Origin of the sequence: Flavobacterium haoranii (assembly GCF_009363055.1) — a bacterium.
GTDB classification, from domain to species: domain Bacteria; phylum Bacteroidota; class Bacteroidia; order Flavobacteriales; family Flavobacteriaceae; genus Flavobacterium; species Flavobacterium haoranii.
The window spans coordinates 2,133,844-2,191,514 of record NZ_CP045292.1; the positions used below are offsets into that span (position 1 = coordinate 2,133,844).

Annotated in this window: 60 protein-coding genes and 1 pseudogene (2 of these 61 only partly in view); 24 read left to right on the top strand and 37 right to left on the bottom strand. The window is 30.5% G+C overall.

The window, feature by feature from the left end; all coding sequences use genetic code 11:
* From GCU34_RS10180 to GCU34_RS10210, 7 genes are all read left to right on the top strand, one after another.
* On the top strand, positions 1-156 hold the 3' end of the coding sequence (locus GCU34_RS10180) for a PSP1 domain-containing protein (RefSeq protein ID WP_072782493.1). Its footprint begins 1,050 nt before the window's first position; the window shows 156 of its 1,206 coding nt (coding positions 1,051-1,206); its start codon lies off the left edge, out of view; its stop codon occupies positions 154-156.
* Positions 137-631 (top strand): gliding motility lipoprotein GldH, encoded by a 495-nt coding sequence (locus GCU34_RS10185; RefSeq protein WP_072782490.1) that lies wholly within the window; start codon positions 137-139, stop codon positions 629-631. Before GCU34_RS10180 ends, GCU34_RS10185 begins: the two co-directional genes overlap by 20 nt.
* Positions 632-634: 3 nt before the next feature.
* Complete coding sequence (locus GCU34_RS10190) at positions 635-2,911, top strand: penicillin-binding protein 1A (RefSeq protein WP_072782487.1); 2,277 nt, start codon at positions 635-637, stop codon at positions 2,909-2,911.
* Between the two features lie 21 nt (positions 2,912-2,932).
* Complete coding sequence (locus GCU34_RS10195; protein ID WP_072782484.1) at positions 2,933-3,631, top strand: CoA transferase subunit A; 699 nt, start codon at positions 2,933-2,935, stop codon at positions 3,629-3,631.
* A 95-nt stretch (positions 3,632-3,726) separates the two neighbouring features.
* Positions 3,727-4,386, top strand: a complete 660-nt coding sequence (locus tag GCU34_RS10200) for a CoA transferase subunit B (RefSeq protein WP_072782482.1) — start codon at positions 3,727-3,729, stop codon at positions 4,384-4,386.
* A gap of 77 nt (positions 4,387-4,463) precedes the next feature.
* On the top strand, positions 4,464-4,826 hold the full coding sequence (locus GCU34_RS10205; RefSeq protein ID WP_072782479.1) for a four helix bundle protein: 363 nt from the start codon (positions 4,464-4,466) through the stop codon (positions 4,824-4,826).
* Positions 4,827-4,863: 37 nt separating this feature from the next.
* Positions 4,864-6,027, top strand: coding sequence for a class I SAM-dependent rRNA methyltransferase (locus tag GCU34_RS10210; protein WP_072782476.1), 1,164 nt, complete (start codon positions 4,864-4,866; stop codon positions 6,025-6,027).
* Between the two features lie 233 nt (positions 6,028-6,260).
* On the opposite strand, the gene GCU34_RS10215 is transcribed toward GCU34_RS10210, so the two are convergent.
* From GCU34_RS10215 to GCU34_RS10245, 7 genes are all read right to left on the bottom strand, one after another.
* Complete coding sequence (locus GCU34_RS10215; RefSeq protein ID WP_072782474.1) at positions 6,261-7,865, bottom strand: fumarate hydratase; 1,605 nt, start codon at positions 7,863-7,865, stop codon at positions 6,261-6,263.
* A gap of 704 nt (positions 7,866-8,569) precedes the next feature.
* Complete coding sequence (locus tag GCU34_RS13995) at positions 8,570-8,770, bottom strand: hypothetical protein (RefSeq protein WP_227658675.1); 201 nt, start codon at positions 8,768-8,770, stop codon at positions 8,570-8,572.
* Between the two features lie 72 nt (positions 8,771-8,842).
* Positions 8,843-10,282: a nucleoside recognition domain-containing protein gene (locus GCU34_RS10225; RefSeq protein ID WP_072782472.1), complete on the bottom strand. Its 1,440-nt coding sequence runs from the start codon at positions 10,280-10,282 to the stop codon at positions 8,843-8,845.
* A 144-nt stretch (positions 10,283-10,426) separates the two neighbouring features.
* Positions 10,427-11,140 carry a 3'-5' exonuclease gene (locus tag GCU34_RS10230; RefSeq protein ID WP_072782469.1) on the bottom strand — a complete coding sequence of 238 codons (714 nt, stop codon included), beginning with the start codon at positions 11,138-11,140 and terminating at the stop codon, positions 10,427-10,429.
* A gap of 86 nt (positions 11,141-11,226) precedes the next feature.
* Complete coding sequence (locus GCU34_RS10235; RefSeq protein WP_072783405.1) at positions 11,227-12,396, bottom strand: serine hydrolase domain-containing protein; 1,170 nt, start codon at positions 12,394-12,396, stop codon at positions 11,227-11,229.
* Positions 12,397-12,460: 64 nt separating this feature from the next.
* Positions 12,461-12,931, bottom strand: coding sequence for a methylated-DNA--[protein]-cysteine S-methyltransferase (locus tag GCU34_RS10240; RefSeq protein WP_072782467.1), 471 nt, complete (start codon positions 12,929-12,931; stop codon positions 12,461-12,463).
* 70 nt (positions 12,932-13,001) lie between these two features.
* A complete protein-coding gene (locus GCU34_RS10245; RefSeq protein WP_072782465.1) occupies positions 13,002-13,472 on the bottom strand; it encodes a DUF1573 domain-containing protein in 471 nt (156 codons plus the stop codon).
* 113 nt (positions 13,473-13,585) lie between these two features.
* Here GCU34_RS10245 and GCU34_RS10250 point away from each other — a divergent pair, with 113 nt between their 5' ends.
* Both GCU34_RS10250 and GCU34_RS10255 read left to right on the top strand, forming a co-directional pair.
* The gene (locus GCU34_RS10250; RefSeq protein WP_072782462.1) at positions 13,586-14,857 is read left to right on the top strand and encodes a sensor histidine kinase; all 1,272 of its coding nucleotides are present in this window, start codon (positions 13,586-13,588) and stop codon (positions 14,855-14,857) included.
* Complete coding sequence (locus GCU34_RS10255) at positions 14,850-15,533, top strand: response regulator transcription factor (RefSeq protein WP_072782460.1); 684 nt, start codon at positions 14,850-14,852, stop codon at positions 15,531-15,533. The genes GCU34_RS10250 and GCU34_RS10255 overlap by 8 nt, the downstream gene beginning before the upstream one ends.
* 7 nt (positions 15,534-15,540) lie before the next feature.
* Here the strand turns inward: GCU34_RS10255 and GCU34_RS10260 are convergent, their stop codons facing one another.
* On the bottom strand, positions 15,541-15,948 hold the full coding sequence (locus GCU34_RS10260) for a c-type cytochrome (RefSeq protein WP_072782458.1): 408 nt from the start codon (positions 15,946-15,948) through the stop codon (positions 15,541-15,543).
* A 271-nt stretch (positions 15,949-16,219) separates the two neighbouring features.
* On the opposite strand from GCU34_RS10260, the gene GCU34_RS10265 reads away from it, so the two are divergent.
* Together GCU34_RS10265 and GCU34_RS10270 are read left to right on the top strand one after the other, a co-directional pair.
* Positions 16,220-17,167, top strand: coding sequence for an HU domain-containing protein (locus GCU34_RS10265; protein ID WP_072782455.1), 948 nt, complete (start codon positions 16,220-16,222; stop codon positions 17,165-17,167).
* Positions 17,168-17,245: 78 nt separating this feature from the next.
* Positions 17,246-17,755 (top strand): acyl-CoA thioesterase, encoded by a 510-nt coding sequence (locus GCU34_RS10270; RefSeq protein ID WP_072782452.1) that lies wholly within the window; start codon positions 17,246-17,248, stop codon positions 17,753-17,755.
* A 39-nt stretch (positions 17,756-17,794) separates the two neighbouring features.
* On the opposite strand, the gene GCU34_RS10275 is transcribed toward GCU34_RS10270, so the two are convergent.
* From GCU34_RS10275 to GCU34_RS10285, 3 genes are read right to left on the bottom strand one after another with little or no spacing between them, the layout of a single operon-like run.
* Positions 17,795-18,487, bottom strand: coding sequence for a hypothetical protein (locus tag GCU34_RS10275; protein WP_072782449.1), 693 nt, complete (start codon positions 18,485-18,487; stop codon positions 17,795-17,797).
* Positions 18,484-19,113 carry a hypothetical protein gene (locus tag GCU34_RS10280; RefSeq protein WP_072782445.1) on the bottom strand — a complete coding sequence of 210 codons (630 nt, stop codon included), beginning with the start codon at positions 19,111-19,113 and terminating at the stop codon, positions 18,484-18,486. The genes GCU34_RS10275 and GCU34_RS10280 overlap by 4 nt, the downstream gene beginning before the upstream one ends.
* A gap of 1 nt (position 19,114) precedes the next feature.
* The gene (locus GCU34_RS10285; RefSeq protein ID WP_072782442.1) at positions 19,115-19,450 is read right to left on the bottom strand and encodes a PadR family transcriptional regulator; all 336 of its coding nucleotides are present in this window, start codon (positions 19,448-19,450) and stop codon (positions 19,115-19,117) included.
* 140 nt (positions 19,451-19,590) lie between these two features.
* Between GCU34_RS10285 and GCU34_RS10290 the strand changes: the two genes are divergently transcribed.
* On the top strand, positions 19,591-20,640 hold the full coding sequence (locus tag GCU34_RS10290) for a ferredoxin--NADP reductase (RefSeq protein ID WP_072782440.1): 1,050 nt from the start codon (positions 19,591-19,593) through the stop codon (positions 20,638-20,640).
* A 12-nt stretch (positions 20,641-20,652) separates the two neighbouring features.
* On the opposite strand, the gene GCU34_RS10295 is transcribed toward GCU34_RS10290, so the two are convergent.
* Complete coding sequence (locus GCU34_RS10295) at positions 20,653-21,705, bottom strand: glycosyltransferase family 9 protein (protein ID WP_072782437.1); 1,053 nt, start codon at positions 21,703-21,705, stop codon at positions 20,653-20,655.
* 4 nt (positions 21,706-21,709) lie between these two features.
* Positions 21,710-22,315 carry a DUF4254 domain-containing protein gene (locus tag GCU34_RS10300; RefSeq protein WP_072782434.1) on the bottom strand — a complete coding sequence of 202 codons (606 nt, stop codon included), beginning with the start codon at positions 22,313-22,315 and terminating at the stop codon, positions 21,710-21,712.
* Positions 22,316-22,385: 70 nt separating this feature from the next.
* On the opposite strand from GCU34_RS10300, the gene upp reads away from it, so the two are divergent.
* Entirely contained in the window at positions 22,386-23,039 is a 654-nt protein-coding gene (gene upp, locus GCU34_RS10305) for a uracil phosphoribosyltransferase (RefSeq protein ID WP_072782432.1), read from the top strand.
* Here upp and GCU34_RS10310 read toward each other — a convergent pair.
* Positions 23,034-23,963, bottom strand: a complete 930-nt coding sequence (locus GCU34_RS10310) for a hypothetical protein (protein WP_072782430.1) — start codon at positions 23,961-23,963, stop codon at positions 23,034-23,036. The genes upp and GCU34_RS10310 overlap by 6 nt on opposite strands.
* Positions 23,964-24,009: 46 nt before the next feature.
* On the opposite strand from GCU34_RS10310, the gene GCU34_RS10315 reads away from it, so the two are divergent.
* Entirely contained in the window at positions 24,010-24,240 is a 231-nt protein-coding gene (locus GCU34_RS10315) for a DUF6341 family protein (RefSeq protein ID WP_072782428.1), read from the top strand.
* 67 nt (positions 24,241-24,307) lie between these two features.
* On the opposite strand, the gene purD is transcribed toward GCU34_RS10315, so the two are convergent.
* Entirely contained in the window at positions 24,308-25,579 is a 1,272-nt protein-coding gene (gene purD / locus GCU34_RS10320) for a phosphoribosylamine--glycine ligase (RefSeq protein ID WP_072782426.1), read from the bottom strand.
* 132 nt (positions 25,580-25,711) lie between these two features.
* Here purD and GCU34_RS10325 point away from each other — a divergent pair, with 132 nt between their 5' ends.
* The gene (locus tag GCU34_RS10325; RefSeq protein WP_072782424.1) at positions 25,712-27,022 is read left to right on the top strand and encodes a phenylacetate--CoA ligase family protein; all 1,311 of its coding nucleotides are present in this window, start codon (positions 25,712-25,714) and stop codon (positions 27,020-27,022) included.
* Here the strand turns inward: GCU34_RS10325 and GCU34_RS10330 are convergent, their stop codons facing one another.
* The 5 genes from GCU34_RS10330 to GCU34_RS10350 all read right to left on the bottom strand — a co-directional run bounded on the left by GCU34_RS10330 (position 27,023) and on the right by GCU34_RS10350 (position 31,441).
* A complete protein-coding gene (locus tag GCU34_RS10330; protein WP_072782422.1) occupies positions 27,023-27,781 on the bottom strand; it encodes a glycosyltransferase family 2 protein in 759 nt (252 codons plus the stop codon).
* Positions 27,781-29,004 (bottom strand): undecaprenyl-phosphate glucose phosphotransferase, encoded by a 1,224-nt coding sequence (locus GCU34_RS10335; RefSeq protein ID WP_262884244.1) that lies wholly within the window; start codon positions 29,002-29,004, stop codon positions 27,781-27,783. Before GCU34_RS10335 ends, GCU34_RS10330 begins: the two co-directional genes overlap by 1 nt.
* A 141-nt stretch (positions 29,005-29,145) precedes the next feature.
* A complete protein-coding gene (locus tag GCU34_RS10340; protein WP_072782417.1) occupies positions 29,146-30,129 on the bottom strand; it encodes a UDP-glucuronic acid decarboxylase family protein in 984 nt (327 codons plus the stop codon).
* Positions 30,126-30,845 (bottom strand): O-antigen ligase family protein, encoded by a 720-nt coding sequence (locus GCU34_RS10345; protein WP_193702238.1) that lies wholly within the window; start codon positions 30,843-30,845, stop codon positions 30,126-30,128. The genes GCU34_RS10340 and GCU34_RS10345 overlap by 4 nt, the downstream gene beginning before the upstream one ends.
* A gap of 2 nt (positions 30,846-30,847) precedes the next feature.
* The gene (locus GCU34_RS10350) at positions 30,848-31,441 is read right to left on the bottom strand and encodes a hypothetical protein (protein WP_152378450.1); all 594 of its coding nucleotides are present in this window, start codon (positions 31,439-31,441) and stop codon (positions 30,848-30,850) included.
* Between the two features lie 105 nt (positions 31,442-31,546).
* On the opposite strand from GCU34_RS10350, the gene gmd reads away from it, so the two are divergent.
* Together gmd and fcl are read left to right on the top strand one after the other, a co-directional pair.
* Positions 31,547-32,611, top strand: a complete 1,065-nt coding sequence (gene gmd / locus GCU34_RS10355; RefSeq protein ID WP_072782411.1) for a GDP-mannose 4,6-dehydratase — start codon at positions 31,547-31,549, stop codon at positions 32,609-32,611.
* Positions 32,605-33,546: a GDP-L-fucose synthase gene (gene fcl / locus GCU34_RS10360; RefSeq protein ID WP_072782408.1), complete on the top strand. Its 942-nt coding sequence runs from the start codon at positions 32,605-32,607 to the stop codon at positions 33,544-33,546. Before gmd ends, fcl begins: the two co-directional genes overlap by 7 nt.
* Before the next feature lie 34 nt (positions 33,547-33,580).
* Here the strand turns inward: fcl and GCU34_RS10365 are convergent, their stop codons facing one another.
* On the bottom strand, positions 33,581-34,132 hold the full coding sequence (locus GCU34_RS10365; protein ID WP_072782405.1) for a putative colanic acid biosynthesis acetyltransferase: 552 nt from the start codon (positions 34,130-34,132) through the stop codon (positions 33,581-33,583).
* A gap of 55 nt (positions 34,133-34,187) precedes the next feature.
* Here GCU34_RS10365 and GCU34_RS10370 point away from each other — a divergent pair, with 55 nt between their 5' ends.
* The 4 genes from GCU34_RS10370 (at position 34,188) to GCU34_RS10385 (ending at position 38,833) form a co-directional block, all read left to right on the top strand.
* Positions 34,188-34,919, top strand: coding sequence for a glycosyltransferase family 2 protein (locus GCU34_RS10370; protein ID WP_072782402.1), 732 nt, complete (start codon positions 34,188-34,190; stop codon positions 34,917-34,919).
* Between the two features lie 6 nt (positions 34,920-34,925).
* Complete coding sequence (locus GCU34_RS10375; protein WP_072782399.1) at positions 34,926-36,611, top strand: LIC_10190 family membrane protein; 1,686 nt, start codon at positions 34,926-34,928, stop codon at positions 36,609-36,611.
* 241 nt (positions 36,612-36,852) lie between these two features.
* On the top strand, positions 36,853-37,821 hold the full coding sequence (locus tag GCU34_RS10380; protein ID WP_143146180.1) for an O-antigen ligase family protein: 969 nt from the start codon (positions 36,853-36,855) through the stop codon (positions 37,819-37,821).
* Entirely contained in the window at positions 37,781-38,833 is a 1,053-nt protein-coding gene (locus GCU34_RS10385) for a glycosyltransferase (protein WP_152378451.1), read from the top strand. The genes GCU34_RS10380 and GCU34_RS10385 overlap by 41 nt, the downstream gene beginning before the upstream one ends.
* 77 nt (positions 38,834-38,910) lie before the next feature.
* Here the strand turns inward: GCU34_RS10385 and GCU34_RS10390 are convergent, their stop codons facing one another.
* Positions 38,911-39,441, bottom strand: coding sequence for a hypothetical protein (locus GCU34_RS10390; RefSeq protein WP_072782391.1), 531 nt, complete (start codon positions 39,439-39,441; stop codon positions 38,911-38,913).
* A 186-nt stretch (positions 39,442-39,627) separates the two neighbouring features.
* Between GCU34_RS10390 and GCU34_RS10395 the strand changes: the two genes are divergently transcribed.
* Positions 39,628-40,866 (top strand): glycosyltransferase family 4 protein, encoded by a 1,239-nt coding sequence (locus tag GCU34_RS10395; protein WP_072782388.1) that lies wholly within the window; start codon positions 39,628-39,630, stop codon positions 40,864-40,866.
* Positions 40,853-42,070, top strand: a complete 1,218-nt coding sequence (locus GCU34_RS10400; protein ID WP_072782387.1) for an O-antigen ligase family protein — start codon at positions 40,853-40,855, stop codon at positions 42,068-42,070. The genes GCU34_RS10395 and GCU34_RS10400 overlap by 14 nt, the downstream gene beginning before the upstream one ends.
* Here GCU34_RS10400 and GCU34_RS10405 read toward each other — a convergent pair.
* The 14 genes and pseudogenes from GCU34_RS10405 to GCU34_RS10470 form a co-directional block, all read right to left on the bottom strand.
* A complete protein-coding gene (locus GCU34_RS10405) occupies positions 42,033-42,788 on the bottom strand; it encodes a glycosyltransferase family 2 protein (RefSeq protein ID WP_178138335.1) in 756 nt (251 codons plus the stop codon). The two genes, GCU34_RS10400 and GCU34_RS10405, sit on opposite strands and share 38 nt — an antisense overlap.
* Before the next feature lies 1 nt (position 42,789).
* Positions 42,790-44,265: an oligosaccharide flippase family protein gene (locus GCU34_RS10410; protein WP_072782381.1), complete on the bottom strand. Its 1,476-nt coding sequence runs from the start codon at positions 44,263-44,265 to the stop codon at positions 42,790-42,792.
* Positions 44,265-45,011 (bottom strand): head GIN domain-containing protein, encoded by a 747-nt coding sequence (locus GCU34_RS10415; protein WP_072782378.1) that lies wholly within the window; start codon positions 45,009-45,011, stop codon positions 44,265-44,267. The genes GCU34_RS10410 and GCU34_RS10415 overlap by 1 nt, the downstream gene beginning before the upstream one ends.
* Positions 45,012-45,015: 4 nt before the next feature.
* Positions 45,016-45,420 (bottom strand): annotated as a pseudogene (locus GCU34_RS10420) (endonuclease domain-containing protein).
* Between the two features lie 37 nt (positions 45,421-45,457).
* A complete protein-coding gene (locus GCU34_RS10425) occupies positions 45,458-46,564 on the bottom strand; it encodes an acyloxyacyl hydrolase (RefSeq protein ID WP_072782375.1) in 1,107 nt (368 codons plus the stop codon).
* Positions 46,565-46,566: 2 nt separating this feature from the next.
* Positions 46,567-47,451 carry a dTDP-4-dehydrorhamnose reductase gene (rfbD, locus tag GCU34_RS10430; protein WP_072782372.1) on the bottom strand — a complete coding sequence of 295 codons (885 nt, stop codon included), beginning with the start codon at positions 47,449-47,451 and terminating at the stop codon, positions 46,567-46,569.
* A complete protein-coding gene (gene rfbC / locus GCU34_RS10435; protein WP_072782370.1) occupies positions 47,445-47,996 on the bottom strand; it encodes a dTDP-4-dehydrorhamnose 3,5-epimerase in 552 nt (183 codons plus the stop codon). The genes rfbD and rfbC overlap by 7 nt, the downstream gene beginning before the upstream one ends.
* Entirely contained in the window at positions 47,996-48,859 is an 864-nt protein-coding gene (rfbA, locus tag GCU34_RS10440; protein ID WP_072782367.1) for a glucose-1-phosphate thymidylyltransferase RfbA, read from the bottom strand. The genes rfbC and rfbA overlap by 1 nt, the downstream gene beginning before the upstream one ends.
* 83 nt (positions 48,860-48,942) lie before the next feature.
* Complete coding sequence (gene rfbB / locus GCU34_RS10445; RefSeq protein WP_072782364.1) at positions 48,943-49,959, bottom strand: dTDP-glucose 4,6-dehydratase; 1,017 nt, start codon at positions 49,957-49,959, stop codon at positions 48,943-48,945.
* The gene (locus tag GCU34_RS10450; protein WP_072782361.1) at positions 49,960-50,931 is read right to left on the bottom strand and encodes a hypothetical protein; all 972 of its coding nucleotides are present in this window, start codon (positions 50,929-50,931) and stop codon (positions 49,960-49,962) included. It abuts the gene before it with no gap.
* A gap of 6 nt (positions 50,932-50,937) precedes the next feature.
* A complete protein-coding gene (locus tag GCU34_RS10455) occupies positions 50,938-52,629 on the bottom strand; it encodes a DUF6909 family protein (RefSeq protein ID WP_072782358.1) in 1,692 nt (563 codons plus the stop codon).
* Positions 52,630-52,672: 43 nt separating this feature from the next.
* On the bottom strand, positions 52,673-53,542 hold the full coding sequence (locus tag GCU34_RS10460; RefSeq protein ID WP_072782355.1) for a carboxypeptidase-like regulatory domain-containing protein: 870 nt from the start codon (positions 53,540-53,542) through the stop codon (positions 52,673-52,675).
* A 117-nt stretch (positions 53,543-53,659) separates the two neighbouring features.
* The gene (locus GCU34_RS10465) at positions 53,660-55,144 is read right to left on the bottom strand and encodes a GH3 family domain-containing protein (RefSeq protein WP_072782352.1); all 1,485 of its coding nucleotides are present in this window, start codon (positions 55,142-55,144) and stop codon (positions 53,660-53,662) included.
* A 3-nt stretch (positions 55,145-55,147) separates the two neighbouring features.
* A complete protein-coding gene (locus tag GCU34_RS10470) occupies positions 55,148-56,020 on the bottom strand; it encodes a murein hydrolase activator EnvC family protein (RefSeq protein ID WP_072782349.1) in 873 nt (290 codons plus the stop codon).
* A 128-nt stretch (positions 56,021-56,148) separates the two neighbouring features.
* Between GCU34_RS10470 and GCU34_RS10475 the strand changes: the two genes are divergently transcribed.
* Positions 56,149-56,346, top strand: coding sequence for a twin-arginine translocase TatA/TatE family subunit (locus GCU34_RS10475; protein WP_072782346.1), 198 nt, complete (start codon positions 56,149-56,151; stop codon positions 56,344-56,346).
* 51 nt (positions 56,347-56,397) lie between these two features.
* Here the strand turns inward: GCU34_RS10475 and GCU34_RS10480 are convergent, their stop codons facing one another.
* Positions 56,398-57,671, bottom strand: the 3' portion of a protein-coding gene (locus GCU34_RS10480; RefSeq protein ID WP_072782342.1) for a Tex family protein. 859 nt of this gene lie beyond the right edge of the window; 1,274 of the gene's 2,133 nt are visible here — the last part of the coding sequence; its start codon lies off the right edge, out of view — the gene reads right to left on this strand; its stop codon occupies positions 56,398-56,400.

The window sequence follows — 57,671 nt, forward strand, 5'->3', positions numbered from 1 at the left end:
AATGCTGTTGGTCAAGATGACTTAAATAGATTCGATAAGCCTAAAAAGAAAAATAATCGAAATAAGAAGCGTAAACCTAATCCAAATAACAATAACAACAATAAAAAACCTTCAAATCAAAAAAACACTAATACAAATGCAAATAAAAAACAATAGTTATTTGTGGTTATTAGTTATCCTTGGAACAATTTTAATTTCATGTGATAACAATCAAGTATTTGATCAATATCATAAACTAGATGGTTCTTGGTCTAAAAATGATACAATTCGATTTGATTTTGAACAAACCGATACTATAAACCCTTATAATTTGTTCTTAAATGTAAGAAACAATAAGGATTTTCCGTTTAATAATTTGTTTGTTATTGTTAGCTTAAAAAACCCAAAAAACGAAATCAAAATTGATACCTTAGAATATCAAATGGCATATCCTGATGGTAAATTAATGGGTGAAGGTTTTTCAGACGTTAAAGAAAGTAAACTTTGGTACCAAGAAAATTTCACATTTAAAAAATCTGGAAAATACCAAGTCGAAATTGTTCATGCTTTACGCGAAACAGGTTCAATTACTGGAATGGATAAAGTAGACGGTGTTACCGAAGTGGGCTTTAGAATTGAAAAAATAAAATAATATATGGCTGTTAAAAAAAGTGAAAATTCAGATTTTTCAAAATATATCAAAACATTTTGGAAACTATTTTTCGGTGGTGTTGGCTTTGTAATACTACTTTTCCTTTTTGCTTCATGGGGCTTATTAGGATCAATGCCAAGTTTCGAGAAATTAGAAAATCCTGATTCTAATATCGCTACTGAAATTATTTCTTCAGACGGGGAGGTAATTGGTAAATTCTATGCAGAAAATAGAGTTCCTGTTAAGTTTCAAGATTTACCACCACATTTAGTAAATGCTTTGGTTGCAACTGAAGATGAACGTTTTTACGAACATTCTGGTATCGACGGAAGAGGAACTGTAAGAGCTGTTGTAAAATTAGGAACCGATGGCGGTGCTAGTACCATTACACAACAGTTAGCCAAATTATTATTTCACGGCGAAGGTTCTAAAAATATTGTAATGCGTATTCTTCAAAAAGTTAAAGAATGGGTTATTGCGGTTCGTTTAGAACGTCAATATACGAAGCAAGAAATTTTAGCTATGTATCTTAATGAAGTAGATTTCCTTTATAATGCAGTTGGAATTCGTTCTGCAGCTAAAATTTATTTCAACAAAGAACCTAAAGATTTAACTATTGAAGAATCGGCGGTTTTAGTTGGAATGCTTAAAAACCCTTCTCTTTATAATCCGAAGAAAAAAGAGAAAAATGCCTTTAATAGAAGAAACACTGTTTTAGGACAAATGGTAAAAGGAGGATTTATTACTGAAGCAGAAAAAGCTAAATTAAGTAAAGATTCTATTCATTTAAACTTCAAACCAGAAAGTCACAAAGAAGGAAATGCAACCTATTTTAGAGAATATCTTCGTGATTATATGAAAAAATGGGTGAAAGATCACCCAAAAGAAGATGGTTCTGAATATGACATTTATAGAGATGGATTAAAAATATATGTAACTATTGATTCTAAAATGCAACAATATGCTGAAGAAGCAGTAGCAGAACATATGCCAACTTTACAAAACAAGTTTTTCGATTTAGCAAAAACTAATAAAAATGCACCTTTCTTAAATATTACTACTGAAGAAACAGATAGAATTATGAATCGCGCTATGAAAAGTTCGGAAAGATGGCGCTTAATGAAAGATGAAGGAAAATCGGAAGATCAAATTTTAAAATCATTTGATGTAAAAACCGAAATGAAAATTTTCACATGGAAAGGTGAACGCGATACCATTATGACTCCTAGAGACTCTATACGTTACTATAAGCATTTCTTACAAACTGGAATGATGGCAATGGAACCTCAAACAGGACAAATAAAAGCATGGGTTGGAGGAATTAATTATAAATATTTTCAATACGATCACGTTGGTCAAGGAGCTCGTCAAGTAGGTTCTACATTCAAACCCTTTGTTTATTCAACCGCAATTGAACAATTGGGTATGTCGCCATGTGATTCTATTATAGATGGCCCATTTACTATGCCAAAAGGGAAATGGGGAATTGATCAAGCTTGGTCTCCAAGAAACTCAGACGGTAAGTTTAGAGGAATGATTACTCTTAAACAAGCGTTAGCAAATTCTGTAAATACGGTTTCTGCTAAATTAATGGATCGTGTAGGACCAAAATCTGTTGTCGATATGGTTCATGATTTAGGTGTAACTTCTGAAATTCCTGCACGTCCAGCTATTGCACTTGGAGCAGTAGAAATTACTGTTGAAGAAATGGTTGGTGCTTTTAGCACTTTTGCAAACCAAGGCGTTTATGTAAAACCAACTTTCATCACAAGAATTGAAGACAAAAATGGAGTTGTATTAGACCAAATCGTTCCAGAAAGTAAGGACGTCATGAATAGAGACGTGGCTTATGCAATTGTAAAATTATTAGAGGGTGTTACCGAATCTGGAACTGGTCAACGTTTACGCTGGGGAGGAGTAAGTGGTTTAACACAATATAAATATGCTTTTACGAATCCTATAGCAGGTAAAACGGGTACTTCCCAAAACAATTCAGATGGATGGTTCATGGGAATGGTACCAAATTTAGTTGCTGGTGTTTGGGTAGGAAACGAAGATCGTTCAGCCCATTTCAGACAAACTTTATACGGACAAGGAGCTACAATGGCTTTACCTATCTGGGGATTATTTATGGATAAATGTTACAAAGACGAAAACTTAACGGTTTCAAGAGGTGCTTTTGAAAGACCAAAAGATTTATCAATAAAAGTAGATTGTTGGAAAAAAGAAGTTGACACAACTGCTATTGATGAACCAGATTTAGAAGAATTCGATTTTTAAAAACAACAAACTAAACATATTATGATTAACCGAAAAGTAAACTCTGTTCAAGAAGCCTTAGAAGGAATCGAAAGTGGAATGACTATCATGCTTGGTGGTTTCGGACTTTGTGGTATCCCTGAGAACAGTATTGCTCAACTAGTTCAAATGGAAGTTAACAACTTAACATGCATTTCAAACAATGCTGGTGTCGACGATTTTGGATTAGGTTTATTATTGCAAAAAAGACAAATTAAAAAAATGATTTCTTCTTATGTAGGAGAAAATGCAGAATTTGAACGCCAAATGCTTTCTGGTGAATTAGAAGTAGAATTAACACCACAAGGAACATTAGCAGAAAAATGCCGCGCAGCTCAAGCTGGAATTCCAGCATTCTTTACGCCTGCTGGTTATGGAACTGAAGTTGCAGAAGGAAAAGAAGTTCGAGAATTTAACGGAAAAATGCACATTTTGGAACATGCTTTTAAAGCTGATTTCGCAATCGTTAAAGCATGGAAAGGTGACGAAGCAGGTAATTTAATATTCAAAGGAACGGCACGTAACTTCAATGCGCCTATGGCAGGAGCAGGAAAAATTACCATTGCTGAAGTTGAAGAATTAGTACCAGCGGGAACATTAGATCCTAACGAAATTCATATTCCTGGTATTATGGTGAATCGTATTTTTCAAGGTGAAAAATTTGAAAAGCGAATCGAACAACGAACAGTTCGTCAAAAATAATTAGACAATGTGCCAATGAGACAATAGGACAATTATAGTTGAAATATTGAAATTGACACATCGACACATTAACTAATTGACAAATTATTAAAAAAATGGCTTTAGATAAAAATCAAATTGCAAAACGAATTGCCAAAGAAGTAAAAGACGGTTACTATGTGAACCTTGGAATCGGAATTCCTACATTGGTTGCCAATTTTGTTCGTGAAGATATTTCAGTAGAATTTCAGTCAGAAAATGGAGTTTTAGGAATGGGTCCGTTTCCTTATGAAGGAGAAGAAGATGCCGACATTATTAACGCAGGAAAACAAACGATTACTACATTGCCAGGCGCAAGTTTCTTCGATTCTGCTTTTAGCTTCGGAATGATTCGCTCACAAAAAGTAGATTTAACGATTTTAGGAGCTATGGAAGTTTCTGAAAATGGTGATATTGCCAACTGGAAAATTCCTGGAAAAATGGTTAAAGGAATGGGTGGTGCTATGGATTTAGTAGCTTCTGCAGAAAATATCATCGTGGCTATGATGCACGTGAATAAAGCTGGAGAATCAAAACTTTTAAAACGTTGTTCGTTACCTTTAACAGGTGTAGGTTGTGTAAAAAAGATTGTAACAGAATTAGCGGTTTTGGAAGTGACGCCTCAAGGTTTTAAATTATTAGAAACTGCTCCTGGAGTTACCGTTGAAGACGTTAAAAATGCAACAGAAGGAACGCTAATTATTGAAGGAAATATTCCTGAAATGGACCTTAATTAGTCAATATGACAAATCGCCAATGTGTCAATTAGTTATATGATTAATTGACACATTTTATTATTATAACTTTATAAGCCATGATAACATTTCAAGAAAAACACAAAGACAATTTAATTCTTTTAAAATCATTTGATTTTGCTAAAAAGATTGTTCAATATTCTGAAACTTTAGAAGAAAACAAAAGGTTTGTAATTGCAAATCAATTATTAAAATCAGGAACTTCAATAGGTGCAAATATCAAAGAAGCTCAAAATTCTGAAAGTAAAGCAGATTTTATTCATAAAATGAAAATTGCAATGAAAGAGGCTGAAGAAACTGAGTTTTGGTTATTCCTTTGTAATGAATTAGAAAATTATCCAAATACCGAAAATTTATTAGTAGAAGTTTTTGAAATTCTAAAAATCACTAATAAAATAATTTCCTCTTCGAAAAAAAATTGACACATCGACACATTTTTAAATTGACATATCATAAATAATGAATCCAAAAGTAATTTTAAAATCGGGTAAAGAAAAATCAATTCTAAGAAGACATCCATGGGTGTTTAGTGGTGCGATTTATGGCGTTACTGAAGAATTAGAAGACGGACAATTAGTAGATGTTGTAGATAACAATCAAAAACATTTAGGAACAGGTTTCTTTAGTGATAGAGGAAGTATAGTAGTTCGATTATTGACTTTCGGAAAAGAGCAATTTGCCGAAAACTTTTGGAATGAAAAATTACAATCGGCTTGGGAATTAAGAACTAAATTATTGGATGTAAAAGAAACGGATGCTTTCCGAGTAATTCATGGTGAAGGCGATGGAATTCCGGGATTAATCATCGATTTTTATAATAACTGTTGGGTAATTCAAGCGCATTCTTCTGGCATTTATTTCCAAATGGAGAAAATTGCAGATGCTATTCAAAAAACATTTGCTAAAAACTGCGATACGATTTACTGTAAAAGTTCAAGCACTTTACCCAATACAGGAACCGATTACTTTTTATTTGGAACCAAAGAAAGTACTATTGCGAAAGAAAACAACATTCAGTTTCATGTGAATTGGGTAGAAGGACAAAAAACTGGTTTTTTCTTAGACCAACGCGATAATAGAAAATTGTTAGGTACGTTTTCAAAAGGCAAAAAAGTATTGAATACGTTTTGTTATACAGGTGGTTTTTCTATTTATGCGATGAGTGCTGGAGCCGAATTAGTTACTTCTGTTGATATTTCGCAAAAAGCAGTCGATTTAGCCGCTCAAAATATGGAATTGAATTTCCCGAATTCGAATCATAAAGCAGTTGCCGATGACGTGTTTAATTTCATGAAAGAAAACCATCAAATCTATGATGTTATTGTTTTAGATCCGCCAGCATTTGCTAAAAACATTAAAAGCAAGCACACCGCAACACAAGCATACAAACGCTTAAATATTGCAGGATTAAAAGCCTTGGCTCCAAAAGGTATTTTATTTACATTCTCTTGTTCGCAGGTTATTGATGATGTATTGTTTTACAATACGGTTGCTGCTGCTGCAATTGAAACTGGAAGAAACATTCGTGTATTACACAAATTAGAACAAGGTCCTGATCATCCAACCAATATTTACCATCCTGAAGGACATTATTTAAAAGGATTGGTGTTGTATGTGGAATAGTTTTGAGTATTCAGTTTTCTGTTTACAGTAGACAGATTTTCCTCTATGATTTGTCACTTCGAGTATTTGATATTAAGAGGGTAAACAAGGTTTATGATTATAGAAGTCTCATATAGCTTAATTCTTTATGAGATTTCTCCTTTTGTCGGAATGACAAAAAAATGAATAAAAAACCTGCCAGCAAACACTAACAGGTCTTTTTCAATATTCTATTCTCTATTTTCTTGAGAAAACTACTTCAAATTCGCGAAGAAATCATTTCCCTTATCATCAGTAATAATGAAAGCTGGAAAATCTTTTACTTCAATTTTTCTCACAGCTTCCATTCCTAATTCCGGAAAATCAACAACCTCAACAGAAAGAATATTTTCTTTTGCTAAAATAGCCGCAGGTCCACCAATTGAACCCAAATAAAATCCGCCATATTTTGCACAAGCATCAGCTACTTGTTTCGAGCGGTTTCCTTTTGCTAACATTACCATACTTCCACCAACTGCTTGAAATTCATCAACATAAACATCCATTCGCCCTGCAGTTGTTGGCCCAAAACTTCCTGATGGCATTCCTTCTGGAGTTTTCGCTGGTCCGGCGTAATACACTGGATGGTTTTTGAAATATTCTGGCATTGGTTGGCCCGCATCTAACATCTCTTTAATCTTCGCATGTGCAATATCACGCGCAACGATTACTGTTCCGTTTAGTTTTAAACGTGTTTTGATTGGATATTTAGAAAGTTCCGCTAAAATATCAGCCATCGGACGGTTTAAATCTACAATAACTGGTTCCTCTAAATGTGGCGCTACTTCTGGTAAAAACTGTGCAGGATTGGTTTCCAATTGCTCTAAGAAAATTCCATCTTTCGTAATTTTTCCTTTGATATTTCTATCTGCCGAACAAGAAACGCCTAATCCAACTGGACAAGAAGCAGCATGTCTTGGTAAACGAATTACACGTACATCATGCACGAAATATTTTCCACCAAATTGCGCTCCTATTCCACTTTCGTGACAAATTTGTTGCACTTTTGCTTCCCATTCTAAATCACGAAAAGCTTGACCTGCCATATTTCCAGAAGTTGGTAAATTATCATAATAACCAGCAGATGCTTTTTTAACAGCTGCTAAATTTGCTTCTGCTGAAGTTCCACCAATAACTAAAGCCAAGTGGTAAGGCGGACAAGCCGATGTTCCTAAATCTTTAATTTTGGTTTTAATAAATTCTGTCATTGATTTTTCATTCAACAACGACTTCGTTTGTTGGTATAAAAACGTTTTATTGGCAGAACCACCACCTTTTGCTAAAAACAAAAATTCATACGAATTTCCTTTTTTCGCATAAATATCAATTTGTGCAGGTAAGTTAGAACCTGAGTTTTTCTCCTCAAACATTGTAATTGGAACAATTTGAGAATAACGTAAATTTCTTTTTTGATACGTATTGTAAACACCACGCGATAAATATTCCGCATCATCAGCTCCTGTGTACACATTTTCACCTTTTTTCGCCATTACAATTGCCGTTCCTGTATCTTGACAAGACGGTAATTGCTTATCAATAGCTACTTTTGCATTTTGCAATAAATTATACGCCACAAATCGGTCGTTATCCGTTGCTTCAGGATCGTTTAAGATGTTGTGTAAACTTTGTAAATGCTTGGTGCGAAGCATAAAAGAAACATCAAACATTGCTTCTTCGGCCAATAATTCTAAACCTTTTGGGTCAACTACTAAAATTTCTCTATCGCCTAATTTTTCTACAGTAACGTAATCAGAAGTTAATTTTTTGTATTGCGTATCGTCTTTTAAAATCGGATACGGATCTTGATATATAAAATCCATTATGTGTTAGTTTTTTAAGTGACGTAAAGGTAAGGATTTTTGGTGCTAACCTGCAAGGTTTTAATAACCTTGTAGGTTTTTATTTGAAGCAGAAAAGTAATTTTCAAAACAACAATTGTCCCGCTATCCACTATATCTTTTTATTGTCACCTCGAGCGGAGTCGAGAGGAAAATAAAAAGGATGCCGCTGCTATCGGGGCTATACTACACTATTAATTTATTTATTAAACTATAACAAATTTGAAGTTGTGTTAAAAACTAGCTTTATACCTGCAAGGTTTTAAAAACCTTGTAGGAGAATCATTTCATCTGTCATACCAACCTGCAAGGTCTAACTGACCTTGTAGGTTTTATTATTCTAACATAAATTTATTCTCCAGAGTTCTTTTTTTTGAGTTGTGACAATATTTAAAATTATCAACATCATCAAATAAATTTATAACTTCAGATTTGTTTACCAATGATTCAGAATTATTTACAATATTTTGGTAGGAAGAAAATCTGAAATCAACAAAATCAACATTTAAATGATGAGTAGGATTCAAATGAACATAAACAATTACATTTTTTAAATATTCATCAGAAGTCAATTCAATTCTCTTAAAATGTTTATCAAATAAACTTCCAGTTCTATTTTGTTGCTTATTATACGCTTTTGCATAAGCATTAAATAAGTTCGAAAAAGCTTGAGTTACAATTTTCTCTTATTCAATTACTTGAATAACTAAGTGAAAATGATTATCCATTAAACAAAAGGCTAATATTGAAATTTTATGATTTAAATACTTAGAAACTAATTTTAGAAAATACGATTTGTTTTCATTTGAACTAAAAATATTACAGCCATTTATTCCTCTATTGTAAATGTGATAAAATTTATCTTTTTGTAATACTTCTAATTTCATTTAATTTCTTATTTTTTCATATACCTACAAGGTTTTAAAAACCTTGCAGGAGAATCATTCAGGATAAATCTCCTAAAAAAACCAACTTGCCACAAAAATCGCTGTTAACACACAAATTAAGTCTACTAACAACATCATCCAAAGCGTGTAACGTGTGTCTTTAATATTTACCGAACCAAAGTAAACCGCAATAACGTAAAACGTGGTTTCGGCACTACACTGAAAAATACAACTTAATCGACCAGCAAAAGAATCAGGTCCGTAAACGCGCATCGCATCAATCATAAATCCGCGCGAACCACTCGATGCAAAAGGACGCAACATCGCAACGGGTAACGAATCGATGATTTCTTTATGAACACCTAAATGTGAAAATACAAAAGCCATTCCGTGACTGATTAATTCAAATAAACCACTGTTTCTAAATAAAGAAATCGCGACTAACATTCCCATTACATAAGGAAAAATCATGGCTCCGGTTTTTAAGCCATTGTTAGCCCCAACAACAAAAGTGTCGAATAAATTGGTGTTTTTGGCAATGAATTTCTTCTCGTTTATGAATGAAAAAAGTAATGTAAATCCGATAATTGCTAATAATAAAACACCTGATAAATTTGCTGTAAAATAATTTTTACCAATTAAATCTAAAGTGTTCACGTAAAACAACAAACCTATAATAGCTCCAATCAATGACATTAATCCTACTAATAAAGAAGCGCTTTTAAAGTTGATACGTTGTTTAATTCCAACCAAAATAAATGCTGCGATAGTTCCTACAAAAGAAGTAATAATACAAGGTAACATTACATCAGCTGGATTAGCAGCATTTTCAGCAGCACGATAGCCAATAATTGACGTTGGAATTAACGTTAAACCAGCTGCGTGCAAACACATAAACATAATTTGTGCATCGCTGGCTTTGTCTTTATCAGGATTAATTTCTTGTAATTTTTCCATCGCTTTTAGCCCGAATGGTGTTGCAGCAGAATCTAATCCGAGAAAATTTGCAGCAAAATTCAACGTCATGTAGGAAATGGATTCGTGATTTTTTGGAATGGAAGGAAAGATTTTAGCAAAGGCTGGACTTAAATAACCTGCCAATTTTTCGGAAGCTCCTGATATAATCAACAATTCCATAATTCCACAGAAGAAAGCTAAATAGGCAATTAATGGGAGTATTAAATCTAACAAACTGCTTTTTGCCATAGGTAATAAACCATCTGCTTTTTGAGTTCCGCTGTAGATTTTTACGGTTTGTTTGTTGTAAACATAGGTAGTATCAGCATCCGAAGTAACTCTATTTACAACAAACTCATTATTTCCAGATACTTTTAAACTGTCTTGTACAAATTGTGGAACTTCGTTTAAGTATTTTTCACTTATTAATAGTGGTTCGCCTTGTTTACCATTTAATACATAATCGATAGAATAATATTGATTGGTAAATAATCCTGCGATTACAAAAGTGATAGAACAAACGAATATAACGAGCCAAAATCTGCTTAAAACCATGTTTCAGTTAGTAGTTTATTGTTAATTGTTTCAAAGATATAAAAATTAGCCCCTATGGCAGCGGCATCCTTTTTGTTTGTCACACTGAGCTTGTCGAAGTGCAAACTAAAAAGATATAGCGAACAGCGGGAATTGCTTCAAAAATTACACATGCGTAATTTCGTCTTCGATTAAAATATCTTCTCTACGGAAACGAAGGAAAATTTGAGCCACGGCAATTACATCTTTTTCGCAATAGGTGATAATGCGATCGATATCCTTGTCAATATAAAAAACACGTGCCACTTCGCTTCCATCGATATCGTCTTTTGGTGAAGGAATTCCTAACACTTTTGTTAATAATTTTAAAGAAGTGAAATGTTTATAATCGCCAAATTTCCACAATTCTAAAGTATCTAAATGTGGTACTTCCCACGGTTTTTTTCCGAATAAATTCAGTTTATCTGGCAAGGCAACTCCGTGAATTATCATGCGACGCGCAATAAACGGAATATCAAATTCTTTAGCATTATGTCCGCATAAAACATGTGCCGCGCCATTGAAATGTTGGTTTAATAAATTGGCGAAATCTTGTAATATTTTCTTTTCTTCGCCCCAAAAACTTGTTGTTCTAAAGTTTCGGATATCGGCTTTGTTGGTAAAATACCCTACGGAAATACAAATGATTTTTCCAAATTCGGCCCAAATTCCTGCTCTTTCATAAAAATCTTCGGCAGTAACCTCATCGCGACGTTGGTATTGAGTTTTAAGTTCCCAAAGCTTTTTAGTTTCTTCATCCATTCCCATATACGAATCGTATTGCGGAACGGTTTCAATATCTAAAAATAGAATGTTGTTGAGTTGAATTTTTTCTATCATTTGTTTTTTTGTTTATAGTTGGTGGTTGATTGTTTTTTGTTTTGTTTCAAGTTTCAGGTTAATTTATTCTCTATGATCTATTTTCTTTACTCTTGCTTCTTGCCTCTTTCATCCAACATTTTATAAGCTTCATCAACATAAACATACAAATCATTACTATGAGGATCGGTTTCTGTTTGTAAACCTTTAATGTGCCCTAAACGAACAATAATAACATCATCTTCGGGAATTACAATTACAAACTGACCTAAGTGCCCACGCATATAATACAATTGTTTACTGCTTACATTATGCAACCACCAACCGTAACCATATTGTGGACTTTCAGGAAAACGAGGCGTAACACATTTTTTCACAAATTTAGAATCGAGAAGTTGTTGTCCGTTCCATTTACCATTTTGTTTCATTAGCTTTCCAAATCGAGCAAAATCGCGTGCATTACTTGCAATACAGCAATACGCTTTTTCGATACCGTCCGGTTCGTGGTCTAATTGCCAAAGTGCTTCATTTTCGGCGCCCATTGGTTGCCAAAAGTTTTTTGAAACATAATCAGATAAATATTCTCCCGTTGCTTTTTCAATACACATTGCTAATAATTGTGTTGCACCACTTAAATAACTAAATGATTGTCCGGGTTTATCTTTTACTTCTAAGCCAAGAATTACTTTCTTTAAATCATCATCAAAATACGCTCGCGTTACAATTGAAAAAGGACTGTAATAACGTTCGTCCCAACTTAATCCTGAAGCCATTGAAGACAAATCACCAACAGTAACTTCTTTTGCAAATTCTCCTTTTAATTCTGGAAAAAAATCAACAACTTTTTGGTCTAAACTTTTAATTTTTCCTTCCATTATGGCTTTTCCTAAAGCAAGCGTAACAACACTTTTCGCCATTGAAAAAGAGTTTGATTTTGAATCTTTTCCGTAACCATCGAAATAGCTTTCGTGCCAAATGCTGTCATTCTTGATGATTAAATAAGCTACCGTTTGTAATTCTTTATGTGTTTGTTCTAAAACTTCAGTAGCAGGAACCGAATTGTAATCTTTTGCAATTGCCCAAGGTTGCGCAGTCCTTTTTTTAATTTCTCGATTAGGAAAATGTGTATAATCATCTAGAAAAGCCGTTGTATGTCCGCGAAAGTAAATGGTTCGTACCGCTCTTATTAAATAATCGACATCGAAAATATACATTAGAATTATGATTGAAACTAATAGTATAGCCAACCATTTAAAGAAGTTTTTTAGAAATCTCATGGCGTTGTTTTTAATTAAAACTGATTGCACTAATTTATAAAAAAATACAAGCGAATTAAACCTATTAAAACAAAGTTTGTTGTTTTTCGCCTTTTTCGTGTTCTAACAACCATTGTTTGCGCCATAAACCACCGGCGTAACCTGTTAAAGAACCATCGGAACCAATAACTCTATGACATGGTACAACAATCCAAAGTGGATTTTTTCCATTAGCAGATGCAACAGCACGAATAGCTTTTACATCGCCTAGTTTTTTAGAAAGATCGAGATAAGATGTAGTTTTTCCATAAGGGATTTTTAGAAGTTCTTGCCAAACTTTCTTTTGAAAGTCGGTTCCTTTTGGATTTAATTTAAATGTAAATTCTTTACGAATACCATTAAAATATTCTTCCAACTCGATTACTGCTTGTTTAAAATTAATAGGTATTTGTTCTGTAATAGTCTCTTCATAACCTACAGAAATTTCGGAAATTCCATTTTCATCTCCTGATATTTTTGTTATTCCTAATGGCGAATCTATATAAATTGATTTCATTTTATAAAAATAAAAAAACCACCTCAATAAAATGAGATGGTTTTAATAAGATTAAAAAAGTTGTTTGGAATTATTTTAACAAAATAGATTTTTCTTCTTCTTGGTTTTTAACTTTACCTTTAATGATTAACACTTTTGGAGCAGCACCTTCTTCGTTAGTAGTAACTGTTACTGTTTTGTGGAAGTTTCCTGGAGCAGCAGCGTTGTAAGTTGCCATAACTGTTCCTTTTTCACCTGGTTTTACAGGAGTTTTAGTGTAGTTAGTTGCTGTACAACCACAAGAAGGTTTTACATTTGTTAATAATACAGTTTGTTTTGTAGTGTTTGTAAATGTAAACTCATAAGAAACTGGTTTACCTTTTTCAATTTCACCAAAATCATGTGTATCATCAGCCCATTTTAAATCAGATTGTTTAGTTTGAGCTTGTGCAGTTTCTATAGCTGCTTTTTTTGTGTCTAATGTAGGCTTCTTCTCTACACTTTGAGCGAAAGATAACGCAGAAACAAAAACTGCTACTAATGATAATTTTAATGCTTTCATACCTTTATTGTTTTAAGTTATTTTTATTTTTGGTTTAACAAATTTAAAAACTAATTTTAGTATTGTTGTTAAGCATAATTTAATTGTTGTTAACGACTTGTTAATGATGTAAAATGAAATTGAAAAGAATTAATGTTTTAGTAGTTATTGGTTTACTAGCAATTGTTGGGGTAATTATCATGCAATTGTTTTTACTAAATCAGGCTTATAGTTTTGAAAAGAAAGATGTAGAAGATAAAATTCATTTTGCTTTACAAGATGTTGTTGAAAAAATATATGCCGATAATCATTCTACTTTACCAATTACTAATCAAATAAAAAAAGTTTCAGACAACTATTATATAGTAAATGTAGACGATGTTTTTGAAAACAACATTTTAGAACATTACTTAAAAACTGAATTTGAAAAAGTAAAACTCGAACAAGATTTCGAATATGCTATTTATAATTGTGGAACAGACGATATGATTTATGGAAATTATATTGCCGCTGATGGTAAACCCGAAAAAAAATGCGAAGACTGTTTTACAAAAAATGAAGAATTAATTTATTACTTCGCCATTCGTTTTCCTAATTTAAAACAAAGTTACTTTAGTAGCTTAAAACAATATTGGGCATTTACAGTTGTGTTATTCTTTGTTTTAATCATTTATGTTTATTCGGTTTTTTTATTACTGAAGCAAAAAAGATATACCGAATTACAACACGATTTCATAAATAATATGACGCATGAGTTTAAAACACCATTATCCTCAATTCTAATTGCTTCAAATTATGCAAATACTCAGAAAGAAATTTCTGAAAATAAAAAACTAAGTAAATACATCCAAATTATTATCGATCAAAGTAATAAACTCAACCAACATATAGAACAAATTCTTTCGGTTGCCAAAACAGATAGTCACCAAATTCAATTAAAAAAATCGCCCGTAGAAGTTGTTAAAACTATCGATTTAATTATTGAAAATTGCAAACTAAAACATAATACTGAGTTTGATGTTCACAATTCAATTCAAGAAAATGTAACAATTACCGCCGATTCTTTTCATTTCTATAATCTTTTATTTAATTTATTTGAAAACGCCATTAAATATGGAAATAACAATATAGTAATAAAAGTTTCTTTGATAGAGAATGTAAAATATTTTTCACTTATTATTACCGATAATGGTCCTGGAATTCCAGAAAAAGATTTGCCTTTTATTTTCGATAAATTTTATCGCGTAAGTAGAAAAGACAATGAAGAAATAGAAGGATTTGGTATTGGGCTAGCCTATGTTAAAAAAATATGCGAACTTCACCATTGGAAAATAAAAGTAAAAAACGGAACTATAGGTTTAGAAACTGAAATTAAAATTCCTAAAAAAGATTTACACTATGTCTAAAAAAAGAATTCTTTACGTAGAAGACGACGAAACATTAGCTTTTTTAACCGCCGATAATTTAGAACAACATTTTGATGTTACACATGTAAGCAATGGAAAAGAAGCCTTTGAATTGTTTTGTAAAGAAAATTTCGATTTATGTGTATTAGACATAATGTTACCCGATATGGATGGCTTTGAGATTGCACAAGAAATAAGAAATAGAAACGAAGAAATTCCTATTATTTTTATTTCTGCAAAAACCATGAAAGAAGATCGCATAAAAGGTTTACGTTTAGGTGCCGATGATTATTTGGTAAAACCTTACTCTATTGAAGAACTCATTTTAAAAATCGAAATATTTTTAAATCGTAGTCAGAAAAAAGTTGAAAAATCGAACAAAAATCATACTATTGGAACGTTTACTTTTGAACCAACCAACTATTCTTTAAAAAACGAAACCCAACAAATAACCTTAACCGAACGCGAAGCGACTTTACTGAATTTATTTGTAGAAAATAAAAATACGGTTTTAAAAAGAGAGAAAATACTAACCGAACTATGGGGAAACGATGATTATTTCTCTGGCAGAAGTTTAGATGTTTTTATCTCGCGTTTGCGCAAAATTTTTAAAGATGAAACCCACGTTCGAATTGAAAATATTCCGCGCGTAGGTTTCAAATTAGTAATTGAATAAATGTCTATTAAAAACTTTTAATATAAGCTTCTAAAGAAGCTAATTCTTCATCGGTCATATTTTTAGTAATAGCAAAATTAGCTTTCATTACTTCAAACTGAGAAGGATCTACAATTGGTTCTGCTTCTCCTTTTAAAAAGGTAATAATATTGCCGTTTTTTTCGGTATATATTTTTGAAATTTCTTTTAAGCTAGGCCCAATTACTTTATTTTCAGGTTGATGACATGCCGAACAAGTTCCTTTTCCTTCAAATAATTTTTGTCCTTCTTCTACTAATGGATTTACGTCTTTAACCGATTCCTCTGTTACCGAAACTGATTCTACTTCTTTTGATTTTCCAAATGGCTCTTCTTCTTTTTTGCCTCCGCAACTTACTAAAACTAAAATCGCCAAACTAAAAACTAATTTTTTCATTATTTAAAATTTATTTAGATGTAACAACACTTATCAAATCGTCAATTCGAGTATTTTTTGATTTCAAAAAAATTATCGAGAATAGATTTAATTTTTCTTTGTTCTCGATACACTTCGCTACTCGAACTGACGAAAAAAAGAAACTTTCCAAAGATATTATCTTTATTGAAATCTATTGGTGACAAATGTCACATTTATCAAAATTGCGAATTGTTAATAAATATTGTTGATAAAATTTTGCAGAACTTATTGTTTCATTAATTTTGTCTTTATGATGTTAGAAAAATACATATCCGATTTACTATATCGCTATCAGTGTGTTACAGTTCCTGGCTTTGGTGCTTTTATTACCGAAAATGTTTCGGCACAAATAAATGGAAGCGCTGCTACATTTTTACCACCAAGAAAAGTAATTACTTTTAATGCAAACATTAAAAACAACGATGGTTTGTTAGCAAATCATGTAGCTTCTAATGAAAATGTAAGCTTCGAGGTGGCTTTAAACAAAATTCAAGTTGAAGTTACAAATTGGATTGCCGAATTAAATCAGCGTAACACCATTACATTAAAAAATATTGGTGCTATTGCTACAATTGGAGATGAAAAAACTTGGGTTTTTGAACCTTCAAATACGACTAATTTCTTAGTGAGTTCTTTTGGTTTAAACCAATTAGTTTCACCTGAAATTAAGCGTGAAGTAATTGTTTTTGAACCTAAGTTAACTGAAGTTGTAATAGAAAACGAACCTATTTCAATTGCTCCCATTCCTGAAATTAAAAGAGATTATTCTTATTTAAAATACGCTGCTTCTTTTGCATTGTTTGTTACTGTTGGTTTATTTAGCTATAAGTTCTACAACGATGACCAAGTAGCGAAACAAACTTTATTAGTTCAAAAAAATGTACAAAATAAAGTACACGAGCAAATTCAACAAGCTACATTTTTTATTGAAACTCCAAATGTTGCTGTGGAATTACCAATTACTGAAGAAAAGTTGCCTTATCATTTAATTGCTGGTGCTTTTAGAAGTGATGAAAATGCTGATAAAGCAGTAAACTTACTAGTTGCTCAAGGTTATAAATCGGAAAAATTACCAATTAATAAATATGGTTTAATTCCTGTAACCTATGGAAGTTTCAAATCGCTAGAAGAAGCTCAAGTAGAAAAACAAAAGATAAGACAAGAAACCAACACTGATGCTTGGTTATTGATAGAATAAAGAATCCCAATTTTTGGGATTTTTTTATGTCTAATTTTTAAAAAGGCTTTTTTTATCTTTGCATAAAACTTGAAAACAATGCAACCAAAATTTCCTTCCGACTCTTTAACTGTTTTAACCGACTTAGTATTACCAGGAGAAACAAATCCATTGAACAACCTTTTTGGTGGTGAATTATTAGCACGTATGGACAGAGCTGCAAGTATTACGGCTCGTAGACATTCACGCAGAGTTTGTGTTACAGCATCTGTAAATCACGTGGCTTTTAATAGAGCCATTCCACTAGGAAGCGTAGTTACTGTAGAATCTAAAGTTTCTAGAACTTTCAATTCTTCAATGGAAATTTATATCGATGTTTGGATTGAAGATCGCGAATCAGGAATCAAAAATAAAGCAAACGAAGGTATTTATACTTTTGTAGCGGTAGATGAAACAGGAAGACCTGTTGCAGTTCCACCAATTGAACCACAAACCGATTTAGAAAAAGAACGTTTTGCGGCAGCTTTAAGAAGAAAACAACTAAGTTTAGTTTTAGCTGGCAAAATGAAAGCTAGTGAAGCTACAGAATTAAAAGCTTTGTTTGCGTAAATATTCATAAAAAAGACAAGTTTTAAACTTGTCTTTTTTTTATGTTACAAAATTATATTCGGGATAAGTTTCTTCTAAATATTTTCCGGCTTTCGACGGAATTTCAAATAGCATTATATATTCTATTAAATAAAGAAAAATTGTTATTGAACTAATAACTAATGCTTTTAAATTTCCAATATTTTCAAAATCTACATTAATAATTAATTGCAATGGCAAATAACTTAATCCTGCAAAAGTACTGTAACCAAAAATAATATCTTTTAACAACCATTTTTTACCCGATTCCTTTGTTTGTTTTTTCGATTTTCTTTTTTGAATAAGTAAACCAATCCAAAAAGTTATAATAACTCCAAATATTAAAGTAGTTGAAATTAATTCAGCGTATTTAAAGTTTTTAAGCATTAAAAATAAGCTTCCTATTAAAGAAAACGTGATTATTATTTTTGGAACAGAAAAGAAATCTTTAAAATGTCCCCAAATAATTTTATTGTATTTTTTATTTAACGCAGCTTGACGTTTTTCAACTACATCCATAAACCCAAAAACACCAAATTTTTTAAATTCTATTTGTAAAGCTTCTTCGAAATGTACATTCGGATTTTCGTACCATTGTTGTTCAATTGCATTTGCTAAATGATCAACTAACTCTGTTTGCAAATCATACCATTCCACGTAATGTTGGCGTGTAAATTGGTATAAACGTTCTATTTGTTCTGGTGTGATTTTCATTGTAAAAGAAGTTTATTCTTTTTATTAAATTTTAAAATTTCATTTATAAAATAAATGATATAAGCAAATAACAAATAAAAGAAAATTGCAACAACTATACTTGAAGGAGCTTCTTTATCAAAACCATTAAAAAAAAATATCTGAGCATAATACAATAAAGCCAAGACTCCTCCCACTTTTTCAATCACAAAAAACCTTTCTTTTAAATAAATATAAAAATAAAAGAGTTGAAAAAGTGCTATGCTTAAAATTGAAACTAAAAACAAATTATTGATGGTAAAAGATTCATTCAAATAATCGGCAACTTCAACTTTTTTAAATAAAATAACCAAAAGCAAAAGCAAAATTAGCATATATGGTTTTGTAATAAATATTAAAAAGCTTTTTATTACTGACCAAGAATATGAAACATTCGTACCATCTTTGTTTCCTTTCAATATCCCTTTCTTATTCAAAACCATGTAACTTTTAAAAGCATCGTAAAAATCTAAATTTTCAGCTTCCATTTTTTGTTCTACTGCCGTTGCTACATGGTCGAGCATTTCCATACGAATGTCGTAATAAATGACTTCGCTGTTTTTTAAATAATTGTCTATGAATTTTATGTTTTCTTTACTTAATTGCATCTTAGTAACTCAATTTAGAATTAACAATAGTTTGCATGTTTTGGATAAATTCTTCTAATTCCGCTAAACGGTTTACGGTTTCTGTAGTACCCTTTTCGGTAAGTTTATAATACTTTCTTAATCGATTATCTACTTTTTCCACCTCAACATCAAGCAAACCCTCTGCTTCTAATTTATGTAAAGCAGGATATAAAGCACCTTCAGTAATGTTTAATTCGCCTTTTGTAATTTCTTTTACTTTTTGTGTAATCTCATAACCATACATTCTGCCATTTTCTTCCAAAAGTTTCATGATTATGGTATTTAAACTTCCTTTATATAATTGAGAATTTTTCATAACCCTAATAATTTCAAAACAAATATATGCATAATATTCTTATGTATAGTATTCTTAAGTATATCTTTTTAAAGTCTTTCTTCTATCTTCTTTTCTCTATTTTCTAAAGAATAACGTATTTTTGTAAAAATGTTTTAAAAATGTCACAATTTTATAAATTACACATAAAAGAAGTAAGAAGAGAAACGCCAAATACTGTTTCTGTAGCTTTTACAATTCCACTAGAATTTCAAGATTTTTATAAGTTTACTGCTGGTCAATATGTTACTTTAAAACTAACATTAGACGGAGAAGAAATCCGTAGAGCTTATTCTATTTGTTCTTCACCCAATAGCGGAGAACTTCGAGTAGCAATTAAAGCTGTTCCAAAAGGTAAATTTTCGCAATTTGCAAACAAACAATTACAAGCTGGTCATGTTTTAGATGTAAGTGTTCCTGAAGGAAAATTTATTTTCGAACCTAAAGACAAACAAAGAAGTATTGCCTTATTTGCTGCAGGAAGTGGTATAACTCCTATTTTATCTATTGCAAAAAGTATTTTAGAAGACGAAAGCAATAGTACTGTTTTATTAGTTTATGGAAACAAATCTGTTGAAGAAACTATTTTTCATCAAGAAATTCAAGATTTACAACAAAAATATATGGGTCGCCTAATTGTAGAATATGCTTTTACAGCAAAACCATCAGGTGATTCTTATTTCGGAAGAATTGATAAATCTATCGTTAACAATGTTCTTTTCAACAAGCACAATGAAATTACTTTTGACAAATTCTATGTTTGTGGTCCGGAAGAAATGATTAACACTGTAAGCAATACTTTAAAAGAACACAATGTCTTAGAAAAAGATATTAAGTTCGAATTATTTACTACTTCGAGTTCTTCTGAAAAAGAAATTGAAACAGGTAACGGTCACACAAAAATTAAAGTAATTTGTGATGGCGACGAACAAGAATTTGAAATGAGCCAAAAGCAAACAGTTTTAGAAGCTTCATTAAAACAAGGGATTGATGTGCCATATTCTTGTCAAGGTGGAGTTTGTAGCAGTTGTATTTGTAGAGTTACAGATGGTAAAGCTGAAATGAAAAAGAATCAAATTTTAACAGATTCTGAAATTGAAGAAGGCTTAATCTTATCTTGTCAGGCTATTCCAACTACGACAAGTATTACCGTAGATTTTGATGATATTTAATAAAAAAAGGAGCTAATTAAGCTCCTTTTTTATTTTGTCTACTACTATTTCAGGCTGAATCGTTCGCATTACATCTTCATAACCTTCCACTTTTTTGTTTCCATAAACAGATGTTGGCAATAACGGATATTGAGTTCTATCAGCAGTTATACAAAAATCATCGGGTTGATTAAAAGGTTTAAAGCCAGCATACGGATGTGTAGCACCCCAAAGTGTGATTACTTTTACACCTAACATGGCAGCAATATGAGCATTTCCACTATCCATAGAAAGCATTACATCTAAATTAGAAATCAAATCTAATTCTTGTTGAAACTTCAATTTTCCGGCAACTACTATAACATTTTTATGTTGGTTTTGAAACTGATTTAATTTTTGAATTTCGGCTTCGCCTCCACCAAATAAGAAGATTTTTTGGTTTTTATTTTCAGCCAAAGCATCAATTACTTCTTGCATTAAATCCAATGGATACACTTTACTTTCATATTGTGCAAAAGGTGCAATTCCAATCTTAATTCCTGAGAAATCAGGAATCTCATTTCCAAATAATTTACTAATAATTTCCTCAGTTAATTTTGCCTTTTCAGGAAATATTGGATTTTCTAAAGAAAGAGAAAAACCTAATTTATCAAAGGTTTCCACATGTCTTTCAAACATCGATTTCACCGGAGCAAAAACTTTATTTTCCGCTCGCGTTAATGCTTTTTTATCGGCTCTGCCTTTATCGGTTGCGGCTACTTTTTTTCCACTCAAAGCAAATAACGTTCGTACGACTTTTGATCGCAATACATTGTGCAAATCGGCAACGGCATTAATCTTAAATTGCTTTACGTCTGAAAACAATCGCAACAAACCTAGAAATCCTTTGTGCCGTTCTTTTAAATCCACTCCAAAAAAAGTAACATTGGAAATTCCGTTAAAAAAAGGCGCAAAAAAGGGTCGAGAAACCACGGTAATTTTGACTTCAGGATATTGCAAAGAAAAAGCTCTCAACACGGGAACTGTCATTGCGACATCACCCATAGCCGAGAGCCTCATAACTAAAATGTGCTTTGGCTTAGCCATTCACTTATTTCTTATTTTGATACAACACCGGATTTAATTCCTCGTCGTTGTACATTTTCATTTGTTTGTACACTTTCATGTATTTGTCACCGGCTTCAATATCTTCGATTAATTGCGAAATTGAAGTAAACATATCGTTCTTTTGATCTAATAATACATTTAATTTTTCTTGACATTTTGCTCTGTGCTCAGCTGTTGCTTCTGCACGAGTTGCCTCTTCGTTCATGTGGTAAATTTTCAAAGCCAAAATTGACAAACGATCAATTGCCCAAGCCGGACTTTCTGTATTGATTTTTGCATCGGGTTTTACCTGAACGTCTGCATATTTTTGAAGAAAATAACTATCGATATATTCTACCATATCCGTACGAACTTGGTTAGAAGCATCAATTTTACGTTTTAAATCTAATGCCGCTACCGGATCGATTTGTGGATCACGAATAATGTCTTCATAATGCCACTGTACCGTGTCTACCCAGTTTTTTGCGTAAAGCAAATATTCAATGGTTCCTTTCTCATAAGGATTCTTTACAGGTTGATACACATCGTCAATTATATGATAATCTTTAATAGCTTGTTCAAAGATGGGAAAAGCAAATTCTGCAAACATGATTTTAAATTTTATTTACAAATATAGTTTTTATACTTTTATCCTAGAAACATTTCATAACATTTGACAGATGCATATTCATTATATTTCAGAGGAAAACAGTATTTTAAATCATTTTTTAACGCAATTGCGCGATGTAAACATTCAAAAAGATAGTATGCGTTTTCGTAAAAACATAGAACGCATAGGCGAAATTATGGCTTACGAATTGAGTAAAACTTTAGAATACAAAAATATTGATGTTCAAACGCCATTAGGAATTAAACACACCACAACTATTGCTGAACCTGTTGTTTTGTGCTCCATTTTAAGAGCTGGTTTGGCTTTGCACCAAGGTTTTATGAACTTTTTTGACGATGCTGAAAACGGATTTGTATCGGCTTATCGTCATCATTACAACAACGATGATAAATTTGAAATTTTAGTAGAATATCAAGCTGCTCCATCGTTTGAAGGTAAAAATTTAATTTTAATTGACCCAATGTTAGCAACAGGACAATCTTTAGTTGCAGTTTTGAATCAGTTGCATTTAGAACAAAAACCTAAAGAAATTCATATTGCTGTTGTGATTGCTGCACCAGAAGGCATTGCTTTTCTTGAAGAAAACCTTCCTGAAAATTGTCATTTGTGGGTTGCCGCTTTAGACGAAAAACTAAATGAAAAAAAATACATAGTTCCCGGACTAGGCGATGCAGGCGATTTAGCTTACGGAAGCAAATTATAAAGCCATAACAAAAAAGAATAATCCTAATACAAATAATGCAATTAAGATTATTTCTTTAAGGACTTTGTTTTGAAGTCCGTCAAAAAAGTTTCCTCCCATAACTGCAAGTGGAGCAAAACTAAACAATAAACAACTGTTATTTTTATTAGCAGATAAAACATAAATGAATACCCCAAGTACAAACGAAAAAATTACTTTCTTAAATGAAGATTGTAAGTTAAGTGGTTTTGATGCTTGGGTTAAATTCATATTGATGAAAAACAACAACGCCACCGAAACATAAATTGACAAGGCTATATTTTGATAAACCGTTTCAAAATATGTAAAATCGAAACTTAGATAAGATTGTTCCATTAAATGAGAAAACAATTTATTATCGAAAGCTATATTCACGGCAAAAAACAAAACAGTAACCGAAAACAAAGCGATAAAAGGAATTAACCAATTTTTAAAATCTCTTGAAACGTGAAGTATAATCGAAATAAAAACTAAAAGAATATAACTAATACTCCAGAAGTGGAATAACGCTGCCACAAAAATCCAAAAGGAAGCATCAAAAATCTTTTCTTTAGTACTAATCATTGATCTTAGTGAAACCAATCTTCTTAATGCTAATAACAGAAAGAAATTAGAAATTAATACTTCTCCGTTTTGAAATGTCTTCGGAAAAAATAACAAAAAGATAAAATATAATAATACTGCAAAGTTATTGTTCTTAGTTAAAGTGTTTCTTAGTGTAACGAAATTAACTAGTGCCAATGAAGCTACATTAATACCAAAATACACAATAAAATATGCAATGGAAATTAATCCATTACTAAACAATCCGTTAAGAAAAAAATAGGCGAATTGGGCTAGTAATAGCAATATTGCTATTATTAAATAATTTAATGGACGAGTTTTGTCAAAAATACTTGTAATCATCAGGATATTTTATATTTTTGTGGTGTAAATATAATACTTTATCAAGATGAAATCATTTTTTGAAGCTATACAATCACTTTTTGTTGATTTTTTATTCTTACCGTTTGATGCATTAAGAAATTTAGAATTAACAAATTGGTGGGGTGCCAATTTTTTAAATTGGATTTTTATTATCATTTGCTGTGGAGCTTTAGTGTATTGGTTAAAACAACTTAATATTTTTAAAGCGAATAATGAAGACGATGATAATACTACTTCACATTCTTTCTTGAAATAATTTTGAATTTATAATATAAAAAAGCGCTAAATAAAATTTAGCGCTTTTTGTTTTTGTAATCTTTTGACTATAAGTCGAAACCAATATCTTTTCTAAAGTACATTTTATCGAAAGCAATTTTGTCAATACTTTGATACGATTGTGCAATAGCTTCTTGATACGTTGAACCGTAAGACGTAACCGCTAAAACACGTCCGCCACTAGTTACTACTTCGTCATCTTTTAAAGCAGTTCCCGCGTGGAAAACTATCGAATTCGTTACGTTTTCAATTCCCGTAATTACTTTTCCTTTTTCATAATCTTCTGGATATCCACCTGAAACCATCATGATGGTCGTAGCAGCTCTTTCGTCAATTTCTAAAGCAACTTTGTCTAATTCTTGTTTAGCCATTGCTTCAAAAATTTCAACTAAATCGCTTTTTAAACGCGGCATAACCACTTCAGTTTCCGGATCACCCATACGAACGTTGTACTCAATTACAAACGGATCATCGCCAACTTTAATCAATCCAATGAACACAAATCCTGTGTAATCGATATTGTCTTTTTGCAAACCAGCAACTGTTGGTTTTACCACTCTATCTTCAATTTTAGCTAAAAATTCAGGTGTTGCAAACGGAACTGGAGAAACTGCTCCCATTCCACCGGTGTTTAAACCTGTATCGCCTTCGCCAATTCTCTTGTAATCTTTTGCTGTTGGTAAAATTTTATACGATTTGCCATCTGTTAACACGAAACAACTTAATTCGATTCCGCTTAAGAATTCTTCGATAACCACTTTCGCACTTGCTGAACCAAATTTAGCATCGACCAACATATTTTTTAATTCGTCCTTTGCTTCTGCCAAATCATTTAAAATCAAAACACCTTTTCCTGCCGCTAAACCATCAGCTTTTAAAACATAAGGCGCGCTTAATGTTTCAAGAAAAGCATAGCCTTTTTCAACCGTTTCAGCAGTAAAACTTTCGTAACGAGCCGTTGGGATATTGTGTTTTACCAAAAATTCTTTCGCAAACTCTTTACTTCCTTCTAATTGCGCTCCGTATTTTGAAGGTCCAATAACAGGAATGGAAGCCAACTCAGCATCGTTTTTGAAAAAATCAAACACTCCATTTACCAAAGGATCTTCTGGTCCTACCACCACCATTTCGATTTTTTCTGTTAAAACCAATTGTTTTACCGCTTCAAAATCGTTTGGATTAAGCGCAACATTTTTAGCTATTTGTGCTGTTCCTGCATTTCCTGGCGCAACAAAAAGTCGGCTGCATTTATCGCTTTGTAACATTTTCCAAGCCAATGCATGCTCGCGACCTCCAGAACCTAAAAGAAGAATATTCATGTGTTGTGTTGTTTTTTTATCTGAATGATTCAGATAATGTTGTTAATTCTCTGCAAAAATACATTTTCTAAAGAAGAAAGAGAAAAGAATTTTTTTGCCATAATTTTTATATTTTTGGGCAAACCCTAAGCTATGCTGAAATTATTTGATCTAAGCTTACAATTAAACGGCTTTCCTATTGCCAAAGCAAAAGAAGAATTTGCAGCATTTGCGGCAGTTTCAGCAGAAGATTATCCGGAATTTATTGAAAAACGAAAACAAGCAATTGTCGATTTTCATTTGAAGTACAATACTTTCTATCGCAATTTAGTTGGAAACGAAACCTTTACTTCCTGGAACAATTTACCGGTTGTAACAAAAAAACATTTGCAAAAACCTTTATCAGAAAGACTTTCGGAAGGTTATACCGAAAAAACAGTTTTTGTGAATAAAACTTCTGGTTCCAGTGGCGATCCTTTTGTATTTGCTAAAGACAAACATTCGCATGCTTTAACTTGGGCGTCCAATAGCTATCGTTTTGGTTGGTTTGACATCGATTTTAATTCGTCTTATCAAGCGCGATTTTATGGAATTCCTTTGGATAAAGTGGGCTATTACAAAGAGCGATTTAAAGACATTTTGAGCCACCGCTATCGTTTCCCTATTTTTGATTTATCGGATAAAGTTTTGGAAGGCGTTTTGGAACATTTTAAAACCAAAAAATTCGACTACATCAATGGTTATACGAGTTCGATAGTTTTGTTTGCCAAGTTTTTACAACAGCGCAACATTATTTTAACGGATGTTTGTCCGACTTTAAAAGTTTGCATGGTGACTTCCGAAATGTTGTTTGAAGAAGATAAAAAGTTGCTAGAAACCTATTTAGGAATTCCTATTGTAAACGAATATGGCGCTTCGGAATTGGATTTAATTGCGTTTCAAAATCCGCAAGGCGAATGGCAAGTGAACAGCGAAACTTTATTCGTAGAAATTTTAGACGAAAATAACCAGCCGGTTCCAAATGGCACGGAAGGAAAAGTAGTCATCACTTCGTTAGACAATAAAGCGCATCCGTTTATTCGTTATGAAATAGGCGACGTGGGAATTTTGGACGAAAGAAGCACCGCTAAAAAACCGATTCTAAAAAAATTAGTCGGAAGAACCAGTGATATCGCTTTGCTTCCTAGCGGAAAAAAATCGCCCGGACTGACTTTTTACTACGTAACCAAAAGCATTATTGAAGACGACGGAAACGTGAAAGAATTTATTGTGCGCCAAAAAACATTGGATTCTTTCGATATTGATTATGTAAGTGAAAACGAATTGACTTTGGAACAAATAGCCGAAATTGAGAAAGCCATTGCCAAATACTTAGAACCCGGATTGCATTTTACCTACAACCGAAAAGACGTTTTGAAACGAACTGCTAGAGGAAAACTGAAACAATTTCAATCGGATTTATAGTTAGATTGTTTTTGTAAAACGCGGTTTAATCAACAATTGGTGAACCAAAAACAAGGCAGTATTAAACGCAGCTTTCAACGGATGATTCTCGTGAAAATTTCTGTAAATAGCATAATTGTATTGAATCAACTTTACTTTGGAAGACGAAACCGAATCTTTTCGCACGCGATAAAAAGCCAAACTTTCAGGAACCGGTTTTACCGTTTTAATTTTTTGTACCAAAGTCAGCCACAAAATCCAGTCTTGACGTTTTTTGATACTTGAAATGGGAATTTTACCAAAAAAATCTACCGAATAAATTCCGGTTAAGTTTCCAATCCAATTGCAGTAAAACAATTGATTATACGAAACTTCTAAGGGTGCCGTAATTTGTTTGTGTAAACTCTTACCTTCTTCATCTATTTGTTCGTAAAAAGAAAACGTCATCGGAAGGTTTTCATCTTCCATAAATTGCAATTGTTTAGCCAACTTTTGGGGTTTCCACACATCATCGGCATCGAGAAAAGCGATATAATTTCCTTTTGCTTGTTGAATGGCAAAATTTCGAGCCACACCCGGTCCAAAGTTTTGATCTAATTTAAAGCATTTTATTCTAGAATCAGAAATCGAATGGATTAGTTCCCAAGTGGCATCCGACGAACAATCGTCTACCAAAATCAGTTCCCAATGAGTATACGTCTGCTCTAAAACAGATTGAATGGTTTGAAGAATAAATTGTTCCGCATTAAACGTTGGCGTTATGATAGAAACCAATTTCATTAGTATGCTTTTTCTTCTCCTTTAAAAATATTTATAACCGTTTGGATAATAATCTTAATATCTAGAATAAATGACCAGTTTTCAATATAAAAAACATCATATTTAATTCTGTTAATCATATCATCGTCAGTTTCAATTTCTCCTCTACATCCTTTTACTTGAGCGAGTCCTGTAATACCGGGTTTAACATGATGTCTTATCATGTATTTTTTGATTCTTTTTCCATAGTTTTTATTCTGCGTCCAAAGATGAGGTCTAGGTCCCACAATAGACATATCCCCTAAAAGAACATTGAAAAATTGTGGTAATTCATCAATACTAGTTTTTCTAATAAACTTACCAATTCTAGTGACTCTAGGATCATTTCTAGACGCTTCTTTTTCGGTAGTAACATTCAATTGCATTGATCTAAACTTGTAACAAAAGAATTCTTTTTCTCCTATTCCAGGTCTACTCTGTTTGAAAAAAATTGGACCCCTAGATTCTAAAAGAATTAACAAACCTAAAATTGGTGTTAACCATGATAATAGAAATATTATAACAAATAATGAGAATAAAACATCAAAAGTTCTCTTAAATAAATTTGTATAATAAGAATCAAGAGGTGATTTTCTTATAGATAATATTGGAAACATTTCGAAATGATTCACTCTCATATTTTTTGAGAAAATTATCTTCGTATCGGGAATAAACTTTATTTCTATTTTATTGTCGTCACAAAAATCGATTAAATCTTTTTGTTGGTCATTTGTTAACTCACCTATAGAACAAAATATCTCATCAATTTTTTGTTCCAAAACAAATTCTCTAACATTGTTTATCTTCCCAATGACTAATTCATTTTGTTTTTTATCTGAAAAAAATCCTTTAAATGTATAACCATAATCGGCTCTAGTTTCAAGGATGTTTTTTAAATCTATTGTTTTGGTGTTATACCCTACTATAACTACTTTTCTTAAATTATTACCTGTTAAAATTCTATATTTTTTTAAATAATAAAATAAGGCGGTTTTAAAAATGATTATAAAAGATGTGAGCGTAATAAAATACCAAGCAGTTGCCCTTCCACTAAAAATTGCTGATTTATAAAAGGGAAAAATTGCTATAGTCAACAATAAAAAAATTACAACTTGTTTCGCAATTTTACCTAAGATTTCTGTATAAGGTGTAAAACGAAAAATTTCATAAAACTTTACAAAAAAGGATAAAATTGTCCAACTCAAAAACAAGTATAAACCAAAATATAAATCATTTATATGTAATTTATCCTTATAAAAAATGGAAAAAGAATAAGTATTATACTTACATCAAGCAAATAACTTATTGTTCTCAAATATTTGGAATACCTTTTTTGCACTTAAAAACTAGTGTATATAATTTGCAAAATCTTTATGTTCTTCTTTTGCTAACTCTTCAGGAGACAAAGATTTAAAATATTCATAAGTTAAACGCATACCTTCAGCTCTACCAACTTTAGATTCCCAACCTAGAATTTCTTTGGCTTTGTCAATATTTGGTTGACGTTGCATTGGGTCATCTTTTGGCAATGGTTTATAAATAATTTTCTGATTAGTTCCTGTTAATTTGATAATTTCTTCAGCAAAATCTTTAATTGTGATTTCATCAGGATTCCCGATATTCACTGGTAAATGATAATCAGAATGTAACAACCTAAAAATTCCTTCTACTTGATCATCAACATAGCAAAAAGAACGCGTTTGACTTCCATCTCCAAAAACGGTTAAATCTTCTCCACGTAATGCTTGTCCAATAAATGCAGGAATTACGCGTCCATCATTTAATCGCATTCTTGGTCCATATGTATTAAAAATACGAACGATTCTCGTTTCTAAACCATGAAAAGTATGATATGCCATAGTTATTGCTTCCTGATAGCGCTTCGCTTCATCATAAACCCCTCTTGGTCCAATTGTATTTACGTTTCCATAATAATCTTCTGTTTGAGGATGAATAAGTGGATCTCCATACACTTCCGATGTTGATGCAATTAAAATTCTTGCCTTTTTAACACGAGCCAATCCTAATAAATTATGAGTTCCCATTGCCCCTACTTTTAAGGTTTGAATAGGAATTTTTAAATAATCAATTGGACTTGCTGGTGAAGCAAAGTGTAATATGTAATCTAATTTACCAGGTACATGTACAAATTTTGTTACATCATGATGATAAAATTCGAAATTTTTCTCCTTAAATAAATGTGAAATATTTTTTAAATCTCCAGTAATAAGATTGTCCATTCCTATTACATAATATCCTTCAGCTATAAAACGATCACATAAATGTGAGCCTAAAAAACCCGCCGCACCTGTTATTAATATTCTTTTCATTGTAGACTTTTCTTTGTATTTGAAATTGCAAACAAACAATAAAAAACAGTAAAAAATACTATTCCTCTTTGTCTCCACAAAAATGATTCCGTCAAAAATAAACTTATCATTAGAAATGTGAAAGAAATGTGAATAAAATCTTTGGCTTTAAATGCAGTTTTTAAAGAAAAGAACAAAATAAGCACTAAAAGTGAAAAACCAATAAAGCCTAATTCTGCAAAAATTTGGAGATATTGATTGTGAAAATTTTTCTTTTGATAACCCTCATGATTGACATCGCCTAAAAAAACATTGTGTTCTACTCCTTTTTCTTCAATTTTGATGTTAGACGCATTAAATCCAAATCCTTTCCAGAAAACAGAGTTTTCTTCAAATAATTCTAAGAACACTCTAAATTGGTATATTCTAAAAGCAGTTCCTGGAAAAAAATCTTTTTGTGAAAAAGTTTTATTATTCCAAGCTTCATACATAGTAATTTTTTTTTCAAAATCATCTGATTTTGTAATTACATTATGCCCTATTCCCTTTTCAGTATTATTTTTAAATTCTAGTTCAACAAATGCTTCAATTTTTTTGTAAAATAAAAAAGAAATAAAAATTGTTAAAACAAGAATGCTGTTTCTTAAACGTAGCTTATTTGCAAACTTTGAATAAAAAAAGTAATAGATTAAACTTAAAACCAATGAAATTATTAAAACATTTGTAGAAGAAAGCAATACTAAAAAAGTAATAGAATTAGCAATACAATTTTTTCATGTTTAAATTTCTCTTGTTTGGTTATAAAATAAAAGTAGGCAATCGCTATAAAAACAGACACATGAATAGCATTCATTTCTTTTGGAACAATTCCAGTATCTGAATTATATTCACCATGACTAAAAAAAACTGAAGTGGTATTGTAAATAAAGAATCTAATTACAGCTCTTATTAAGAAAAGTACTGAAAAAGCAACGGCTGTATAAGAATAAACCTTAAGAACTGAATCTCTTAAGTTATAACTATAGTTTTTAGCAACTAAAAATAATAAAGGGATAATTAATAAAAAAATAGTTCTGGGAATAGACTCTAAAGTTAATTTGGGTTGGATACTCCAAAAGTATGACCCAACAATCCAAAAAAATAATAAAATGGGTAGGATTAAAAGCTTATTCCAAACTATAGGTTTCTTAAAAAAAACAATAGTATAAATAAAACTAATCAATACAGCTAAATTACTTGCAGGAATGGGCAAAAAAACCGAAATAGCTAAAAAAATAACTAATAAGCTTAATTTACTTTGATTTCTTAAAAATAGAACAATACTATTTAGCATATTTTTTATTCAATATTGTGCAATTTAAGTATTTTTTACATTATAATAATTACATTTTAAATATCTAAAAGTTATATTTGTAGCCTTATAATATTTATACATAAAATGAAAGTAGCATTAATTACTGGAATAAATGGTCAAGACGGTTCGTACTTGGCTGAACTATTATTAGAAAAAGGATATGAGGTTCATGGAATTATCAGAAGAAGCTCTACTTTTAATACCGAAAGAATTGAACATTTATATATAGAAGGATTATTATTAGACTTACATAAAGAGAAGAAAATAAAATTACATTACGGAGATATGACGGATTCTACAAACTTAATTCGTTTGGTACAACAAATTCGTCCTGATGAAATTTATAATTTGGCCGCTCAATCTCATGTAAAAGTATCTTTCGATATGCCAGAATATACAGCAGAAACTGATGCTGTAGGAACTTTACGTTTATTAGAAGCAATAAGAATTTGCGGTTTAACCGAAACTACTAGAATATACCAAGCTTCAACATCTGAATTATATGGTAAAGTTCAAGAAATTCCTCAAAAAGAAACCACTCCATTTTATCCAAGATCACCTTACGGTGTTGCTAAAATGTATGCCTATTGGATTACTAAAAACTACCGTGAGTCTTACAATATGTATGCTGTAAACGGAATTTTATTCAATCACGAATCAGAACGTAGAGGAGAAACTTTCGTTACCAGAAAAATTACATTAGCCGCTTCACGTATTAAGCATGGTATCCAAGAAAAATTATACTTAGGAAATCTTGATGCACTTCGCGATTGGGGATATGCAAAAGACTATGTAGAATGTATGTGGTTGATGTTACAGCAAGACACACCAGAAGATTTTGTTATAGCGACAGGAGTTCAATATTCTGTTCGTTATTTCTGTGAATTAGCTTTTAGAGAAGCAGGCATTGAAATTGAATGGAAAGGTGAAGCAGAAAATGAAAAAGGATATTGCAAAGCAACTGGAAATGTATTAATTGAAGTAGATGAAAATTACTATCGTCCTGCTGAAGTAGAAACTTTATTAGGTGATCCTACAAAAGCAAAAACTGTTCTAGGATGGAATCCAAGTAAAACTTCAATTGAAGAGTTAGTGAAAATTATGATGAAGCACGATTTAGAATACGTAAAATTACCAAGAGTATGCTAAAAACAGCTAAAATATTTGTTGCAGGTTCAAGAGGAATGGTAGGTTCTGCCATTGTTCGTAACTTAGAACAAAATGGATTTACCAATATCATTACCAAAAGTTCTAAGGAACTTGATTTAAGAAACCAACAAGCCGTTTTTGAATTTTTTGAAACGGAAAAACCAGAATTTGTTTTCTTAGCAGCTGCAAAAGTTGGCGGTATTCATGCAAATAATATTTATCCTGCTGAGTTTATTTACGACAACATGATGATTCAAAATAATGTTATTCATGCTGCCTATTTGAATAAAGTTGAGAAATTATTTTTCTTAGGAAGTTCATGTATTTATCCAAAATTTGCACCCCAACCTTTAAAAGAAGAATATTTACTTACAGGAGCTTTAGAACCAACCAATGAAGCGTATGCTATTGCAAAAATTTCTGGTTTGAAAATGTGTGAGTTTTACAAAAAACAATACGGTTGTAATTTTATATCGGCTATGCCAACTAACTTGTATGGTATAAACGATAATTTCAATTTACAGAATTCGCACGTATTACCTGCTTTACTTCGCAAATTCATTGAAGCGAAACAAAATAATTCATCAGAAGTTGTTGTTTGGGGTTCTGGAACACCCATGCGCGAATTTTTATTTGTAGATGATTTAGCAGAAGCTTGTGTCTTCTTAATGCAAAACTATAACGACGCTGAAACCGTAAACATTGGTACAGGCGAAGATGTTACTATTAAAGAATTAGCAGAAACTATTAAAAAAACTGTTGGTTTTGCAGGAGAATTAGTTTTTGATGCTACGAAACCTGATGGAACACCAAGAAAATTATTAGATGTTTCTAAGATTAATAATTTGGGCTGGAAACACAAAGTAAACTTACAACAAGGCATTGAAAAAACCTTAGATTGGGTTACAGAAAACGATTTTGAAATGTTTACATAATTAAATAAAAAAGGCTAGAAAATTCTAGCCTTTTTTATTTAATATCTCTTTTCCTAATTGGTTTTGCTGGACTGCCGTAACATAACATTCCCTCTGGCATGTTATTAAAAACTGCGCTTCTAACACCAATAACAGCCCCTCTTGATATAGTTACTCCTGGTGAAACATAAACTTCGCTTGTAACCCAGGCTTCATCTTCAATAATGATTGGTTGTGCAAAAATATCAAATGTTGTTTTATTATAATCGTGACCTCCTGTATTTAAAAAAGAACGATGAGAAATAACGGCATTTTTGCCAATTTTTATTTCTGCTAAATTGTATAAATATGTTTCCTCTCCTATCCAAGAATTATCCCCAATTTCCAATTTCCATGGATAAGTTATTTTTACACTTGACCTAATTAAAACATTCTTACCAATTTTAGCTCCAAATAATCGCAATAAAAAGTTTCTAAACCCATACATGAATTGTAGAGATGGTCGAAAAAATAAAAATTCTACTATACCCCATAATTGAACTTTCACTTTACTCCCACCCCTAAAATTTTTAGGCATTTTAAATGAGCTTAAATCTTGATATATCATACAACTTTATACCTTTTATACTATATTTGCTCAGAACTAATTAATACTTAAATTGATGACTGTTAATTTCAGAAAATTATCTATTGTTGTGCCAGCTTATAATGAAGGACCAACTATTCATTTAATTTTAAACAAACTTAAAAAATTATCTTTAATTAATAACATCGAAAAAGAAGTAATAATAGTAAATGACTGCTCAACTGATGATACTGAAGAAGCTATTAAAAAATACATTTCTGAAAATAGTGACTTAAATATTCAATATTACAAACACGAAGTTAATAAAGGTAAAGGGGCCGCTTTACATACAGGAATTCAAAAGGCAACTGGTGAATATTTAATTATTCAAGATGCCGATTTAGAATATGATCCTGAAGAATACAATTTACTTTTAAAACCTGTAATTGATGGCTTCGCTGATGTAGTCTATGGAAGTCGTTTTATGGGTGGAAATCCGCATCGAATCCTGTTTTTTTGGCATACGATAGGTAATAAATTCCTAACATTTTTATCGAATATGTTTACTAATTTAAACCTAACCGATATGGAAACTTGTTATAAATTATTTCATACTAAAACCATTCAGTCTTTGACCTTAAAAGAAAAACGTTTTGGTTTTGAACCAGAAGTAACGGCTAAAATTTCAAGAGTCCCAAAAATACGAATATATGAAGTAGGAATTTCATATTATGGAAGAACTTACGAAGAAGGTAAAAAAATTGGTTGGAAAGATGGTTTTAGAGCAATTTATTGTATTTTAAAATATGGAATGTTGAAAATTAAATAATAGAATATGTATGTAATCTTAATTTGTTTATTATTTACTTTTTGTTTTTGCTTTTTTTTTGGAAAAATTGTAATACAATATTTAGACAGAACTAATTCAAAAAAATATAATATATCAGATTCATTCTTCATTGGTATTTGTACAATAGCATCATTTTATAATATCATATCTATTTTTTTTCCTATTAATTTAATAACAACATTATTCTTTTTGTTTTTAATTTTTATTTATTTTTTAGCAAAAAAGAAATTGTTCTTAGAAATTAAAAATGAAGTTCTCTTAAGTTTAAAAAAGAATAAGAATGCAATTATAGTTATTTCATTTTTTATCATATCATTACTTTTTTATTATATAATAAATCCAAGAAATTTTGATACTTTGTTGTATCATGTTGCGGCAATTCAATGGAATGAATCTTATAGAGTTATTCCTGGTTTAGCAAACTTTTATGATCGCTTAGGGTTTAATTCATCAATGTTTGTTTTAAGTGCCGGTTTTACTTTTAAAGAAATATACAATCAACATATTTTTATAATTAATTCTCTTTTATTCACAGTTTTTAGCTCTTGGTTAATTGTAAAAGCATTTCGTTTAAAAAATATATATAGTTTATTACTTGTAATTTATTTGTATTTTTTTTCAGAACAATATATTCATTTGATTTCTTCTTGTGGTACAGACACAATAGCTAATATATTAATTTCTTATATATTGTTATCCTTGTTAATTATTCCAAATGCGATAAATTCAAAAAAATTAGTTTTTATAATAATTCCTTTTGTTTGCATTACTGTTAAATTCTCTGTTTTACCAATATTAATTATTAGTTTATATAGTATATTTCAAGTAGAAAAATTAAAACTTAATTTTATAAAAACCGTTACTCTTTATTCAATATTTTATCTCGGAGGATGGTTAATTCGTAATTTTATATTGTCTGGATATTTATTTTATCCTAATCCTTCTCTTGATTTTTTTTCAGTTGATTGGAAAGTACCTAAAGAAAGAGTATCGGTTACTTACAAATGGATAATTTCATTTGGAAGAATTCCTTTTAAGAGTTATCCAGAAGTTTTAAAATTATCATTTAAAGAATGGTTTCCTATTTGGTGGGAAGCGGCATTACTAAAGAATAAAACCTTTTATATTTTGTCTTTATTTTCATCATTTTTAATCACAATAAATCTTCTCATAGTAAAAAAAAGAAAAGAGAATTTCAAAATTGGAGTTATTTTAATCACATGTATTACTGGAGTTTTACTATGGTTATTTACAGCACCTGATATTAGATTTTCTTTTGCATTTATATTATTTTTATCTTTATTACCTCTATATTTTTTAAAATCTATAAAGATTAATCGAATGTTTACAACAATAATTATTGTTATATCATTCTGTTATATGTTTTATAAAAATTTAAGTCATAGTTTTATATTGTTTAAACATAATTATAACGAGCAAAAAATTGTAGAATATTTGTATTTGCCGAATGATTTTTCCGAACAAAAAAAAACAAAATCTATTAAATATTTAGATTTTAATCTTAAAACTCCAAATAAGAGAAAAATTAAAATGCATTCTAGTTACGGCGATAGCTACATATACGATAAATTTCCATGCACAACCAATTATTTATATAATATTGAACTAAGAGGTGAAAACTTGCAAGATGGGTTTAGAACCAAAAAATAAATTGAGAATTAATTTAAATAAATATCTTTTACACTCTTCAGTATTTGCAATTTTTACTGAGGCTTTCTTTTATAGATTTATAATTGATTTTAAATTATTTTATTTCATATTATTCATCAACTTCATTCTATTATTCAAGTATAAAAAAGTAACACTAAATAGTTTTTTAATTACTTTTTTTACTTTTTTATTTATTCATAGTTGTATTATTTATTTATGGATTGGCATTCCGCCAAATTTTATGCTATCCCAAGTTTTAGGAATTGCTGTTTCTTGTACCTATTTCTATAATGTTTTAAAACTTTTTACTAAAGAAGAGATTTATGACTTATTTGCAAAATATTCCTTATTTGTTGCTATTATAGGATTTCCTGGCTATTTTTTAGGTGTAAATTTAAATGTAAATACTGATCCCCGTTTTAGCAGTTTTTTAAAAGAACCTGCTCATTATGCTATAGTTGTATTACCTGCTTGTTATTATTTTTTAAAGACAAAACAATATCTTTTCTTTTTTATAATTTTTTTATCTCTTGTTTTAACAGAATCTTCTATAGCCTACATTGGTTGTGCCCTGATGTTTATACTACCCAATATTAATCTTACAAGAGTTAAATATGCTATAGGTGTTATTCCTTTTGTCCTAGCAATTTTTTATTGGGTATATTCAAATAATGAAAAAGTGAAAATGAGGTTTGACGATACTTATAATTCTTTAAAAGTATTAGAAACTGGTAAATTTGATGAAGGAACTAATATCAGTACTTATGCTTTATTAAGCAATTTTTACATTGCAAAAGAAAATTTTATCGAACATCCTTTTGGTAGCGGTATTGGAAGTCATTATTATATGTATCATAATCGCTATAAAAAAGTGATGCGAACTCCAAAATACCTTTATAGATTGGAATTAGACGATATTAACTCTAAAGATGCCGCATCTTTGTTTATTAGATTCTTTTCAGAATTCGGTATTATTGGACTATTAGCTACTGCATTTATCATTTATTTAGTTATTCAATGTTTTCAAGATAAATCGTTAATTGTAGAACAAAGTATAGGTATTTATATATTATTAAAATTATTTAGAGACGGACATTATTTTCCCCCAGAATTATTTTTCTTTCTTATAATTTTCTATTTCTCGTACACAAAATCATTCTTATTTAAAAATGAAGGAAATTTATCATATAGCAGAAAACGTTTCTTTTGAAAGTGGAGGTGTAAGAACTATTTTACTACTTCTAAACAATTATTTGAACCAAAATAAAATACCTTCAAATATTATCACTAATTTAAAAGAAGAAGCTGATAATTTTATCCATTTTGAAACAAACAAACCTTGGTTTTATCAAAAAGAAATTAAATCTTATTTAGAGAATTTATCTAAAAATACCAGTATTTTCCACCTACATGGCGCTTATTCTTATACACAATATGTAAGTTCGGAAGTAGCAATTAAAAACAAAATTCCTTATTTATTAAGTCCGCATGGCATGTTAGAACCTAGAGTTTTAGCTAAAAATAGTTTAAAAAAGAAGCTGTATTTGCAGCTTATTTTAAATAAAATAATTAAGAATGCTCAGTTTTTACATTGTATAACACCTATAGAAAAAGACAGTTTATACAAGCTTACCCAACATAAAAATATAGTTGAAATTCCAAATTTAATGGACTTCTCAACTATTCCGACCGATTTAAATTATGAACCAAAAGAAAATTATTTTCTTTTTATAGGAAGACCTGATAAAATTAAAGGATTAGAATTATTAATTAATGCTTTAGCTAGTCTTAACACTAAAAAAGTTAAACTTAAAATTGTTGGTCCAGAAAACGATTATACCACAACACTCAAACAATTAACAAATAGACTAGGTTTAGAAAATATTGTTGAATTTTTAGGGCCAATTTTTAATCATGAAAAATATAATTTAATAGCCAACGCTAGAGCGGTTGTTGTTCCATCGTATTCAGAAGTAATTGGGATGGTTAATTTAGAGGCTTCGGCGTGTAAAACACCCGTTATTACAACACATCAAACAGGATTAAAAACTGAATTTGGATCAATGGGCGGTATTTTAATTAACCCTGAAATTGAAGAAATTAAAAATGCTTTACAAGATAGTTTACAATGGAATGAACTTGAAAGAATTGAAAGAGGAAAATCCCTTCAAAATTTGTGTTCGAAAATTATAGTTGGGAGCAAAAAGGTAATCTTTGGTTAGAATTGTACAATAAAATAAGTATATAAAAAAAACAGAACCTAATTAGGTTCTGTTTTTTTTATATTGTAAAAATAATTTTAGTCTTCTAAAATAGCTTTCATTTGTTCATTTCCTCCAAAAGCTGGATGATAACCTTTATTTTCATGTTTTAATTTATGAACCCCTGTATTGGCATCCATAACCATTTGATCATTATTTGCAAAGAAATATAAGAAGTTATCTGGTTTAACTACTTCAACACCATCTTTAACCATTGTTATACTTTTCAATGTAAAAGAATTTTGTTCTTTATTAGTACTAAAAACTATTACAATGTTATGAATATCTACACCAATAGGTGATTTTAATTCTATCCTTTGTGCTAATGGAGAACCTGTAACAGCAACAACTACGTCTTTATCTAAATATTCATTACCGTCAACATCATAAACTTGTAAAATTACACTATCATTTTTCTCATAAATAGCGTCAAGAATAACAGAAAATTCTGATTTTTTTACTTCTACTTCAGATGTTGCCTCTGATGTTGTTTCTGTATCAGTATTTTTCTCTCTACCACAAGAAATAACTGCTAAAGCAGTAGCAAATACTAAAATTAATTTTTTCATTTTTTTTGTTGAATTTTATGATGCAAATATATTACTTTTTCAATTCAACAAAATTTTTTTTTTAGTTTTTTAACCAACTGATTTTCTAACTATTACATGTGAATAATGTCAGTAATATCAAGAAGATTCATACAAAAGATTCTTTATAGTGCATTAATTAGTATTTTTGATTTAAAATTTAGATAAATGTCTAAGAAAATAACCATTATTACGGCAAATTTTTATCCTGAAGATACTGCAATTGGTCTTTATACAACACAATTTGCTAATTACTTAAAATCTAATGGTTTTGAAATTACTGTTTTAACAGGATTTCCCTACTATCCTAAATGGGAAATTAATAGCGATTACAAAGACAAAAAAGCATTTTATACTGAAACTTATAATGGAATAAAAATTATTCGTTTCAAACAATATGTTCCTAAAAAAGTGACATTTTTAGGTAGAATTTTAATGATTCTAAGTTTTAATTTTGGATTATTTATCAACTTATTTAAGTTAAAAAAAACGGATTTAATTATTAGTATCGTACCATTTACCAGTAATTGTTTCTTGGGTAAATTCTATTCTTTTTTTAACAAAACAAAATTCTGGATTCATTTACAAGATTTTGAATTTGATTTATTAATTGATGCTGGAATAGGAACTAAAAGCTCTTTTTTTAAAAATCTGTTTTTTAAATTCCTATTAAAAACCGAAAGTATACTTTTAAACTCAGCTGATATTGTAAGTACAATTAGTAATTCGATGATTCGAAAAGTTTATGAAAAATCGAATCCGAAAGAAGTTTTTTATTTTCCAAATTGGGTTTCAATAGACAACATAAATCCGAGTACTTCTCAACCTCATCCTTATTTTGATTCTGATAAATACAATCTTTTATATTCGGGAAATATTGGAGAAAAACAAGATTGGGACTTTTTTATAGAATTTTGCAAACTTATAAAACCTGAAGATAGCATTGCCATTACGATTGTTGGAAATGGAGGTTATTATAATACATTAAGAGAAAGAGCTTCTATTTTTGAATTTGTAAAATTTAAAGATGTAGTGCCCTATAGTGATTTATCAAACTTACTTTGTACAGCAGATTGTCATTTTTTATTTCAAAAGAATGATGTTGTAGATTCGGTAATGCCCTCAAAATTATTAGGTATGATGGCAAGTGCAAAGCCTTCAATTATAACTGGTAATGAAAACTCTGAAGTAAATAACATCTTAAACAATTCAAATGGTGGCTTTTACATTGCCAGTAATGAAGTAAAAGAGGTTTATGAAAAAATAATTTCTCTAAAAAACAATACCGAAAAATCATTAAACATGGGTAAAGAAGCCCGCGAATTTGTTAAGAATAGTTTTTCTGACAAAGCGGTATTAGATTCATTTTTAGTAAAAATTAATGATGTGTTACATGAAGAAAGATAAGCTATTAGTTATAATAACTTTTTTAATAGGGTGTTTATTTACATTCCCATTATTTAAGGAGAATATTTCTTCAATCTTTTTAATTGCGACTACAGTTGTAACAGTTTTTTACCTTTCAACCGCCAAAAAGAAAATCCTTTTAAAGAAACAACATCTAATTTACACATTACCTTTCTTTATTGTTTTATGTACTAATATCTTTGCTATAAATGCAGAAATAGACTGGAAAAATGTGAGTAAATCTTTAATGTTTCTTATTTTCCCATTAGTTTTTTTTAATATTCCAGCCAATGTTTTTAAAAATTTAGAAACTAAATTTATCTATATTTTTAAATTTTCCTGCTTAATTATAAGTAGTTTCTACATTATTTCTTTTTTATTAAACCATTCCTTTTCAGATTTTTTTAATGAAAGTTATAATGAATCGGTTTTTAGAAAACATGTTTATAGCATAGCTATTTTTAAGATTCATCCAACTTATTTTTCACTTTTTTTAAATGTTGGTATTATACATTCTTTACTTCGCTTTAAGAAAGAACTAAAATATTTGAATCTTTTTACTTTCATTTTTTCTCTAATAATGATACTACTTTTGTCTTCTAGATTAATGATTGTTATTTCTTTTATTTCAATAATCTATGCGGTAACAAAAGGAATTTCTATTAAAAAAAGATATTTTATTCCAATAATTGCTGTGTTTTTTTCTGGACTTATTTTTCTACCAGGAATTAAATCTAGGTTTTTAGAAGCCTATAATGATTTTAATAATCCTCCTAAAGGCATGTATTTCAATTCAACTAATATTAGAAAAAGTATTATTAGTTGTTCGTTTGAAATACTGCAAGAAAATTATTTAAGAGGTGTTGGTTTTTCAAATATCCAAACGGAACTTAATGAATGTTATGCTGCAAATTATGATTCTAAATTTTATGAAAATCACGATTATTTAACGCATAATTATTTGATGTATATTTTTTTAGGCTCAGGAATATTAGGGTTTTCAATATTTCTTTTTTACCTCTTTACAGTCATAAGAAATTGCCTAAAAATAAAGAATGTGCTTTTAAATGTTGTACTATTTAACTGTATTGCTCTTTTCTTTGTAGAAGATTTTCTCTACAGACATTACGGGTTGTTTTTCTTTAATTTATTCGTATTCAGTTATCTTAAGTTTTACGAATATACTTTAAAAGAAAATGTTTAAAATGATCTACTAAAAAATCTAAATAACACAAAAACTTACTTCTTCTTTTTGAGTCTATCTTTACTTGCATTGCTTCTTTTAAAGCAGCATCAACATTTGTGCTAATACCTCCAAATTGCATAACCGCTGTAATTTCATTTATAAAATATGGCTTTAGCTCATTAAAATTAGTTAAGAAAAAATAATAATCACTTGCAGATTTATAAGTCAAACTAAATTTTTGATTTTCAAATAATGATTTATGATGAAAAGAACCAACGTGAGCAATATTCATGTTTCGGAAAAATTTAGCCTTACTAAAATTATCACCACCTAATATTCTTAGTTTTTCCTGTTTTTCATTTATTAATTGAACTTTACTATGTATATAATTACAATTAGTTGCTGTTGCTCTTTTATATATTTCTAATGCATTATCTAAATAATAATCATCAGAACCTAGAAAACTAATCCATTCGCCTTTAGCTAAATTTATTCCTTTATTCCATGCATCATAAATTCCTTTATCGGGTTCAGAAACATACCTTAAAGCTATTTGTTTTTCATTAAAAATTGGAACATACTTTTTAACGATTTCAACTGTTGCATCTTTAGAATTTCCATCAATTATTAAATATTCAAAGTTTGTAAAGCTTTGATTTAAAACAGAAATTATAGTTCTCTCTAGAGTTTTTTCGCTGTTATAAGTTGCAGTAATTATGGAAAAAAAAGGATTCACTTTATTTAATAATAGATTTAATTTTTTTATTGTTGAATACTGTAAATAATGCAAATATTAAGAAAGCTGTAGTATAGATTACTATGATTTGGTAAAACTCAAAATAATTTGAAATTACATTATATTGTAAAAATAAAAAAACAGCAAAAATGATAGTTATTATATTTTTAAAATTATGAGAGGAATATAAAAATTTGTTTTCAAATAAATTCTCTTTATGATATTTAAAAACAACATATAAAGATCCAATTATAAACGAAAAGCTACTTGAGAGAATTACACCTAAACCTTTAAAATAAAAACCTATGATTAAGCCTAAAACAACATTTAAAACTGCAGTTAAAACATGTGAATGAAGTAGTAACTTTATTTTATTTTCGGCAATACAACTAAAATAGGCTGGTCCATTTAAAATATTTAAAAATACAGAAATACTTAATACAACCATTGTGATTACAAACTCAGGCTGAAATGTACCTATCCAAACAATTGAAATGATGGGTGTGAATAATAATAATCCAATCAGCATCAATACGTCAACAAAAATAGTAACATCTAAACTATTTAAATAAATTTGTTTTACTCCTTCAACTTTAGTTTTAAGTGAATGTGTAATAACCGGAATCATTACTTGATTAGCATTTACAATAAATGCTCTAATTTGAAACACAAGTTTGTTGGCCATTTCATAATATCCTAAATAAGATAATCCACCAAATTTACTTATTAAGCCTTTTGTAATTGGATCGAAAAGCATTACAAAAATTGATATGAGTTGAAACTTTAATCCAAAACTTGCAATTTCTTTAAATAGTTTAAAATCCCAATTAAACTTAAAAATAAAGAAACTATTAAATTCTTTTTTTAGTAAAAGAATTGAAACTACTAATATAAAAAAGGATTGTATAATTTGAGAATATGCTGCTCCCATTAATCCATATTTATCTAAAAAAATATTAGTAAAAATTAGGAATAAAATAGCTCCTAAGATTAGGATAACATTTCTTATGTAATTCTTTTGAATACCTTCAAAAACTGAAGTAAAAACTCCTGAAATAGAATTTATAACTAAAGAAATTAAGGAAATAGGTAAGATCTTAATTGCTATATCTAAATACTTTGGTTCAATTATAAATTTTAAAACATATCTTGCTATTGGATATAATAAAGAACAAACTACAATAAAAAATAGTAAGGAAGCGTAAAACGTTGTATATACTAACTTTTTAGTTTTTTGTAAATCTCCTTCGGCATAGAATTCGGCGACAAATTTTACAATTCCAGAAGTAATACCAAAATTAGCTAAACTCGCAATTGAAGTTGTTGCCAATATTAAAGACCAAACGCCTAATTGTTCTACCCCAAGCTTGTTTAATAGAATTTTATAAATTACCAAATAAATTAAACCCACTATACCCACTTGAAGTACAGAAAAAATTACATTTATAGAAATTCGTTTTTTTGAATTTAACTCCATTAATAATCTAGAATTAGTCTCCCACTATACAATTCTTGAATGTTTATAGTTCCTGTTGGTTCGTTTTTTAAGATTACATTTCCACTAGAATAAATTGTCCCATCTATATTATTTAATGGAAAAAGTATCATGTCATTTGAACCTCTATGATACAGCGATAATAAATTTTTTACTCTAAAATTTTCTCCATAAAAACGACCATCGCCCCATGCAAAAAACACATTCATATCGTTTGTTTCGCCGCTTAAATTATAATTAGTAACCGTATTACTTTCAATATAAACAAAATTACTATCTAAATTTAAATTAAAATTACCTGTTCCTGCACCATCTCCATCATCACCCATTGAATATAATCTTAATTCTGGAAAATGTAAGACACCATCGCTTGTAATATTTTGATCTGTTTTACTTTGAATCTCAATTAAATTAGGAACTGTTACATAAACTATGGTTAAACCATAATCTCTAGCTATATTACAGGTTGAATTGTCTTTTACAATTAACATATCGCCATTTAGTGAAACTTCAATATTGTCCTTTATATTATCTCTTGTTTCAATTCTTACATCATATGAGGGTCCTTCTTTGACCACTAATCCAACACCAGAGTATACTTTTACTTTTGTAAAACCTTCTAATGGATAATTTACCATGACTTTAGAACCGTTTCCACTTAAACAATCTTCAGAAATACCACAACTAGTGGTAATTATAAAAAGTAATATGTAAACTATTTTGTTCATATTTTTAGCTCCCCTCTTGAGAGGGTTTGGGGGTGTGTTTTTCAAATTCCTCAATATAAAATTCAATTGTTCTTAAAACGTTTTCTGTATCCTTCAGAACCTGTTCATCTGAAAACCTTAAAACTTCTATTCCTAACTCATTCAATCAAGCTTCTTTAATTGTGTCTTTAGTGTAAACTTCTAAAAATTCATGCGAATAACCGTCAACTTCAATTCCTAAACTCAATTCATAACAATAAAAATCAATAATATAATTATCAATTGGTTTCTGTCTATGAAAATCATAACCATACATTTGCTTGCCCTTCAACTTTTGCCAAAGAACTATTTCAGCTTTAGTACTATTATTTCGTAACTGCCTAGCTAACTCTTTTAACTTTGGATTATATGGTATTATTTTTCGTTTCATTTTTACACACCCCTAACCCCTCTGAAGAGGGGAACTTTTACAACCTTACCCCAACTGTAGCTTCAATTGCTTCTGCTCTTCCGCCATGGGTTTTTAAACCAACTCCGGTAAACACATTTTTGTATATATAATATTTTAATCCAACACGCTGATAAACATCTATTTCATAATCAAATGGCTTATAAACGTAATAACCAAATTGTGTTTCTACTGATAGTTTATTAATAAACAATTCGTGCCCAATAAAAAGTCCTATTCTCTTATAATCAGTATCTGGATCTGCATAATCAGGATGATCTTCAGGGAAAGCTACCGAAACAAATTTAATATAATCTCTTAAATATCTCGAAAAGAAAACATCAGTTCCAAACTGTAAAGCACTTTTTCTTCCTACACGCTTATCAGCATATAAACCAATATGATAAAACTGTCGTTGTCCTAATCTTGGAACTGGTCCTTCTGAAACCCCCGTTCTAAAAGCAATATTGTATTTTATTCGTTCTCTATAAGTTGAGTTTGAAGGCAAACTATCTTTAATATACTTTTTTTCTTCGTTAAAATTATAATTTATACCTACATTCAATGCTACTGTATTTATACCACTATTTGGCGCTTTGAATCTTCCATTCGAAAAATGTGTTAAAAATAATCCTGCTTGCAGGCCAAATCGTCCAACAATATTTTGCTTTTGATATTGTAATAAGAAGTAATTGTTGTCTAATATTTTAGTTCCAAATGCATTGTTTTTATTATTGGTTTCTCTATCATAAGGATTTGAAGTAATTCCAATACCTTGAGAAATTCGGAACATTAAATGCCTTTTAAAAAAATAAAAATTATAGTGAACTCCTATGGCATGATTGTGCCCAATATAAGGATTTTTAAAATCTATGTATTGATAGGAAACTCCATAATCGGGATAATTGTAAACTTGTTCCCATTCTTTATTTCCATAAGTTTTCCAATTATATCCCAACAAAACACCATCGGGATGACCTGAAATTAAATGTCCTACATAATCGGCATGTTTTATAATATTTCCTCTAAAAATTTGGGCGTCAATATAAGTTGAATTTTTGTCCTCTTCTTGCGAATGCAACAAACTGATACTGAATAAAAGTAAAAAGGCAAAAATTCTCTGCATAATTATATTTTTGATAGACAAATACTTAAACTATCTTCCCAGTTATTAATAGTTAAGCCAAATATAGTTTTTATTTTGGTTTTATCTAATACACTATATCCTGGTCTTTTTGCAGGTGTAGGATATGCTGAAGTAGGAATTGGTTTTAAATCTATATTTATGTCTTTTTGAGCAAAAATTTCTTTTGCGAATTCATACCAAGAACACTGTCCTTCGTTACTGAAGTTGTAAATTCCGAAGTAAGATGCTTCGACAGGCTCAGCATGACAAGCGGTTATGATTTTTAATAACGCATTTGCTAAATCAACTGCATAAGTTGGGGTTCCAATTTGGTCACTAACAACTGATAATGATTCTCTTTCAGAAGCTAATCGTAGCATCGTTTTCATGAAATTATTTGCAAATTCCGAATACACCCATGAAGTTCTTATGATAAAATGCTTCTCCCAAATGTTTTGAATCGATTGTTCACCTTGTAATTTAGTTAAACCATAAACTCCTGTTGGGTTAGGTTTATCCGTTTCTGTATAACCTTTTGTCATTTCGAGCGGAGTCGAGAAATCTCCAGAAAAAACAAAATCGGTTGAAATATGTAATAAAATAGTATCGGATTCTTTACAAACTACAGCTAAGTTTTCGGCACCATTTGTATTGATATCGAAAGCTTTTTCGGGTTCACTTTCAGCTTTATCAACAGCAGTATAAGCTGCTGTATTGATACAAAAATTAGGCTTAAATTGATTAAAAACTGATTTACATTGTTCAAGATTTGTAATATCTAATTGCGATGAATTACAAAATACAAAATCGATTGAAGGATAATTACCTGCAACCGATTGTAAAGCTTGTCCTAATTGGCCATTGCCGCCCGTAACTAAAACTACCATACTTTCTTAGCATTTTCTAGTTTGGGTAATACTTTATCTTTTTCCGAAATAATCAATTCTGATTCTTGAAAATTCCAATCAATATTTAAATTTGGATCATTATAGATAATTCCGCCTTCGCTTTCTTTATTATAGAAATTATCGCATTTGTAAAAGAAAGTTGCTGTTTCACTTAATACTAAAAATCCGTGTGCAAAACCTCTTGGAACAAAAAATTGTTTTTGGTTTTCAGCAGATAAAATTATGGATTCGTATTGTCCGAATGTTGGCGAATTTGGTCTAATGTCAACTGCGATATCAATTACTTCTCCTTGTAAAACGCGTACTAATTTCGCTTGAGCGTGTTCACCTGTTTGATAATGCAATCCACGTAAAACACCTTTTGAAGAAAATGATTGGTTGTCTTGTACAAAATGAACCTCTTGCCCAATTCCTTTACTGAAAGTTTTCTCATTAAAACTTTCCATGAAATAACCCCTTTCATCACCGATAACGTTGGGTTCTAAAATAAAACAGCCTTTTAATTTAGTTTCTGTAAACTTCATTATTCTTTAATCAAACTCATTAAGTGTGTTCCGTAACCGCTTTTCAACAACGGTTCTGCTAATTTCTGTAATTGTTGTGCATCAATAAAACCCATTTTATAAGCTGCTTCTTCAATAGCACCAATTTTTAATCCCTGTCTTTCTTCAATAACTTGTACAAATTGTCCCGCTTGCATTAACGATTGAAAAGTTCCTGTATCCAACCAAGCCGTTCCTCTATCTAAAATGGAAACTTGTAACTTTCCTTGTTCTAAATAGGCTTTATTAACATCAGTAATTTCTAATTCGCCACGTGGACTTGGTTTGATATTGGCTGCAATTTCTAAAACCGAATTATCGTAAAAATAAATACCCGGTACTGCAAAATTTGATTTTGGTTGCAATGGCTTTTCTTCTATTGATAATACTTTTCCATTTTTATCAAAATCAACAACTCCGTAACGCTCAGGATCGTGAACGTGATAGGCATAAACAATTCCTCCTTCAGGATTATTATTTGCTTGTAATAGTTCCGCTAAACCTGTTCCGTAGAAAATGTTATCTCCTAAAATTAGCGCTACTTTATCATTCCCAACAAACTCTTTCCCAATAATGAAAGCCTCTGCTAATCCGTTAGGGTGTTCTTGCACTGCATATTCAAATCGACAACCTAGTTTAGAACCATCGCCTAATAATTTTTCGAATAAAGGTAAATCTTGAGGTGTTGAAATAATCAAAATTTCACTGATTCCTGCCCACATCAAAGTCGATAATGGGTAGTAAATCATGGGTTTATCATAAATTGGCATCAATTGCTTACTCACCGCTAATGTTAACGGATGTAAACGAGTGCCTGAACCTCCAGCTAATATAATTCCTTTCATTTCTATTATTAATAAGTAGGTAGATACTTCATAGATATCCCGTACATATCCCGTACATATCCCATATAAACCTAAGTAATTGTTTATTTGTTTTTATACTTGTCTAAGTACCAACGAACCGTTTTTAAAATCCCTGTTTCAAAATTTTCATCAGCTTTCCAGCCCAACTCATTTTCAATTTTAGACGCATCAATTGCATAACGCAAATCGTGTCCTGGTCTGTCTTTTACAAATGTAATTTGGTCTTGATATCTTCCTTCAGATTTTGGTTGAATTTCATTCAAAATAGAACAAACAGTATCAACTATATATAAATTATTGCGTTCGTTTCTACCTCCAATATTGTATGTTTCGCCAGCTTTTCCGGTTTTGAAAGCCAATTCAATTCCTTTGCAATGATCCAAGACATACAACCAATCGCGTACGTTTTTTCCATCTCCGTAAATAGGAATATTTTCTCCTGAAATCGCTTTACGAATAATAGTAGGAATCAACTTTTCATCATGTTGTTTTGGTCCGTAATTATTAGAACAATTGGTCGTTACCACATTCATTCCATACGTATGAAAATAACTTCTCACAATCATATCAGAACCTGCTTTTGAAGCTGAGTACGGACTATTTGGTGCATAAGGTGTGGTTTCTTCAAACAAACCTATTTCTCCTAATGTTCCATAAACCTCATCTGTAGAAACATGGTGAAAACGTGAATTTTCAAATCCAACATTGTATTGATTAGGAGCTGACATCCAAAGTTTTCTAGCCGTATCTAACAAATTAAATGTTCCTAAAACATTGGTTTTAATAAAAGCCTCTGGACCCGAAATGGAGTTGTCTACATGGCTTTCTGCTGCGAAATGTATCACATCGTGAAATTGATATTTTTGAAATAGTTCTTCCACAAAATTTCTATCGCAAATATCACCTTGCACAAAAGTATATCTTGGATGATTGTCAACTTCCTTAACATTATCTAGATTTCCCGCATAAGTTAGCAAATCTAGATTTACTAAATGATAATCTGGATTGTTTTCTATAAAATAGGGAACAAAATTAGCTCCAATAAACCCAGCGCCGCCAGTTACTAAAATATTTTTCATTTAAGCTAAATTTCTTTTGGCTAATTGATTTTTATAAAAATTTTGAAAACCTTTGAAGAATAAAAATAATATTATTAAAATGAAAGGTAAAACTAATTTCATTTTTCCGTTTAAACCTTTTGAATTTAAAATATTAACTGTAGTACTTATTTCTTTAATTACCTTATCACTATTTATAAAATTTATTCTCAAAGATCCTTGTTCAGCAATTAATAAATTCTTTGTATTAATAATTTCATTCAACTGGTTATTATCACTTATATAAACCATTTTATCTGTTTTAGAACCACTAGAAACAGACTTTGAAAAACCTTCTATTAATTTATCAATTTGTTTAATAATACTATCATTAGCTTTCATTTTGATCGTTTCATTATCTAAATATTGCTTTTGTATAGTTTTGAAATATTCAGAATCATTTAAATAATTCAGTAATGGTTGAACGGTTTTATCTATATCCGTTTTTTTAGAAGTAGAAAACTTAATTAAATGAAAAGGATAATTCTTACTCGTAACTTCATTTTCAACAATTTTATCTAAATCACCGTCTTCAGCCATTAATTTAATTAATTCAAAATTATCAGGTTTTTGATCCACAAACTTAAATACATCTATAATAGGTTCAATTTGAATTATATTCAAATCTTTTACGTTTTTAAACCCTAAATTTGAAAAGAAAACAGTATCATTTTCTCTCTTTTTTGCGTCTAAAAGAGCAATTTTAGAATACAAATAATCAACACTTCCAAAATTAGGAGTTACTATAATCTCATTATTAAATGATTTATTGGATTTATCTAAAAATAAACCTAAACCCACTCCAATTACAAACAATATTATTAGTTGTATAATATTTTTTTTAACAAAAAGAATAAAATCAAAAAGCTTATTAATTAAACTTTGAAAAATGCCTCCAACCTTATGAAAAATTTGTCCTAAATCGATTTCTTGATCTTGAGAATTTGTACTCATTTAAACTTATTTTAAGTTAAAGATTTGTTCTAATATTTTAATCGTAATTAAATATGTAGGTTTTACTCCTGTGGTTCCTAATCCGCCCGATGCCAAAGTGCTTCCGGTTTCTAAAGGATTATCAGATGCGTAATAAGCATATCTTACTTTTACATCTGGATTAATACTTTTTCTAATTTTAGAAGCCGACTGAATTGCTTTTTGATAATAAGCACCTTCCATTTCTAATCCGATTGCTTGCCAAGTTGATTCGTGAAAAAACTTCAACAAATCTCTATTTTGAAGTGATGTTCCTAAAACCGTAATCATTGGACCTGCAAAAACAGGAATTCCGTTCCCTTCAAACATCTCTTTGGTTAACTCATTTTCAAACGGATAATTATCCGCTGTTCCTTCATTCACATGGGCGCATGGAATCATAATATCGCCTTTTCCACCCTCCAAAATTCCGGCTTTACCCATAATAGAAACCGATTCAACATTCAAGAAAATCTTATTTTTCTTTTCTGTTTTATAAGGTTTTAATAACTCATCTATCGTTTCAAAAGCTTGCTCACCAAAAGCGTAATCCATTACAATAATAACCGGTTTTTCTTTTGCTATTTTAGCCTCAGCAAAAATGGTTTTCTTGAAATCAATTTTAGCCGTATCAAAAATTTGAACGTCGATATTAGTTCCTGATGCATCTGGCAAAGAAATCATCCCTTGAGATAACGCAAAATCTTCTACTTTCTTGCGTAGCTCTTTGTTTGCCGAACTACTTAAATCCTCAAATATCTGAAATTCAGGTGTATTTTTGTATTTTTTTCCTAAAACAGGCTCTGCAAATAACGAATTCATTACACTGTGCATATTCGCACTAATAATGTGAATAGGTCTTTCAATTAAGTCGTTTTTAAGTAAAACTTCTTTAATCGTATTTGCCCAAATATCACCATAAATATGATGTCCTAATCGTTCTCTTAAAATAGGGCTAAAAGTAATGGTTCTTTTATTGTTATCTACTACTTCTTCTATGGCTAATTTTCCTAACCAATACACCACATGTAGAAAACGATCTGGTGCTTCAGCTGTAGCAAAATCATCATAAATATTTTGTACCTCAGCAAAAGTTCGTCCTAAAACATTAGCTGCATGAGAAATCGCTTTTTCACGATCAATTAAGCTTAATTTTTTAGTTTGTTTTACCGCTAATTCTAATTTTTGCCAATCGCGAGAAACCGAACCCTCATCATCAATTAAAACTCTGTCTTTAATTTTGTGTGACTCGATAAAAATAAAAGTCAAATGCGTAAGAATGTCGTAAATGTCCGAACGTCCACGTGTGATTTCCACATTCATTTGTTCATCATCAATACGGTAACAATTTCTTCTTCTTTTTGGTGGAACAATTGCTTTAAAATGAGAATTAGCATAACCTTCGTCAGAAGTTAAGTTGATGTAACGGCATTCTTCAATTCCAATTGGTAAACGTTCAATTACGTATAAAAGCCCGTTTAACTCTACTTTTTCCTCGGCAATAGAACCGTAAATTTCTGGTCGAAGCGATAATAAAGCTTCTCTTAAAGTTTCTCCTGAAACACCCATTGGTTTGTAAAAACCTCTGTTAAATAAATGTCTCATGGTAATGTACAGTCGCTCAATAGCTGCTGAGGACTCTTGCGCTCTTGAGCGCGAAATGTTTTTAATGTCTTTCATTAATATTTTGTTTTTCTAACCTGCAAAGGTAATGTTTTTTAGATTAGTTGGTTAAAACAATGTTTATTGCTGGTTCTATAACCATTTTTTTTCCTTTATTATTACCAAATTCAACTAAATGTTTAATTCTTTTAAACCAATGTAAATTTACAAACATAAATGAGTTTTCTTCCTCTACATAATTAAGTAAAACTGCTGGTGCATAAAAAGTTCTTTCGATTTTTTGTCCATGACTTTCAAAGTATTTATTTGATTCAATAATTACATTTTCAATTCCTATAACTATTCCGCTTTTAGGAATTGAAATATTTTGATTTGAAACATCAACTATAGTTTTTTTTCTTCCTTTGCCTACTTTCACTAAAATAGATTCATCTACTAAAGATTTTCCTGGCAAACTTGTAATTGTATCAAATTCTAAAATTCTTATTTTTAAAATAGCATCTTTAATTGGGGATTTTGTAAATATTTCGATTTCCTTTAAAAAATTTGTTTCTTTAACTATTGAATCATAATCAAATTTTTTTGCTAAAATTTGAGGAATAGCTCCTTGTAAGTGAGAACTTCTACTAAATTCCGAATTTCCAATCTTATTTACTTTTGTTCTTTTTGCTGAAAACACTATAACTTCATTTATTTGATAAATTTCAGGAGAAAGCAAATAAATTCCGTTTTCGTTAATTTTTAAAGTAGTGTCCTTATAACCTAAGCATGAAAATTGTAGCCGATTAGTCTCTTTTGCATTAATCACAAATGTTCCGTTTTCTTCGCTTGAAGTTCCTGTACTTTTATTTTCAATCCATATTGAAACATAAGGAATTGGTTCACCAGAAATGCTGTCTTTGACCACGCCTTTTATTTGGCCAGTAAGGGAAATGGTTAGAAAAAGAAAAAAAACTAAAAACTTATTCATTAAATGTTCTATTTGAAACCCTGTTAAGCTAAAACGATTTCAGCTTCTCTCATAGATTCTGACCCGAGCTTGCGAACAGACGAAGTAAACAAGTTCAGAATGACAAAATGTTATTTATTATTTATTAAAAAAATCAACAATTTTTCGGTCATTACTTAAACGTGGAAGTTTGTTTTGTCCACCTAATTTACCAATTGATTTCATGTATTCTTGAAATCCATTTGTTACAACTTTGGTAACTACTAAAGTTCTTAAAACGCTTCCCGCAATCAAATCGTCGTAATACACGTTTTGTTTGCGCATAGCGTTATCAATTTTTAGAGCAAATTCCTCTAAATTTAAAGGTTCATTCTCAAATTCGATAAACCATTCGTGATACGGTAAACCATTTTCTGGATTAATTTGCGGAGCTACAGTAAATTCATTCACTCTAACATTTGTTCCTTCCATAGCTTCTTGTAAAGCTGCTTCCACTTCTTTACCAATAACATGTTCGCCAAAAGCAGAAATGTAATGTTTGATTCTTCCAGAAACAATCACTCGATAAGGTTTTAAACACGTAAACTGAATCGTATCGCCAATATTGTAAGCCCAAAGTCCGGCATTGGTTGATAGAATTAAAACATAATTGATTCCTAATTCTACTTCGCCTATGGTATAGCGTTTCGGGCTTTCGTTAAAAAACTCATCTGCTTTAACAAATTCGTAGAATATTCCCGAATTTAAAAGCAACAACATTCCTTTTTCTTTTTGAGAATCCTGATAGGCAAAAAATCCTTCTGAAGCCGGAAATAACTCTATGGAATCGACTTTTCTGCCAATTAAATTTTCGAATTTAGCACGATAGGGTTCATAATTTACTCCGCCATAGATAAACAAATTGAAGTTTTTGAAAATTTCGCCAACAGGTTGATTCGCTTTTTCTTTTAGCTTTTCGAAATACATTTGCACCCATGACGGAATTCCTGAAATAACCGCCATATCTTCTTGTATTGTTTCCTCTACAATGGCATCAACTTTAGTTTCCCAATCTTCAATACAATTAGTTTCCCAACTTGGCATTCTATTTTTCTGTAAATAAGCCGGAACATAATGGGCAACAATTCCTGAAAGTCGGCCTAATTTTACTCCGTTTTTTTCTTCTAAAATGGGACTTCCTTGTAAGAAAATCATTTTACCATCAACAAAATCGGCTTTTCCTGTTTCGTGAATATAACTTAAAATTGCATTTCGAGCGGCTTCAATATGAAAAGGCATCGACTCTTTTGTCAACGGAATATATTTGGCTCCCGAAGTAGTTCCAGATGTTTTAGCAAAATAGATTGGTTTTCCAGGCCAAAGAATGTTTTCTTTCCCTTTTACAACCTCATCAACATAAGAACGCAATTGTTCATAATCTCGAATAGGTACATTATTTTGATATTCTTCGAACGAATTAATCTTATCGAAATGATGATCTTTCCCAAATTTGGTTTCTTTAGCTTTTTGAATTAAATCTTTAAAAACTTTTTGTTGGGTTTCAATAGGATTTTGCGCCCATTTTTGAGTTTTATTATGAATGTGTTTTGCAAATAATTTTGCTGCAAAAGCTTTTATTGACATAGTTTATTCAAAATTGATAAATTGAGTAGGATCAATAGGGAAACCATCTTTCCACAGTTCGAAATGAAGCGAAATACTTGCATCTGGATTCACTGAATTACCTGCTAAAGCAATAACTTCACCTGATTTTACTGTATCGCCCTGTTTTTTAGTTAAACTTCCTGCATTTTTATAAACTGAAAGAATAGCATCTTGATGTCTTATAATAACAACATAACCTGAAGAAGGTGTCCAATCTGCAAAAACAATAGTTCCTGTAGCCACAGCTTTAATTGGCGTATTATTTGCAAGTGCTATCGAAATTGCTAAATGCTTATTTTTTGCATTATACTTTTCAATTATTTTACCTTTTGCAGGTGGAAATAATACAAAACTTACTTTTGGCTTAGAAGACTCAAATACATTGTATTTATCTTCTTTTTTAACTGTTTCTTGAAGTTGGTTTTCGGCTTCAGAAGCAAGTAAAGCAGATTCATCTATTGTTTGTTTTTCGGCAGCGATAATAGAATCTTTATTGAATTTTGCATATTCTAAATCGCCCGTTAATACCTTTTTGATAGAATTAATATAAGCTGTATTGTCTTTTACTAGACTTTCTAATGAATCGGACTTAATAGCTAGATTTGTCGCTTCTTGTTTTAATTTTGTAGAAGCATATCCCGGAATATATTGGCGTAATGGCGTAAACGCAATAATATAAGTGGTAATTCCTATTAAAAAAATAGCACCAAGAGTCGCCACTAAAAACACGTTCATAAGATTTAATTTTAATGAAAATGTTTCTTCAAAAGTATCTTCATTTAAAATTATTAAACGTCTTTTATTGAGTAATTTTTTTAATAGAAGTTTTCTTTTTCTACTCTTTTTCTTCGCCATTTTTAGGTATTATATCCTACAAATATAATAATTCATTAGGTTAAGCTAAATATGTAATAATAATAATTCGTTAAAAAATAACACATTGCTAAAAACTTTTTATCTTTGTACTATAAATATTAGAAATCATGAATGCATTAGCTATATTTTTAGGGACAATTGGAGCTCCGCAAGTTATCTTGATTATTGCAATTGTTTTGTTACTTTTTGGTGGTAAAAAAATTCCTGAATTAATGAAAGGTTTAGGTGGTGGTGTTAAAGAATTTAAAAACGCTATGAAAGACGACGAGCCTAAAAATTCAAATAAAGAAGAAACTAAAGAATAATTTTATATTCTTTCTATAAAAAAATCCCGAAATATTTCGGGATTTTTTGTTTTATATAATCATCGATAATTGAATACGTTTTCTCGCTTCATCAACCTCAACTACTTTTACTTGAACATGTTGGTGTAATTTCACTACTTCATTTACATCGGAAACAAAGCCTTCTTTTAATTGTGAAATGTGAACCAATCCACTTTCTTTAATTCCGATATCAACAAAACAACCAAAAGCAGTAATATTATTTACAATTCCAGGTAAAATCATACCAGGTTTTACATTAGCAATCGAACGAACATTGGGATCAAATTCGAACACTTTAGCCGCTTTTCGTGGATCTAATCCTGGTTTTTCTAATTCTTTAATAATATCTTGAATTCCTAAAATACCTACATTTTCTGTAATATATTTATCGGCTTGAATTTTACTGATTTGTTCTTTGTTACCAATGAGTTCCGAAACTTGAATTCCTAAATCTTTTGCCATTTTTTCCACCATTTTGTACGATTCAGGATGCACAGCCGAATTATCCAACGGATTTTTTCCGTCTTTAATTCGGATGAACGCTGCCGCTTGCTGGAATGCTTTTTCACCTAAACGCGGTACTTTTTTTAATTGGTTTCTATCTTCAAACGGACCATTTTCGGAACGGAAAGCGACAATGTTTTCCGCCATTTTTTCGCCAATTCCTGAGACATAACTCAACAACGATTTGCTGGCGGTATTCAAATTAATTCCAACTTTGTTAACACAACTAATTACTGCAGAATCTAATGCTGAATTTAATTTGGTTTGGTCTACATCATGTTGGTATTGCCCTACTCCGATGGATTTCGGATCAATTTTTACCAATTCGGCCAACGGATCACTTAATCTTCTCCCGATAGAAACAGCACCACGAACGGTTACATCATAACTTGGAAATTCTTCACGGGCAATTTTACTCGCCGAATAAACAGACGCACCTGCTTCGGAAACTACAAAAACCTGAATAGGCTTATCAAAAGCAATTTTTTTGATGAAAAATTCGGTTTCACGACTCGCCGTTCCGTTACCAATTGATATCTCTTCAATGTTATAAGCATTGACCATAGAACGGATTTTTTTCATCGCCATGGCACTTTCGTTTTGCGGCGCATGGGGATAAATATTTTCGTTGTACAGCAAATCGCCTTTTTCGTCTAAACAAACCACTTTACAACCCGTTTTATATCCCGGATCGATAGCTAAAATTCGTTTTTCACCTAATGGTGGCGCTAACAACAATTGGCGTAAATTTTCGGAGAAAACGTCTATTGCTTTGATATCTGCTTTTTCTTTAGCCTCTT

Excerpts from the sequence above, each read along its gene's own strand:
- GCU34_RS10400 (WP_072782387.1), top strand. The coding sequence starts at position 40,853 with ATGAAGAAAGATAAGCTATTAGTTATAATAACTTTTTTAATAGGGTGT.
- GCU34_RS10425 (WP_072782375.1), bottom strand. The coding sequence starts at position 46,564 with ATGCAGAGAATTTTTGCCTTTTTACTTTTATTCAGTATCAGTTTGTTG.
- GCU34_RS10325 (WP_072782424.1), top strand. The coding sequence starts at position 25,712 with ATGCTGAAATTATTTGATCTAAGCTTACAATTAAACGGCTTTCCTATT.
- GCU34_RS10205 (WP_072782479.1), top strand. The coding sequence starts at position 4,464 with ATGATAACATTTCAAGAAAAACACAAAGACAATTTAATTCTTTTAAAA.
- GCU34_RS10450 (WP_072782361.1), bottom strand. The coding sequence starts at position 50,931 with ATGAGTACAAATTCTCAAGATCAAGAAATCGATTTAGGACAAATTTTT.
- GCU34_RS10195 (WP_072782484.1), top strand. The coding sequence starts at position 2,933 with ATGATTAACCGAAAAGTAAACTCTGTTCAAGAAGCCTTAGAAGGAATC.
- GCU34_RS10290 (WP_072782440.1), top strand. The coding sequence starts at position 19,591 with ATGTCACAATTTTATAAATTACACATAAAAGAAGTAAGAAGAGAAACG.
- GCU34_RS10245 (WP_072782465.1), bottom strand. The coding sequence starts at position 13,472 with ATGAAAGCATTAAAATTATCATTAGTAGCAGTTTTTGTTTCTGCGTTA.
- GCU34_RS10265 (WP_072782455.1), top strand. The coding sequence starts at position 16,220 with ATGATGTTAGAAAAATACATATCCGATTTACTATATCGCTATCAGTGT.
- GCU34_RS10370 (WP_072782402.1), top strand. The coding sequence starts at position 34,188 with ATGACTGTTAATTTCAGAAAATTATCTATTGTTGTGCCAGCTTATAAT.
- GCU34_RS10300 (WP_072782434.1), bottom strand. The coding sequence starts at position 22,315 with ATGTTTGCAGAATTTGCTTTTCCCATCTTTGAACAAGCTATTAAAGAT.
- GCU34_RS10385 (WP_152378451.1), top strand. The coding sequence starts at position 37,781 with ATGAAGGAAATTTATCATATAGCAGAAAACGTTTCTTTTGAAAGTGGA.
- GCU34_RS10415 (WP_072782378.1), bottom strand. The coding sequence starts at position 45,011 with ATGAACAAAATAGTTTACATATTACTTTTTATAATTACCACTAGTTGT.
- GCU34_RS10185 (WP_072782490.1), top strand. The coding sequence starts at position 137 with ATGCAAATAAAAAACAATAGTTATTTGTGGTTATTAGTTATCCTTGGA.
- rfbB (WP_072782364.1), bottom strand. The coding sequence starts at position 49,959 with ATGAAAAATATTTTAGTAACTGGCGGCGCTGGGTTTATTGGAGCTAAT.
- GCU34_RS10210 (WP_072782476.1), top strand. The coding sequence starts at position 4,864 with ATGAATCCAAAAGTAATTTTAAAATCGGGTAAAGAAAAATCAATTCTA.
- GCU34_RS10235 (WP_072783405.1), bottom strand. The coding sequence starts at position 12,396 with ATGAGATTTCTAAAAAACTTCTTTAAATGGTTGGCTATACTATTAGTT.
- GCU34_RS10295 (WP_072782437.1), bottom strand. The coding sequence starts at position 21,705 with ATGGCTAAGCCAAAGCACATTTTAGTTATGAGGCTCTCGGCTATGGGT.
- GCU34_RS10410 (WP_072782381.1), bottom strand. The coding sequence starts at position 44,265 with ATGGAGTTAAATTCAAAAAAACGAATTTCTATAAATGTAATTTTTTCT.
- GCU34_RS10250 (WP_072782462.1), top strand. The coding sequence starts at position 13,586 with ATGAAATTGAAAAGAATTAATGTTTTAGTAGTTATTGGTTTACTAGCA.
- GCU34_RS10310 (WP_072782430.1), bottom strand. The coding sequence starts at position 23,963 with ATGATTACAAGTATTTTTGACAAAACTCGTCCATTAAATTATTTAATA.
- GCU34_RS10465 (WP_072782352.1), bottom strand. The coding sequence starts at position 55,144 with ATGTCAATAAAAGCTTTTGCAGCAAAATTATTTGCAAAACACATTCAT.
- GCU34_RS10340 (WP_072782417.1), bottom strand. The coding sequence starts at position 30,129 with ATGAAAAGAATATTAATAACAGGTGCGGCGGGTTTTTTAGGCTCACAT.
- GCU34_RS10200 (WP_072782482.1), top strand. The coding sequence starts at position 3,727 with ATGGCTTTAGATAAAAATCAAATTGCAAAACGAATTGCCAAAGAAGTA.
- GCU34_RS10215 (WP_072782474.1), bottom strand. The coding sequence starts at position 7,865 with ATGGATTTTATATATCAAGATCCGTATCCGATTTTAAAAGACGATACG.
- GCU34_RS13995 (WP_227658675.1), bottom strand. The coding sequence starts at position 8,770 with ATGAAATTAGAAGTATTACAAAAAGATAAATTTTATCACATTTACAAT.
- gmd (WP_072782411.1), top strand. The coding sequence starts at position 31,547 with ATGAAAGTAGCATTAATTACTGGAATAAATGGTCAAGACGGTTCGTAC.
- rfbD (WP_072782372.1), bottom strand. The coding sequence starts at position 47,451 with ATGGTAGTTTTAGTTACGGGCGGCAATGGCCAATTAGGACAAGCTTTA.
- GCU34_RS10225 (WP_072782472.1), bottom strand. The coding sequence starts at position 10,282 with ATGGTTTTAAGCAGATTTTGGCTCGTTATATTCGTTTGTTCTATCACT.
- GCU34_RS10255 (WP_072782460.1), top strand. The coding sequence starts at position 14,850 with ATGTCTAAAAAAAGAATTCTTTACGTAGAAGACGACGAAACATTAGCT.
- GCU34_RS10330 (WP_072782422.1), bottom strand. The coding sequence starts at position 27,781 with ATGAAATTGGTTTCTATCATAACGCCAACGTTTAATGCGGAACAATTT.
- GCU34_RS10470 (WP_072782349.1), bottom strand. The coding sequence starts at position 56,020 with ATGGCGAAGAAAAAGAGTAGAAAAAGAAAACTTCTATTAAAAAAATTA.
- GCU34_RS10275 (WP_072782449.1), bottom strand. The coding sequence starts at position 18,487 with ATGAAAATCACACCAGAACAAATAGAACGTTTATACCAATTTACACGC.
- GCU34_RS10460 (WP_072782355.1), bottom strand. The coding sequence starts at position 53,542 with ATGAATAAGTTTTTAGTTTTTTTTCTTTTTCTAACCATTTCCCTTACT.
- GCU34_RS10315 (WP_072782428.1), top strand. The coding sequence starts at position 24,010 with ATGAAATCATTTTTTGAAGCTATACAATCACTTTTTGTTGATTTTTTA.
- GCU34_RS10260 (WP_072782458.1), bottom strand. The coding sequence starts at position 15,948 with ATGAAAAAATTAGTTTTTAGTTTGGCGATTTTAGTTTTAGTAAGTTGC.
- GCU34_RS10455 (WP_072782358.1), bottom strand. The coding sequence starts at position 52,629 with ATGAAAGACATTAAAAACATTTCGCGCTCAAGAGCGCAAGAGTCCTCA.
- GCU34_RS10475 (WP_072782346.1), top strand. The coding sequence starts at position 56,149 with ATGAATGCATTAGCTATATTTTTAGGGACAATTGGAGCTCCGCAAGTT.
- fcl (WP_072782408.1), top strand. The coding sequence starts at position 32,605 with ATGCTAAAAACAGCTAAAATATTTGTTGCAGGTTCAAGAGGAATGGTA.
- rfbC (WP_072782370.1), bottom strand. The coding sequence starts at position 47,996 with ATGAAGTTTACAGAAACTAAATTAAAAGGCTGTTTTATTTTAGAACCC.
- upp (WP_072782432.1), top strand. The coding sequence starts at position 22,386 with ATGCATATTCATTATATTTCAGAGGAAAACAGTATTTTAAATCATTTT.
- GCU34_RS10390 (WP_072782391.1), bottom strand. The coding sequence starts at position 39,441 with ATGAAAAAATTAATTTTAGTATTTGCTACTGCTTTAGCAGTTATTTCT.
- rfbA (WP_072782367.1), bottom strand. The coding sequence starts at position 48,859 with ATGAAAGGAATTATATTAGCTGGAGGTTCAGGCACTCGTTTACATCCG.
- GCU34_RS10365 (WP_072782405.1), bottom strand. The coding sequence starts at position 34,132 with ATGATATATCAAGATTTAAGCTCATTTAAAATGCCTAAAAATTTTAGG.
- GCU34_RS10380 (WP_143146180.1), top strand. The coding sequence starts at position 36,853 with ATGCTATCCCAAGTTTTAGGAATTGCTGTTTCTTGTACCTATTTCTAT.
- GCU34_RS10190 (WP_072782487.1), top strand. The coding sequence starts at position 635 with ATGGCTGTTAAAAAAAGTGAAAATTCAGATTTTTCAAAATATATCAAA.
- GCU34_RS10395 (WP_072782388.1), top strand. The coding sequence starts at position 39,628 with ATGTCTAAGAAAATAACCATTATTACGGCAAATTTTTATCCTGAAGAT.
- GCU34_RS10230 (WP_072782469.1), bottom strand. The coding sequence starts at position 11,140 with ATGATAGAAAAAATTCAACTCAACAACATTCTATTTTTAGATATTGAA.
- GCU34_RS10375 (WP_072782399.1), top strand. The coding sequence starts at position 34,926 with ATGTATGTAATCTTAATTTGTTTATTATTTACTTTTTGTTTTTGCTTT.
- GCU34_RS10240 (WP_072782467.1), bottom strand. The coding sequence starts at position 12,931 with ATGAAATCAATTTATATAGATTCGCCATTAGGAATAACAAAAATATCA.
- GCU34_RS10350 (WP_152378450.1), bottom strand. The coding sequence starts at position 31,441 with ATGCTAAATAGTATTGTTCTATTTTTAAGAAATCAAAGTAAATTAAGC.
- purD (WP_072782426.1), bottom strand. The coding sequence starts at position 25,579 with ATGAATATTCTTCTTTTAGGTTCTGGAGGTCGCGAGCATGCATTGGCT.
- GCU34_RS10285 (WP_072782442.1), bottom strand. The coding sequence starts at position 19,450 with ATGAAAAATTCTCAATTATATAAAGGAAGTTTAAATACCATAATCATG.
- GCU34_RS10270 (WP_072782452.1), top strand. The coding sequence starts at position 17,246 with ATGCAACCAAAATTTCCTTCCGACTCTTTAACTGTTTTAACCGACTTA.
- GCU34_RS10280 (WP_072782445.1), bottom strand. The coding sequence starts at position 19,113 with ATGCAATTAAGTAAAGAAAACATAAAATTCATAGACAATTATTTAAAA.